This window comes from Streptomyces sp. NPDC059009, from assembly GCF_042740175.1.
Classification (GTDB): domain Bacteria; phylum Actinomycetota; class Actinomycetes; order Streptomycetales; family Streptomycetaceae; genus Streptomyces.
On the sequence record NZ_JBHYJB010000028.1, the window covers coordinates 13,203 to 68,829 of the forward strand.

The following is a 55,627-nucleotide window of genomic DNA, read 5'->3' on the forward strand; positions in this document are numbered from 1 at the left end:
CTTTGCTCTACGCGGGCCGCCCGGGGGTTGTAGCGGGGGGGGGGTTTTTGTGGGGGCGCCCGGGGGGGGGGGGGGGGGGGCCCCCCCCCCGGGCCCCCCCCCCCCGCTCCCCGTATATTCGCCCGTATCCGGTCAATCACTGGCAAGACGCTCGCGATACGGGAGAAGCCGTGGAGATCCTCGCCTTCGGCGTGCAGTCCGACGAGAAGCCGCTGATCGAGAAGGCGTTCGCGGGCGAGTGCGACGTCCGCTGCCTCGATGTCTTCCTCAACGAGGACACCGCCCCCATCGCGGCGGGCTACGAGATCATCTCCACCAGCGTCAATGCGACCCTCAACAACCGGGTCCTGCAGACCCTCGCGGCCGGCGGCACGCAGATGATCGCCCAGCGCTCCACCGGCTTCAACAACATCGACCTCCAGGTCGCCGAGCGCCTCGGCCTCACCGTCGCCCGCGTCTCGTACTACTCGCCCTACTCGGTCGCCGAGTTCGCCTGGACCCTCGCGATGGCCGTGAACCGCCGCATCGTGCGCGCCTCCAACCGCACCCGCGACTTCGACTTCCGCCTCGACGGCCTGATGGGCCGGGACATGCGCGGCCGCACCGTCGGCGTGCTCGGCACCGGCAAGATCGGTGAGGCGTTCACCCGGATCGCGCACGGCTTCGGCATGAACCTGCTGGGCTGGGACGTCGCGCAGAACCCCGCGTGCGTGGAGCTCGGCATGAAGTACGTCGAGAAGGACCAGCTGTTCGCCGAGGCCGACCTGATCAGCCTGCACGTCCCGCTGCTCCCGGCGACCCAGCACATCATCGACGCCGCCGCCCTGCGCACCATGAAGGACGACGCGATCCTGGTGAACTCCAGCCGCGGCGGCCTCGTCGACACCGAGGCCCTCGTCGCGGAGCTGCGCGCGGGCCGCTTCACGGGCGTGGGCCTCGACGTGTACGAGGCGGAGGCCGGGCTCTTCTTCCTCGACAAGTCCCTCGAGGTGGTCGAGGACGACACCCTGGCCCGCCTGGTCACCTTCCCGAACGTGGTGGTCACCTCGCACCAGGCGTACTACACCGTGGACGCGGTGGGGCAGATCATCGAGACCACGGTGCAGAACGTCCAGGACTACCGGGCGGGCCGCCGCAGCGGGAACGTGCTGGTCCCGGCGCCGCCCGCGGAGAGCTGACCGAGCAGCTCCCGCACCACCGCCGCGCCGCGCAGCGACAGCACCGACTCCGGATGGAACTGCACCCCCGCGAAGCCGCCGCCGCGCAGCGCGTGCACCTCTCCCGTCGCCCCGTCCCGGCTGACCTCGATGTCGTGCGCGGCCAGCTCGGCCGCCGCCTCGTCGTCGCAGTGGGCGACGAAGCTGTTGTAGAAGCCGACGGTCTCCGGGCGCCCGAAGAAGTCGATGCGGGTCTGCGCGCCCTGGTACGGGACGTCCTTGCGCACGATCTCCAACCCCAGCTCCGCGGCGAGCAGTTCATGCCCGAGGCAGACCCCGAGCACGCCCTGGCGGTGGCCGGCGATGACCTCGGCGGTGAGCTCGCGCAGCAGCCGCATCTTCGGGTCGGTCAGGTCCGCGGGGTTGCCGGGGCCCGGGCCGAGGACCAGCGGCCCCTCGTGGGCGCGCACCGCCTCGTGGAGCCCCCGGTCGTCGTAGCGCCGCACGGAGACCGTCAGGCCCGCCGAGCGCAGCACGTGCCCGAGCATCGCGGTGAACGTGTCCTCGCCGTCGACCACCAGGGCGTGCCCGGTCAGCTCCGTGCCCGGCTCCTGCATCCGCAGCCAGAACGGCGCGAGCCCGGCCCGCCGCCCGTCGAGGGCCGCCCGCACCCGGGGGTCGTCCGCGAGCGCGGGCCGAGCGGCCTCCTCGCGCGCCCGGCCGGGGCGCACACCGAGCGCGGCGAGCACCCCGGCCGCCTTCGCGTGCGTCTCGGCCACCTCGCCCGCCGGGTCCGAGCCGCGCACCAGGGTCGCCCCGACCGGCACCCGCAGCCGCCCCTCGCGGGAGATGTCGGCGGTACGGATCAGGATGGGCGAGTCCAGGGTCTGGGCGCCGCCCGCGTCCCGCCCCACGAGCGCGAGCGCCCCCGCGTAGTAGCCGCGGCCGCCGGACTCGTGCCGCTCGATCACCCGGCAGGCGTTCTGCACCGGCGAGCCCGTGACGGTCGCCGCGAACATCGTCTCGCGCAGCACGTCCCGCACGTCGAGCGAGGACTTGCCGCGCAACTCGTACTCGGTGTGGGCGAGATGGGCCATCTCCTTGAGCCGCGGGCCGATCACGACCCCGCCCCGGTCGCCCACCGTGCACATCATCTTGAGCTCCTCGTCGACGACCATGGAGAGCTCCTCGATCTCCTTGCCGTCCGCGAGGAAGTCCAGCAGGCCCTCGGCGGTGGGGCCCTCGGCCGGGTAGCGGTAGGTCCCGCTGATGGGGTTCATGACGACGGTCCCGCCGGACATGCGCACGTGCACCTCGGGGCTGGCCCCGACGAGGGTGCGGTCCCCGGTGTGCACGACATACGTCCAGTACGCGCCCCGCTCACCCTCCAGGAGCCGCCGGAACAGCGCGAGCGCGTCCGCCCTGCCGAAGCCGAGGATCTCCCCCTCGTACGTCCGCCGGATCACGAAGTTGGCGCCCTCGCCCCGCCCGATCTCCTCGCGCAGCACCCGCCCGACGGTCTGCGCGTACTCCTCGTCGCTCACGTCGAAGGCCCCGCCGGTGACCTGCACGTCATGGGAGGGAAGCGCCAACAGGGTCTCGGCGAGCGGGAGTTCGTGGGTCTCCTCGGGTGTCAGGGCGAGCAGCGGGGTGCCGTCGTCGCGCACGCCGAAGCCGCGCTCCCTGATCTGCCGGAAGGGGACGAGGGCGAGGCCCTCGGGGAGGTCGGCGAGGCGCTCGTACGCGTGCACGGGGCCGATCAGCACCTCCACCGTGTCGTGGTCGCGGCCCGGGGTGCGGCGGCGCAGCAGAGCAAAAGGCGTCTGCTCGCAGAGCAGTCGGTTGAGGGTGGTGGCGGGAGACGGGTGGGCAATGGGGCGGTCGTCGGTGAGGAGGTCTGACAGGTGCATCGGGTTCGGTTCCTTCCCGTGGAGTCCCGTTGGAGGGAGGGGAGAGGAACGGCCGCGGTGCGGAAAACACGGAAGGCCGCCCCTCGGGCGGCCTTCGCGAAGTCTGGGTACGCGCAGTCAGTGGGCCGCCGGGAGAGCGGGCCACCACCAGTTCTGGTGCGACGTCGAGATCGTCGTGAGTGCGGACATGGGGGAGACCCTACCCGACGTCGCGCCGCACCAGGGGGTCGAGCACGGAATCCAGGTAGGCGGCGAGCGGCTCCCCCGAGGGCAGTGCCGAGGGCACCGCGTGGGCGAGCTGGGTGTGCCCGAGGTAGACGCTGTACGCGTGCAGCGCCCGGCGCCGCGCCTCGTCCTCGGTGAAGCCCAACTCCCCGAAGAGAACGGCGACATATGCGATCCGCCGCTCCGTCACGCGGCGCAGGGCGGCGGCGACGCGGGGGTCGTCGGCGGTGGCGAGCAGGGAGACCACCAGGGGCTCGGCGGCGGCCGACTCCAGGGCGATGGCGAACAGCAGGCGAAGGCGTCGCTCGGGGTCGGGCTCGGCCGCCAGATCCGCGATCACGGCCTCCGTCTCGGTCTCGGCCCAGCGGGCGAGCGCCGCCTCGATCAGGGCGTCACGGCCCGAGAAGTGCCAGTAGAAGCTGCCCTTCGTCGTCCCAAGCCGGGTCGCGAGCGGCTCCACCGCGACCGCCGCGAGCCCGCCCTCGCGCATCGCGTCGAGCGCCGCGTCCGCCCAGTCGCGAGCGCTCAACCGGGGCTTCTTCGCGGCCTGTTGGGCCTTCGCCGCCTTCGTCGCCTTCTCGCCGGGCTCCTTCGACTGCCGTTGCACCATGACCGTACGGTACCGTATGGTCGACCATACGGCAGCGTATGGAGGTGTCCGATGGGGACGGTGCGCAACATCCATGAGCGCGAGATAGCGGCCCCGGCCGCCGAGGTGGGGGCCCTGCTCGACCGGCTCTCGGGCCCGGACGACCCGCTCTGGCCGAGCCCGGGCTGGGCCGCGATGCGGTTCGACCGCCCGCTCGGCGTGGGCGCGCGGGGCGGTCACGGCCCGATCCGGTACGAGGTGACGGAGTACGAACCGGGCCACCGCGTCCGCTTCGACCTCGACTCGCCGGGCGAAGGCTTCCACGAGCTGACGGTCGAGCCGCTGGACGGCGCCCGCTGCCGCGTACGGCATGTGCTGGAGGTCCGGTGGCGCGGCACGGACCGGCTGCTGTGGCCCACGGGCATCCGGCCGATCCACGACACGATGATCGAGGAGGTCTTCGACAACGTGGAGCGCGCGGCGGCGCACGGCCCGGCGCGCGCGGTCCGCTGGTCCCCCTGGGTGCGCCTGCTGAACCGGCTGCTCTGGCCGCGCGCCGAGACGGTCGAGCCGCCGCGGGCCGCCCGCCTGCTCGCCGCCGCCGTCGACCGGCCCGGCTACCGGGACGCGTACCGCATGGCGCTGTGGCCGGGCCAGCCGCGTGACCCCGCGGCCTGGTCGGGCATCCTGCGGGACGCCTTCCCTGTGCTCGCCCACGAGGGCGGGGAGCTGCTCCTGGACGTGAACACGGCGGGCCTGACGGCACGCGCCTCGATCCTGATCGAAGCCGGCGAGGCGGGAGGGGAGGGGCACGAGGGAGGCGAGGGGCGCGAGGGATACGTCACCCTCAGCACCGCGGTCGCCGCCGAGAGCCTGCGGGCGCGGCTCTACTGGGGAGTGGTCCGTCGGGCCCATCCCGTCATGGCCCGGGCCATGCTCCGCCGTACGCACCGGGCCCTCGCCCTGGCCGCCCCGGACGCCGCGACCCGGGCCGCGGGGCACGCGACGATCTGTTGAGCCCGTCTCATTTGGTGAGCAGTGGTCTGGACGGCGGATACGGCCCCGTAATGTTGTGGAGGTGACCGCTACCGCTAAGACCACTGAAGCCAGTGGCAACACCTGGCGAAACCTGCCCGCGGCGCAGCAGCCCGAGTACCCCGATGCCGAGGCTCTGCGCGAAGTCATCGCGGAGCTCGAGTCGTATCCGCCGCTCGTCTTCGCGGGCGAGTGCGATCAGCTGCGCGCCCGGCTGGCCTCCGTCGCCAAGGGCGAGGCGTTCCTGCTCCAGGGCGGCGACTGCGCCGAGGCGTTCGACGCCGTGTCGGCCGACCACATCCGCAACAAGCTGAAGACCCTGCTCCAGATGGGCGCCGTCCTCACGTACGCGGCCTCGGTGCCCGTCGTGAAGGTCGGCCGCATCGCGGGCCAGTACTCGAAGCCGCGCTCCAAGGGCACCGAGACCCGCGACGGCGTGACGCTGCCGACGTACCGCGGCGACTCGGTCAACGGCTTCGACTTCAACGAGAAGGCCCGCGTCCCCGACCCCGAGCGCCTGAAGCGGATGTACCACGCCTCCGCCTCGACGCTGAACCTGGTGCGCGCCTTCAGCACCGGCGGTTACGCGGACCTGCGCCAGGTGCACGCCTGGAACCAGGACTTCGTGAAGTCGTCCCCCTCGGGCCAGCGCTACGAGCAGCTCGCGCGCGAGATCGACAACGCCCTGAACTTCATGCGGGCCTGCGGCACCGAGCCCGAGGAGTTCAAGACCGTCGAGTTCTACGCCTCGCACGAGGCGCTGCTCCTCGACTACGAGTCGGCGCTGACCCGGGTCGACTCCCGCACCGGCAACCTCTACGACGTCTCCGGGCACATGGTCTGGATCGGCGAGCGGACCCGTCAACTGGACGGCGCGCACATCGAGTTCGCCTCGAAGATCCGCAACCCGATCGGCATCAAGCTCGGCCCGACGACGACGGCCGAGGACGCCCTGCAGTACATCGAGCGCCTCGACCCGGACCGCGAGCCGGGCCGTCTCACCTTCATCGTGCGCATGGGCGCGGACAAGGTCCGCGACAAGCTGCCCGAGCTGGTCGAGAAGGTCACCGCCTCCGGTGCCACCGTCGCCTGGGTCACCGACCCGATGCACGGCAACACCTTCGAGGCGGCCTCGGGCCACAAGACCCGCCGCTTCGACGACGTGCTCGACGAGGTCAAGGGCTTCTTCGAGGTCCACAAGGGCCTCGGCACGCACCCCGGCGGCATCCACGTCGAGCTCACCGGTGACGACGTCACCGAGTGCGTGGGCGGCGGCGACGAGATCTTCGTCGACGACCTGCACCAGCGCTACGAGACGGCCTGCGACCCGCGCCTGAACCGCAGCCAGTCCCTCGACCTGGCGTTCCTGGTGTCGGAGATGTACCGGGACCAGTAGGGGCCATATGCGGGGGCCATACGCACAGGTGGGGCGCGGATCCATGTGATCCGCGCCCCACCGGCGTATCCGGGGCTTTTGCGTCCCGGGGGTGCCGGGTAAGGTTAGGTTAGCCTCACCGATTAGTCGGGACGGCCTGACCTATCAATCCCGACGGGGAGGTGAACCGCGTGTTCGTCTGCAACTGCTTTGGTGTCACCGAGGCGCAGGTGAAGAAGCACGCGGAGGACGGTGCCTGCACCCCCCGCCAGATAGCGTCGGCCTGCAAGGCGGGCACGGACTGCGGTTCGTGCGTACGACGCATCCAGGCGCTGCTCGGCCGGGGCGCCTGCCCCCGCAGGGAGCTGCTCGACCAGGGCGAGCCGGTCGTCGCGCTGGCCCCGGAGGCCGAGCTCGCCGAGGCCGCCCGGCTGCCGGACGCCGCCTAGCTCACCGACTGCTGGCTCTCCGGCTGCTAGCTCTCCGGCTGCTCGATGAGCTGCGCGATGTAGAGCGCCTCGCCGAGCTTCTCGACCAGTTCGAGCTGGGTGTCGAGATAGTCGATGTGGTGCTCCTCGTCCTCGAGGATCGACTCGAAGATGTTCGCCGACGTGATGTCGCCCTTGCCGCGCATCACCTCGATCCCGCGCTTGAGGCGGTCGATCGCCTCCACCTCGATCTGCCGGTCCGCCTGGAACATCTCGGTGACGGTCTGGCCGACCCGCACATGGAAGAGCCGCTGATAGTTGGGCAGGCCGTCGAGGAAGAGGATCCGGTCGGTCAGCACCTCCGCGTGCTTCATCTCGTCGATCGACTCGGACCGGGTGAATTTGGCGAGCTTCGTCCAGCCGAAGTTTTCCTGCATCTTCGCGTGGAGAAAGTACTGATTGATCGCCGTCAGTTCGGCGGTCAGCTGCTCGTTGAGAAACTCGATGACCTCGGGGTCGCCCTGCATCGCAGAGGCTCCTTCCAAGCGGTTGACTGGCAGGTTCCGCGCATCCTCGCACCGCCCTTCGGAAGCCGTCCAGTAAGTGCACGCTTAGTAGGAGTTGCCCGAATCTTATTGATCTCTTTGGTGCGCGGGCCTCGTGGTCACGACCACTGCCCGGGGTCTGTCACGATGGAGACATGGGTCAGCCGGTGGATCGTGAATCTCGGAGAGCAGTGGAGCAGGACCTTCCGCCGGGACAGCGACTGCAGCGCGGCTGGCCGGTCACGCACTACGGCCCGGTGCCGAAGTTCCGCCCCGAGCGCTGGGAGTTCAGGGTCTTCGGTGCGACGGCCGACGGCGAGAAGCACTGCTGGACGCACGAGGAGTTCGCGGCCCTCCCGCACGCCACGGTCGTCGCCGATCTGCACTGTGTCACCAAGTTCAGCATGCTCGGCGCCGAGTGGGGCGGCGTCCCCGCCCGCGCCCTCCTGGAGCTCGCCCCGCCCGCGGCGAACGTGACGCACGTGATGGTCTGGGCCGAGTACGGCTTCAGCTCGAACCTGCGGATGTCCGACTTCGACTCCGAGCGCACCATCTTCGCCACCCACAAGGGCGGTGAACTCCTCACCGCCGAGCATGGCTTCCCGCTCCGTCTCGTCGTCCCGCACCTGTACGCCTGGAAGGGCCCCAAGTGGGTCCGCGGCATCGAGTACATGACGGCCGACCGCCGCGGCTTCTGGGAGGAGCGCGGCTACCACAACATCGGCGACCCCTGGCGGGAGCAGCGCTACTCGTACCAGGAAGAGCCCGGGGACGGCCCCGAGCTCTGAGTTCCTGATGTCCCCGTACGGGGATGTGTTCGCTCTCCCCGTAGGGGGCTGTGCTCAGTGGTGGTACTGGTGGACCACCGCGTGGCCCTTGCCGCGGCCGATCATCCACTTGTTGACCGGTGTGGTGAGGAAGAAGGCGATCACCAGTGAGGCGGCCAGGGCGCCCCAGAACAGCAGGTCGTCGAGGTGCGCGTCCATGGCGTTCGGCCACAGCGCGATCACTCCGTTGTCGATGATCTCCATGACCGCGATCGACAGGGTGTCCGCGGCGAGCGCCACCCGGAACGCGGTCCTGAAGTCGACGCCCGCCTTGAGGACGCCGCGCAGGGTGAGCGAGTAGCCGAAGAAGAAGGCCAGCACGATGGCCAGGACCATCGTCGGCATGTTCCCCCAGCCCAGGGCGGTGCCGATGATCATGCCGAGGACCTCACCGATGGCGCACCCCGTGAGGCAGTGGAGGGTGGCCTGCGCGGCCATGCGCCAGCTGACCTTGCCGGCTCCGTGTCCGCTGTGTGCGTGGCCTTCGTGCCCCTTGTGCCCCTCGTGGGTGTGTCCCTCGTGGTGAGTGTGGCCCGTGTGGCCGTCATGCCCCTCGTGGTGAGCGTGGTGCGCGTGCTCGGAGTGAGTGTCGTGCTGCATGAGAGCCCCCAACGTCGGATAGCGGTTCCTGCCGATGACAAGAACCGTATACCCCCTAGGGGTATTCCTCAAGGGCTTTCGAGAGCCCGGCGCCGACTCAGGCGGGTCCCCTCAGGTCCTTCAGACGTGCCACGTCCGCCGCGTGCCCGTCCTTGCCGCCGGGCGTCTCGATGACCAGCGGCACGCCCTCGGTGGCGGGGTGGGCCATCAGCTCGCGGAAGGGGCCGGCCCCGATGTGGCCGGTGCCGATGTTCTCGTGGCGGTCCTTGTGGGCGCCGACCACGTCCTTGGAGTCATTGGCGTGCACCAGCTTCAGCCGGCCCGGGCCGACCGTCTCCACCAGCAGGTCGAGGGTCTGGCGCATGCCGTCGGGGCCGGTCAGATCGTGGCCCGCCGCGAAGATGTGGCAGGTGTCGAGGCAGACCCCGAGCTTCGGATGCGCGTCCAGGGCCTCGAAGTACGGCCCGAAGTCCCAGGTCCGCGAGCAGAGCGAGGAGCCCTGGCCCGCGGTCGACTCCAGCAGGAGGTACGGGTCGTCGTCGTGGGTCAGCTCGTCCAGGAGCGGCAGCATGCGCTCGCGCACCTGGGCCAGGGCGGTGGCCCGCTCCCGGCCGCCGGTCGCCGAGCCGGTGTGCACGACGACGCCGAGCGCCCCGATCTCCCGGCCCCGGCGCAGCGAGTGGCGCAGGGACTCCACGGACTTCTCGACCGTCGCCTCGGTGTGCGAGCCGAAGTTGATGAGGTACGGCGCGTGCACATACGCGGGGATCCGCTCGGCGGCACAGGCGGCGCGGAACTCCTCGTCCTGCTTCGGGTTCCCGGGCGGGGTCGCCCAGCCGCGCGGGTTGGCGACGAAGACCTGGACGGTCTCGGCACCGAGCTCACGGGCGTACGAGAGGCCGACGGAGGCGAGCCCGCCGGCCACGGGGACATGGCCGCCGACGGGGTTGCGGGGCATGGAGTTGGGGGACTTGTCGCTGCTCACGGGCTCAAGGGTGGCATGGGTGAGGGGCACCCTTTCGAGTGCCCCTCACCGCCCGGTCCGCCGGGCCCGAACTGCTTGGTCCGCCGGGCCCGAACTGCTCGGTCTGGCCAAGCCCGTACCGTCCGACCTGGTCGGCCCGTACTACCTGATCTTGATCGTGATCGTCGAGCCCTTGGGCGCCGTCTCGCCGGCGTCCACCGACTGGTCCTTCACGGTGTCGCCGAAGAGGCCGAGCAGCCCCCGGTCCTCGTCCACGTCGAAGCCCGCGCCCTCCAGCTTGTCCTTGGCCTCGTCGACCTTCATGCCCTCGACGTCCGGGACCTCGATCATCTCCGGGCCCTTGGAGAGCGTCAGCGTGACCTTGTCGCCCTTGGCGAGCTCCTTGCCCTCCTCCGGGGACTGCCTGGCGACGGCGCCCTTGTCCTCCTCGGAGTTGATCCTCGTCGGGGCGATCACGACGTCGAGCCCGGCCTCCTCCAGGTCGGCCCGCGCGTCCGCCTCGGACTCGCCCGTCACGTCCGGGACCTCGATGGGGCTGCCCTTGCTGACGACGAGACGCACCGCCGTGCCCGCCCTGCGGGTCTGTCCGGCGTCCGGGTCCGAGCTGATCACGGAGCCCTGCGGGATCTCCTCGCTGAACGCCTTGGTGACCATGCCCGCGCCGAGCCCCACGTCCGCCAGCTTCGCCTTCGCGTCGGCCAGCGGCTTGTTCTTGAGCTCGGGGACCTTCACCGTCTCGGGACCGAGCGAGACGGTCAGATTCACCTTGCCGTTGTCACGGATGCGCGCGCCCGCCTTGGGGTCGCTGGCCATCACCGTGCCCCGCTTGTCGGTGTCGCTGTAGGCCCGCTTGACGCTCCCCACGTCGAGCCCGGCCTCCGAGAGCCGCTTCTTCGCCTCGGACTCGGTCTTCGCCAGGACCGGCGGGACCTTGGTGAACTGGCCGGAGTTGATGTACCAGACGCCCACGCCGATGCCGAGTGCGAGCAGCACGGCGGCTATCACGACGAGGACGCGCGGGCGCGGGGCGGGACGCCGGCCGCGACGGGGGCCGGGGGCCTCGGGCGGGCCGGGCGGTGGGGTGCGCAGCACGCTGGTGCGGTTGAGCTCCTCCTCGCCGGAGCCGGGCGCCCCGGGCGGCTCCGTGGGCAGCGGCAGCTGGACGGAGCGGGCCGCGCGCGGGATCACGGTCGTGCGGTCCTCGGCGCCGTCGTGCTCCGTCTCGATCGCCTGCGGCGGCACGGCGTCCAGCTGCGCGTCGGTCAGCGCCGCCCGGGCCGCGCGGACCTGGGCGAGCAGCGCCACCGCGTCGTACGGGCGGACGTCGGGCGTGCGCGCGGTGGCGGACGCGACGAGTTCGTCGAGCTCGAAGGCGAGCCCGGGGACGGCGGCGGACGGGGGCGGCACGTCCTCGTTCAGGTGCTGGTAGAGGACCTGGGCGGGGGAGTCGCCGGAGTGCGGCTTGGCGCCGGTCAGCATCTCGTAGAGGACGACCCCGCACGCGTAGACGTCGACCCGGGTGTCCGCGGTGCCGTACTCGATCTGCTCGGGGGCGAGGTAGGAGACGGTGCCGAGGACGGTGCCCGTGGTGTTCGTGACGGTGTCCACCGCCCGTACGAGACCGAAGTCGGCGACCTTGACGCGGCCGTCGTCCCCTATGAGGACGTTCTCCGGCTTCATGTCGCGGTGCACGAAACCGGCGCGGTGCGCGGCGCCGAGCGCGGCGAGCACCGGCTCCAGGATGTCGAGGGCGGCGCGCGGCTGCAGCGCCTGGCGCTCGCGCAGCACGTCGCGCAGGGTGCACCCGGCGATGTACTCCATGGCCAGATACACGTACGCGCCGTCCGTGCCCTGGTCGAAGACCCCGACCACATTGGGGTGCGAGAGCCGGGCCACCGACTTGGCCTCGCGGATGAAGCGCTCGACGAACGAGGCGTCCGAGGCGAGCGAGGGGTGCATCACCTTGAGCGCGAGCTCGCGGTCGAGGCGGGTGTCCACGGCCCGGTAGACCGTGGCCATCCCGCCGACCGCGATCCGTCCGTCGATGCGGTACCGGCCGTCGAGCACCTGCCCGACGAGGGGGTCCTGAAGGGTCGTGTCCACGCAGGGGAGTCTACGAGCCACCTCGGACACCGTTCCCCGCCCGGGCCCCCTCGGGGCCGGACTGCAGCCGAGCTGTAACGGTTGCGAGGGGGCGCGGGCGGGCCGCCGCGCGCCTCAGAACGCCGGTCGCTCCGGGGCGGGAGAACGCCGGTCGCTCCGGGTCGAGTCAGAACGCCGGTCGCTCCGGGTCGAGCCGGGCCATGCCCTCGCTCGGCGACGACGCCTCGGCGAAGTGCCGCCGCGGGATCCGCCCGGCCCGGTACGCGAGCCGCCCCGCCTCCACCCCGTGCCGCATCGCCTCCGCCATGAGTACGGGTTCCTGGGCCCGGGTCACCGCGGACGCCAGCATCACGCCCGCGCACCCCAGCTCCATGGCGAGCGTCGCGTCCGACGCCGTGCCCGCACCCGCGTCCAGGATCACCGGCACGCGCGCGTGCTCCACGATCAGCTGGAAGTTGTGCGGGTTGCGGATGCCGAGTCCGGAGCCGATGGGGGAGCCGAGCGGCATGATCGCCGCGCACCCCACGTCCTGGAGCTTGCGCGCGAGCACGGGGTCGTCATTGGTGTACGGGAGGACCGTGAAGCCGTCGTCGACCAGGGTCTCCGCCGCGTCCAGGAGCTCGACCGGGTCGGGCAGCAGGGTGCGTTCGTCAGCGATGACCTCCAGCTTGATCAGGTCAGTGCCGAGGGCCTCGCGCGCGAGGCGGGCGGTCAGGACGGCCTCGCCCGCGGTGAAACAGCCCGCGGTGTTGGGCAGCACGCGGATGCCGAGCCGGTCCAGGACGGAGAGCACCGAGCCCTGCACGCCCGGGTCCAGGCGCCGCATGGCGACGGTCGTCAGCTCCGTGCCGGACGCCACGAGGGAGCGCTCCAGGACGTCGAGGCTGGGCGCACCGCCCGTACCCATGATCAGGCGCGAGCCGAGGGAGAGTCCGCCAATGACGAAGGGGTCGTCTGCCATGGTGCGTCAGCCTCCCTGCACGGCGGTGAGGATCTCGATGCGGTCGCCGTCCGCCAGGGCCGTGGCGGGCCACTCCGCGCGCGGGACGACGGTTTCGTTGAGGGCGGCGGCGACGCCGGACGGTGCGGGGGAGAGGGCGGCGACCACGGTGTCGAGCGTGGTGCCCGCGGCGATGTCGCGCGCCTCTCCGTTGACGGAGACGGTCAGGGTCACTGAGGAGACGGTCATGCGAGTTGCTCCGAGAGGCGAGGGGTGGCCGGGGCGGTGGCGGTGGCCGGGGAGAGGGTGCCGAAGCGGCGCGGGGTGAACGGGCGTGCCTCGGCGGGCAGTTCACCGGTCTCCAGGGCATGCGCCATGACGTCGCCCGTGATCGGCGTGAGCAGCACGCCGTTGCGGTAGTGGCCGGTGGCCAGGTGCAGACCGTCCAGGGCCGTCGGGCCGAGCAGCGGGGCATTGTCCGGGGAGCCGGGCCGCAGCCCCGCGCGCGTCTCGGTGAGCGGCAGCTCCGTGATGCCGGGCACCAGCTCATGGGCGTCCCGCAGCAGTTCGTAGACGCCGCCCGCGGTGACGGTCGTGTCCCAGCCCAGCTCCTCGCTGGTGGCGCCGACGACCAGCTCGCCGTTCTCGCGCGGCACCAGGTAGACGTGGCTGCCGCGGACGACGGCGCGCACGGTGCGGCTCAGGAACGGCGCGTGGCTGCGCGGCACCGTGAGCCTCAGCACCTGCCCCTTCACCGGCCGCACCGGCGGCAGGACCCCCTCGGGGACGCCCGCGAGCCGCCCGCTGAGGCTGCCCGCGGCGAGCACGGTGACGCCCCCGCTCAGCTCGGTGCCGTCCGCGAGCACCACACCGGTCGCCCGGCTCCCCACGACCGACAGGCGCTCGGCCCAGTCGCGGTGGAAGACGACCCCCGCCCGCTCACAGGCCACCAGCAGCGCGGCGGCCAGTCGGCGCGGGTCCACCTGGTGGTCGCCGTCGACCCGGAGTCCGCCGCGCACACCCGGCGCGAGCATCGGTTCCAGGCGGCGGCACTCGCGGCCGGTCAGCCACTCCGAGGTGAGCCCCGACTGGCGCTGCAGGGCGTGGAGTTCGCGCAGATGGGCGCGGTCGTCGGCGTCGAGCGCGACGGCGAGGGTGCCGCAGGCGCGGTAGCCGAGGTCCTGCCCGGTCGCCTCCGTGAGCTCCGCGGCGAAGGCCGGATAGCGCTCGGCGGAGGCGACGTTGAGGCCGAGCAGCGTCTGCTCGCCGTAGTGGAGTTCGGTGACCGCGGCCAGCATGCCCGCCGCGACCTGCGCCGCGCCGCCGCCCGGCGCCGGGTCCACGACGGCGGTGGCGAGCCCGCGCTGCGCCGCCCGCCAGGCCGTGACCAGACCGATGATGCCGCCCCCGACGACGAGGACGTCCGCTGTCGTACGCGGCGGTCCGCTGACCTCCGCCGTACGCGGTGTCGTACGTGAATGCATGGGCGTCCAGCCCCTCCCTTCGCCGGCATGACCCGGATCAGGTTCGTACGGTCGGAGGCCGCTTCAGCCTCCCTCTCAGCCCGTTGCGCCCGGGCTCCCGCGAGTGCTCTGCACGGGCCACCCTAGCCCGTCGGCCCCGACGGCAGTAAGGGGAGCCGGTCGACGGCGGACAGTGACGGTGTGTCAGAGATCTCGTTCCCCGGCTCTGAATGCGGCGTCGGCGGCCGTCCTACAGTGATCGGGTGAGCGAGCAGCAGAGGGTCGTCGTCGTAGGCGCGGGCATGGCCGGTGTGCAGACCGCCGTGGCCCTGCGCGAACAAGGATTCGCCGGTGCGGTCACGCTGATCGGGGCGGAGCCCCACCAGCCGTACGACCGGCCGCCGCTGTCCAAGGCGGTGCTGCTCGGCAAGGCCGAGGGCTCGGCCTTCGACGTCGACTTCGAGGCCCTCGGGATCGAGGTGAGCCTCGGCCGCACGGTCACCGGGGTGCGTCCCGCGGACCATGAGCTGGACACGGCGGCGGGCCCGGTCCCGTACGACGTCCTCGTCATCGCCACCGGCGCCGAACCCATCCAGCTGCCGCACGCCGCCGCGGTCCCCGGCGTCCATCTGCTGCGCACCCTCGACGACGCGGAGCGGTTGCGTCCGGTCCTCGCCGAGCAGCACGACATCGTGGTCGTCGGGGCGGGCTGGATCGGCGCCGAGTTCGCCACCGCCGCGCGCGAGGCGGGCTGTGCGGTCACCGTCGTCGAGGCCGCGGACCGGCCGCTCGCCGGGGCGCTGCCCGCCGAGGTCGCGGCGCCCATGGCCGACTGGTACGCGGCCTCCGGAGCGGTGCTGCGCACCCACGCGCGCGTGGAGCGCGTCGAGGAGGGCGCCGTGATCCTCGACGACGGGACCCGGCTGCCCGCGGGCGCCGTCGTCGTCGGCATCGGCGCCCGCCCCGCCACGGACTGGCTCGCCGACTCCGGCATCGCGCTCGGCACCCACCGCGAGATCGTCACCGACGACCACCTGCGCACCTCGGAGCCCGACGTCTACGCGGTCGGCGACTGCGCGTCCTTCCCGTCGGGCCGCTACGGAGAGCGCCTCCTCGTCCACCACTGGGACAACGCCCTCCAGGGCCCGCGCACGGTGGCGGCCAACATCATCGGAGAGACCCCGGCGGCGTACGACCCGGTGCCGTACTTCTGGTCCGAGCAGTTCGGCCGCTTCGTCCAGTACGCGGGCCACCACGCCACCGCCGACGAACTGATCTGGCGCGGCGACCCGACGGGCCTGGCCTGGACGGTCTGCTGGCTCCGCGAGGGCACGCTGGCGGCCGTGCTCACGGTGGGCCGCCCCCGGGACCTGGCCCAGGGCAGAAAGCTGATCGAACAGGCGGCCCGCCTGGACCGATCCCTGACGGCGGACCCGTCGGTGCCGCTGAAGAAGGCCGTGCTCTAGCCGTGATCTGAAGGGCGCCCTACAGGGGCGCGGGGGACTGCGCGAGCAACCCCCACCGCCCAGGCGGCAGGAAACGAACCCTGGGCGGCACCCCCTAGGGACGGGCCGAAGGCCCGAACGAGTCCCCTCACCCCGAGGATGGGGCACCCGAAATGTCCGGCTGCCCCATCCCCGGTTCCGCCCTCCGCCAGGAGATGGCACGCTTGATCCGTGACCGAGATTGACGCAAAGACCGATGCTCTCGTCCCCGCCTGGCTCCACCTCCCCGACATCGCGGAGATGCTCGACGTCGAGGTGACGCGCGTGCGGCAGCTGGTCAAGGAGGGCCAGCTGATCGCCGTACGCCGTGGAGAGAACCGCACGCTCCAGGTGCCGGCCGCCTTCATCGACGGCGACAAGGTCGTCAAGGGCCTCGTCGGCACTCTGACGCTCCTGCGGGACGACGGTTTCACCGACGAAGAGGCCCTGGAGTGGCTCTTCACCCCCGACCCGACCCTGCCCGGCACCCCCGCGCAGGCCCTGAGCGAGAATCGCGGCACGGAGGTGAAGCGCCGCGCTCAGGCGCTCGCCGTTTGATCCGAACCTGAACACACCGCCCGGCGTACGGGCCGCGCTTCCGCGTGGAAGACGGCCCGTGCGCCACTGACACGGACACCGACAACGGGGGGACCTCTTCATGGCCACCAAGCCCGCGGCCGCACGGCTCGCCGACGCCCGGCTCTACCTGTGCGTGGACGCGCGCAAGCGCCAGGGCGACCTCCCCGAGTTCCTGGATGCCGTCCTGGCGGGCGGCGTCGACATCGTGCAGCTGCGCGACAAGGGCATGGAGGCCGCCGAGGAGCTGGAGCACCTCCAGGTCTTCGCGGACGCCGCCCGCCGCCACGGCAAGCTCCTCGCGGTGAACGACCGCGCGGACGTCGCCCACGCGATCGGCGCCGACGTGCTGCACCTGGGCCAGGGCGACCTGCCCGTCCCCGCGGCCCGCGCCATCCTCGGCGCCACCAGCGACGACGTCCTCGTCGGCCGCTCCACGCACGCCGAGTCCGAGGCCGCCGCGGCCGCCGTCCAGGAGGGCGTGGACTACTTCTGCACCGGCCCCTGCTGGCCGACGCCCACCAAGCCGGGGCGGCACGCCCCGGGGCTCGACCTGGTCCGCTACACGGCGTCCCTGGGCACGGACCGCCCCTGGTTCGCGATCGGCGGCATCGACGCGGGCAACCTGGACGAGGTCGTCGAAGCGGGCGCCCGCCGCGTCGTCGTGGTGCGCGCCATCACGGAGGCGGACGACCCGGGTGCCGCGGCCGCGGAGTTCGCGAAGCGCCTGCGCGAGCTCTGAGCGCGACCGGACCCACGCGCGGTTGCCGCCGCCTGTCCCCCCCCGCCCGAACTGAACGGACCCTGAACGTGCTGGCCGGGAAGGCTCGTACTCCTGTCCGCAAGGTGGACGGGGATTAGGGGCGGCCGGAATCTGTCAGTAACCTGCCGGTATGGCCTTTGGCACCGCTTCCACCTGGACTGATCGCGCCCGCACCGTGCGGGACATGCTCGCGACCGGCAACGCGACGTACTCGTTCGAGTTCTCCGCGCCGAAAACCCCCAAGGGCGAGCGCAACCTGTGGAACGCGCTGCGCCGGGTCGAGGCCGTCACGCCCGACTTCGTCTCCGTCACCTACGGGGCCGGTGGCTCCACGCGCGCGGGCACCGTCAAGGAGACCCAGCAGATCGTCGCCGACACGACGCTCACGCCGGTCGCCCACATCACCGCCGTCGAACACTCGGTCGCCGAGCTGCGCAACATCATCGGCCAGTACGCCGATGCGGGGATCCGGAACATGCTCGCCGTGCGCGGAGACCCGCCGGGCGACCCGATGGGCGAGTGGGTCGCGCACCCCCAGGGACTCACGTACGCGGCCGAACTCGTCGAACTGATCAAGGAATCCGGCGACTTCTGCGTCGGCGTCGCGGCCTTCCCGGCCATGCACCCGCGGTCGGCCGACTGGGACACCGACGTGCGGCACTTCGTCGACAAGTGCCGGGCCGGCGCGGACTACGCGATCACGCAGATGTTCTTCCACCCCGAGGAATATCTGCGCCTGCGCGACCGGGTGGCGGCCGCGGGCTGTGACACCCCGATCATCCCGGAACTGATGCCGGTGACCAACGTGCGCCAGCTCGAACGACTGCCGCAGCTCAGCAACGCGTCGTTCCCGCCCGAGCTGAAAGAGCGCATCCTCACAGCCAAAGACGATCCGGCCGCTGTACGCTCCATTGGCATCGAGTTCGCGACGGAGTTCTGCGCGCGGCTGCTGGCCGAGGGTGTGCCGGGGCTGCACTTCATCACGCTCAACAACTCCACGGCGACGCTGGAAATCTACGAGAACCTGGGCCTGCACCACCAGCGGGCCTGACCGGCCGTATCCACGCACGGGGCGGCGGCCGTAGGGGAGAGGGGCGTACATGGGCTGGACGGTCCTCTACATCGCGTTCGGATTCGTCGCGCTGTGGCTGCTGGGTGAGGTGCTGCTGCAGTACAAGGCGCGCCTTCGGTGGCGGCTGCTCGCCTTCGTCGGCTTCCTCGGCGTGGTCATCGGTGTGCTGATGCCGTCGGTGGTGGTCATCGCGATCGGCGCGATCGCGTTCGCGACCGGACAGACGTACGTGACGCTGTCGTTCCGCCGTGGCTTCTCCACGGGCTGGGCCCTCGGCGGCGCCCCCGGCCTCAGCAAGCGGCGCCGGCAGGGTGGCCGCGGCGCACCGACGGCGGACCCGACGCTCGAGGTCTCCGATCTCGAGTACGAGACGCCGCCCCTCCCGGAGGGCCCCCCGGCCCACGACCCGAACACCGTCTTCGAACCGCAGCCGATGCCCGACGACACCGGCCAGTACGGCGTCTACGCCGACGCCTCGTACTCGGCCCCGGCCGCCCCGGTCGGCGCCTACGGCAACGGCTACGAGGACCCGTACGCGGGTTATGACCAGCAGCAGTTCGGCTATGACGCGCCGGGTCAGCAGCAGTACGCCGCCTACTCCGACCCCTACATCGGGACGCAGGGCTACAGCGCCCAGCCGTCCTTCGACACCTACGGCGACCAGCAGCAGTACGCCCCCTACGGCGACGGCTACGGGGGAGCGGGCTACAGCGAGACCCCGCCCGGCGGCGTCTGGGTCCCCCAGCAGCGCACCGGCGAGGACACCTACGGCGGCGAACTCCCGCCGGAGCAGCCCTACCCGTACCAGAACGGCACGGGGACGGACGGGCACGGGACGCCGTACGGCAGCAACGCTCACGACGTGGGCTACAACGAGCAGTACCGGTACTGACCCGGTAAGCGAGCAGTACGGGTACTGCCCGGTACCGGTACTGGCCCGGCCGCCTCGGGCTCCGCCCGCCAGCCCTCACTGCGAGCCGCGGAACTCCGGCCCCTCCACGATCAGCCCGGCGACCAGCGTGCCCGACATGCCCGCGTGCGGAAGCCCGCCGCCCGGGTGCGCCCAGCCACCGACCGCGTAGAGCCCTCGCACGCGCGTGCCGTTGGCCGGGTGGAGCAGTCGGCCGCCCGCCGCGGCGAGCGCCGGGGCAGGGATCGCGCCACCCTCGGCGCCGGTGGCCGCCTCGACGTCGGCGGGCGTGCGCACCTCGCGCCACAGCAGCCGCTCGCGCAGACCGGGAAGCACGGCCTCCGCGCGCGCGACGAGCCGGTCCGCGTCGGCCTCCGTGACCGGGGCGCCCGCGGGCACCGTGGCCGTGAGCGTCACCGCTTCGTGGTTCGCGTCCGGTGTGCGCGTCGGGTCCTCCGGGCGCAGCACCTCGACCGTGGGTTCCACGGGGACCGCCGGCCGCTGGCCGAACAGCTGGTCCAACTCGCCCTCGCGGTCGGTGGTGTGGAGCACCGCCCGCTGCGGGGTGTCCTCGGGGCGGGGGCCGCGCAGGGCGAGCAGGACGGAGAGGCGGCTGGTGCGCGGGCGCTGGGCGGGCACCTCACCCTCCGGCCGTACATCGGTCCCGGGCAGCAGCCCGGCGAGCACGCCGGGGGCGACTCCGGCGACGACGAAGTCCGCCTCCACGAACCGGGAGTCCGCGAGCTCGACGCCCGCCGCGCGGCCGTCCTTCTCCACGATCCGGGTGACCGGGGAGCCGAACGCGAACTCCACCCGCCGGGCCAGACAGCGCTCGTACACGGCCTCGGCGAGAGCACGGGTGCCACCGCGCACGGCCCAGGCGCCGAAGGTCTGCTCCATGTACGGCAGGACGGCGGCGCTCGCCGGAGTCGCGTGCGGATCGAGGCCGTACGCGAGCGCGTACTGCTCGAGGAGGGCGCGCAGGCGGCTGTCCCCGCCCAGCTCCCACTCGGCGATCTCGCCCAGCGTGGCGGCCCGTCGCTCGCGGCGCAGCAGCCGCTTCTGGGGGACCGAGGGGTAGGGCTCGCGGTCGGCCAGCACCTGCCAGTTCGGCCAGAGGGGCTCCTCCAGGAGGGGGCGGCGGGTGCGGTCCCATGCCTCACGCGCGCGGTTCATGAACGCCGACCAGAGGGCGCCCGCGCCCGCTCCGAGGGCCGCGTCGAGTGCGTCGCTCACGCCCGCCCGGGAGGCATTCGGCAGGTCGACGGCCGTGCCGTCCCCGAAGACGTGGCGCACGGCGGGCTCCACCTGGGTCAGCTCGACGCACTTCTCCAGGGGCTCCTTGCCCGTCTTCACGAACAAGTCGCGGTAGACCGCGGGGAGTTGGAGCAGGGCGGGGCCCGTGTCGAAGCGGAACCCGGCGCGCTCGACGCGGCCGACCGCCCCGCCGAACGTCTCCGCGCGCTCGTGCACCACCACCCGGTGGCCCGCGACGGCCAGCCGGGCCGCGGCCGCCATCGCGCCCATCCCGGAGCCGATCACCACAATCCGTGCCATGTCAGGGACTGTATCGGCCCCCACTGACAGCCCCGCCGGGCGGTCCGGGCTCCGGGCGGCCCAGGCTCCCGGGCAGTCCACGCTCCGAGCCGGTCGCGGCTCTCAGCCGGTCGCCGCGCCCGGTCCGCCGGGCCGGTCAGTCCGGTGGCCGTCCCACGCCCGCCGCGAGCCGCTTCTCCTCGCGCCGCTGCGCCCGGCGCCGCAGGAACCGCCGGATCCGTGACACCAGGAAGACCAGCAGCAGGAGCCCGAGGAGCAGCAGAACGCCCGCGATGATCGCCGCGGCCTCCGGGTGGAACATCGCGAAGCTGACGATGCCGCCGACCCCGAGGTCCTCGGCGGTGCTCAGCACGAAGTTGCTGAACGGCTCCGGCGAGGTGTTGACCGCCATCCGCGTCCCGGCCTTGACCGCATGGCTGGCCAGCGCCGTCGAGCCGCCCACGGCGCCCGCGGCGAGGTCCGAGAGCGAGCCGCTCTGCCCCGCGAGCAGCGCGCCCACCACGGCGCCCGACACCGGCCGGATCACCGTGTGGGCCGCGTCCCACACCGAGTCCACGTAAGGGATCTTGTCGGCGACGGCCTCGCACGCGAAGAGCATCCCGGCGGCGATCAGCACATCGGGCCGCTGCAGGGCCTCGGGCACCTCGTCGGAGACCCCGGTCGCGCCGAAGACGCCGAGCAGCAGGATCACCGCGTACGCGTTGATCCCGCTCGCCCAGCCGCTGGTGAAGACCAGGGGGAGAACACTCACAGGGTCACCGACCTGCGGAAACGTGGGTCAGAAGGGTGCGGGAGTCAGCACAAGTCAGCACCATGCTTCTGATCATGCCGCAGTCAGCACACCATCGAGCACCGATACCGCCGTATCGAGTGCATCCGGCGTCAGATGGCCGTACGTGTCGGCCGTCTCCGTGATGCTGCCATGACCGAGCCACCGGGACACGGACAGGATCGGAAGACCGTTCAAAAGACAGGTCGACGCGAAGTAGTGCCGCAGGTCGTGAGGCGTCCACTTGGCAGTGCTCGCCAGAGTCGGCCCGGTGCCGACCCGAGGAACGGCCTTGTACCAGTCCTCTCGGTACCAGTCCGGGGTGACCAGGTCTCCGGCCTTGGTGCGGAACAGTGTCCCGTCATCGCGGGTGCCGAACCGCTTCGCGTGCCACTGGACGTGATCCCACACCATCGACGGCACGGGCACGTCTCGCCACTCGCCCTCTTCCCGGTGCTTGAGCGGGCACAGGGCAGTCTTGAGCTTCCCGTCCGTTCCCTTGACCTTCTGGACCTGCCGACGGACCCGCAGCACGCGCGTACCGGCGACGACACGGAAGTCAGACTCCCGTACGGCCATGGCCTCACCGATGCGGAGACCGCACCCGGCCATGAGCCAGATGCCGACGGAGAACTCTGGCTTCATGCCCCGCGCGATCCGGGCGACGTCCTCGAAGGTGGGTAGCTCCGTCTCGTCCACTGCCTTGTTCGGCAGCTTCGGGAGCACGGCCCCGGTGAACGGGGACGAGATGATGCGCTTGTCCGTGACTGCCTGCCGGAACATGGCACGCAGGGGCTTGCCGACAGACCAGAACGTTGCCACGGACAGGCCACCGGCCTTCATGGTGGCGGAGATGCGTTCAAGGTCAGCGGCCGTGACACCGACCAACGACCTACGGCCGATCGCGGGCACGATGTGCCGCTCAAAACTCTTGTCGTTGCGATAGGCCGTTGTGTCCTTGACGTGCCTGCGGCCGGTCCATTCCTCCCAGTAGGCCCGAACGGTGATCTTGCCCTTGTCGGGGTCGACGTAGGTGTGCGCCCGTACGTCGTGCTCTACCTGTGCTTTGAAGTTGTTCGCTGCGGTCTGCGTCGGGAACGACTTCTCCCGCTGACGTCCGGAGCGTCCGCCTGGCTCGCGGTACCGGACGGTCCACGGGTGCTTGCAGCGGTTGTTGGTGCAGGGGTCCTCCTGTCGGGACTTGCACTTGCGTATGAGTGTTGCCATGGGTGGTGCGTGTCCTTCTGTGCTCGGTTCCCCCCGAGCGTTCGCGTCCGGCAGGGACGCGCTGACTCCTACTTGTCGTGGCTGTCGAGGTACCCGAGCTTTCTTGCGCGGGTGAGGTGGCTTTGCAGGGTGGTGCGGTTCCGGCCGAGCTTGTCGGCCAGGAGCTTGACCGGCTCGCGAACGAACGCTTCGCCGCATGCTCGGTAGGCGCCTGCGAGTGCCCGCAGGTACTCGTCTGTGACGCTGCCGCGCCCCTGGGGGAACTCCCGGAGTTTGGCCACGTGCTCCCACAGTTCCTTTTGCGCGAGGTTGCCGTCCGGCTTCTGCAACATCGGGTGGAGTAGATCGATCTCGCGGAGCACGGTCGACGTGATGCCGCCCTGCCCTGCCTTGCCGGTCGCATCCGTGATGTGGATCGCCACGGGATAGAAGCCCTGCCCCCATACGAGGCGGACGGTCCAACCGTCGATTACCTGCGTCGTCTCTTCCATGCCCACAAGGCTACCATGTCCAGCACCCTTACCGAGGTAGCTTGACGAGCTACCTCGACAGTGGTCTACTGATAACGAGAGGCCACACCGAAGTAGGCCGGAACGGACCGGCCCACCCTCGACAGCAGAAGGAGAGCGAGACAGATGATGAACAAGATCCAGGACACCGCCGCGAAGTTCGCCGACGTAGCCACTTCCGGGCAGATCTACGACCTCATGGACCATCTGAACAACGGTCGCAAGATTCAGGCGATCAAGGTCGTTCGTGAAGCCACCGGGGTTGGCCTCTAGGACGCGAAGGACTTCGTCGACAACCACGAGATGGGTCGTGAAATCGCAGACCTGACCAACGAGCTTGTAGCCGTCAAGGCTGATCAGCCTGTCGAGATCATCGATGGCATGGAGACCATCGACATTGGCGACTTCGCCAAGAACGCGACGGTGGAGGAGTTCATCGCGGCGGGCGAGTCTCTGGGGTCGGAAATCGCATCCCGTCTGGTCGAGGGAGTGAATGCAAGCGAGTTGTCTGACGTGCTGGCTGAGCTTGTGACGCTCTTTTACGCGCGCGGCCTTGCCGGTAAGGCGACTGTCTGATGCCACCGCTCATGACGGTGGACGACGTGGCCGACTTCCTGTCGGTCCCGAAGTCCTGGATCTACGACAACTGGAAGACGGAAGCGATCCCGTTCAAGAAGGTGGGGCAAGCGCTCCGCTGTCGACCGAACGACCTTGACAAGTGGCTGGAGGCCAAGTGATGAGCGACGTACACCCCAAGTTCAGCGCCGGATTTGAGTCCGGTTTGGAAGATGCACAGGAGCAGATCATCCACTTCCTGAATCTCTCCGGGATGCCTGATGCGGCCAAGAAGGTTCGGACCCTGGTTCTCGACGCTGGCGACATGCCCGGCGGTGCGTACGCGTGGGAGATAGCTGCCTGAGCATCGGGACCTTCGGCCTTGCCGGCCGAGGGATCTAAGCCCCAGGAACACCTTTGGTTGGGCACCGGCAGGCGGGGGTTGCCGGTGCTTTTCCATGGGTGCTCACTCGACGCCCGAAGGGGGATTGGTTGACTGATCCGAAGGTGATTGACCTTGACTGAGATGTTCCTCCCTGTTCCGAAGCAGGGGACTGACACCAGCCTGGAAGGCCAGGCTGACAAGTTGCTCGCTGACTACCCGGAACCCGGCTCCGATCCGTACCCGGATCGCTGGCAACAGCGGCGGGAGGAGACGGAGTTCGACCGCATAGCCGCTGCCCATACGGGCCTGCTCCCATTGCCTCTGGTGCCAATCGTGGCGATGCTCCCTGACTGGGACCCGTGCGAGTCCTCGCGGGAGCTCTCACGCCTGATGAGTGAGCGTCCGGGTGCGGCTGAGCCGGACCACCTTGGAGAGCTACTGAATTTCGCTGCGGCGGCGGAACGGGCCGGGGAGCAGTACGGCTCTGGCTTCCATTTCGAGCGGCAGAGCGACCCTTCCGAAGAGTGCGGGTGGGGTGGCTGCTCGAACCCTCTGTATGCCCCCGAGGAGTCTCGGGGGAAGGGTAGGCCCCGGAAGTATTGCCGGGGCCACCAGAAGTCGGCAGAAGCCTACAGAAGGAGGCTGCAACGGCAAGGGCGCCCTATTGGCAAGAACAGGAATCTGACCTACGGGTTTCGTGGCCACTCGAAGCAGGATTTGTAGGGGTACCGCTCTGTTTGGGGGCCGGTCAACACAATCCGCTCGTGATGTGTCGTGTTTATTCCTAACTAGTGGAGACATGTTCTCCGGGCCATGCTCACTCGGCGGTGAGCCTCTGGCACAGCCTGGAAAGGCTGGGCAGTTCCTAAGTCGTTATGAGGCTCTGCGGATACCTCCCTGTGAGATGGCACGTAGAGAGACACGCTTCCCTTGCTTCCCGTGGTTCCGGTTCTTTCCCATGGGGGGTAAGGGGGGCAGTGTCTTCTCTTACGTTGTCCTCTTGTGAGTGTGCAGAGCAACCGCTGAACGGTTGCGTCATGAGATATGGAGCCAGCCAATCAGGGCTGGCGCCTGATAACTGAATGCTCACTGTTGGCAGGTCTCTCGGGGGACCTGCCTTTTCTGTATCTAGCTACTTGCCTTGATGGCAAGCCTTCCGAAAGGAGGTAGTCACCATGACTGCCATGGATCGAATCCGAGGGCGGCTGAAGAGCCGCCGTCACATTGCTGGACTTACCTGTTCCGAGGTTGCTCGACGTGTCGGCGTACATGAGGCCACTGTCTACAAGTGGGAGGCAGGCGACCGTACGCCGGACGCTCTGAACCTTGCCCGTTGGGCTCACGCTGTGCGTGCCGGTCATCGGGGCCTGCTCGTGCTGGCCGAGGACGACACGGCTGTCTGGGCCTCCCTAGTTGCTGGCGAGTACCTGCGCCAGGAGCGCGACCGTACCGGGACCATCCGGAATTCAAAGCAGGCTCACGCCACGCTCATTTCCGACCGCTGTCGCAAGGTCGCGGCCATTTCCTTTTAACCTCTCTCCAAGGAGTATCCCTATGTCTGTTCAGTTCTCCAATTTTGGAAGCATCGTTGACGGCATTGGCGTCGTCAACCAGATTGCTGAAACTTCCCTTGAGAACCTCAAGGCTGAAAGTGTTCTCGGCCGGCTCGTTTACCGCGACCTGGAATCTGATTTCACCCCCGGCGTTGGCGCGACGATGAACGTGCGTAAGCCGACGAAGTTCGCAGTTAAGAACCTCGCCAAGGATGGCGAGGTCAAGAATGAGGCGCTCGACGAGAAGTTGCTGCCGGTTGTGATCGACACTCACGCTTATGCTTCGACGCTTACCAACACCTGGAATGAAACGCTCGATATCGCGGACGTGGTCGTTCAGATTACGGGCCCCCTGTCTGCCGCTGTCGCGGTTGACGACACGGTTGACGAAGATGACCCTTCCGCAAGGTCGATCGAGGCTCGCATCGCCGACGAATTCAAGAAGGTCATTGACTCGGATGGGGCGACTGCCAAGGATGCCGAAGGAAAGGTCATCCCGAAGGCCATCGAGCACAAGTCCAAGTCTTCCTTCCGTGACACCCTGGTCAAGGTAGACGCTCAGATGAACGCCAACAAGGTCCCGCTTGAGGGCCGCCGACTGGTCGTGTCTCCGGACTTCCGAGCCGAGATTCTGTCCGACGACCTCTTTGTCAAGGCTGACTCCTACGGGTCGCCGCAGGTGATCCAACGGGGCGGTGCAATCGACGCCGTGACAGCCAACCACATGGGCAACTTTCTGGGCTTCGATGTGTACCTGTCGACCATGCTTGATGGTGCTGTTGCATTCACCCGTGAGGCTTTCGCCCTCGCTGTGGCCGTGCCTGTTCCCATGGAAGGTGCCGTTTCCACCGCTGTTTCCGATAAGGAATCGGGCTACGGTATGCGGCTGACCAAGGCTGCCGTTCCTTCCAGGCTGTCCACTCAGGTGTCTACTGATGTCCTGTGTGGTGCTGCGATTCTGGACGCAGACCGTTGTGTCGGAATCAAGATTGCTACCGCCTGACATCAGACATTGATTGCCCCCACCTGAGAGTGGGGGCTTTCTTTGTCCCCGGAGGGATCGAAATGAAGATGACACCACAGGCTTACTGCTGGCGCGCGCTACTTTTCAGCCTCAAGCTCAAACGTACATATTCGACCTGGGAGAGCGACTGAAATGCGAATCACAACTAGAGAAGAAGCTGAGTATGCACTGGAGGAGGTCGCCCATCGCAGGTATCTCATAGAGATGGATGAAGTTGGCGAGCTTCCGTACTGGATGAAACCTGAAAAGGAAACACCGAAGCAGATGGCGAGACGGTACAGGAACCTATCCACCCGCATCTATGGCTAGCACTCAGCATTAAGCTGCGAATTTTTCAGCGAATTTTTTCGAAATGTTTTTGAACGAGCAGAATGCGATGAATAACTCTGCGGCGGCGCCGTAGAGGCCCTGGGGGGTGACCCCTTGTCACCCAAAATCCACGTCGGGACGTCACAGCAGCTCTCATTCTGTACGGGTTTTGAGGCCCGTCAGTAATCGCCAATACTAGGCTTGACCAGCCAAATCGCATATCTATACATCGTGACTCAGGTCACAGAAATGAGTGACTATGTCCAGTCGTGGCCCTGCACCGAAGAGTGTTGAAAGTCGACGGCGTCGAAATAAGGTCGCCGAGTGCTCGGCCGTATTCCAGATTTCCCGTAGTGGCAATCCGAGAGTTTGGCCGCCAGCCAAGGCGTTTGCGGAGCGATTTTGCGCATTCCATCCGCATTCAACGCCGACGATTCGGAAGTTTTGTTCCGAGTGTGTTTATGAGGGAAAAGTGGTGATTGACGATGGCGTGGAGTGAAAAGACGGAGCATGCCTACCCGCCGAGCTGGCCGACTGTCCGTACCGCCGTGCGGCGTCGAGACTGCGGCCTCTGTCAGTGGGTCCGTGAGGACACGGGAACGCCCTGTCTGGAGCCTGCTACCGACGTTGATCACATCGTGCCCCTGTCGCAGAGTGGCCCGTCCACGGTGGCCAATGCTCGGATGCTGTGCGACTGGCACCACAAGCGGAAAACCGCCCGCGAGGCTGCGGCAGGGAAGCGAGCTAAGCGGAACCAGGCCGCCGGTCCACGTCGCCGGAAGCACCCCGGGGAGCTCTAACCCCGCTTTAGGGGCCGAGCTACTCGCCCGCAGTTGTCGCAGTTGAGGTAGGGGCCGTCAGTGAGTTGCAGAACCCAGGTGTGCGGTTTGCCTGCGCCGCACTCGACGCAGACATGGCGCCGGAAGACTTCCATGGGGACGACGGCGGGGCCGCTCATGGAGATTTGAGGCAAGGGGCCAGGGCCCGGGGGCCTTGGCCGTTGAGTTCTGCGGCTGTACGGCGTGGTCACAGTGGGCCGGTCTCGTGCATGCCTCCGGCGTGGTCTCTCACCTCGGTTGCGTGCCGGGTAGCTTTGACGATGTCGCCTGCGGCGATGGCTTCCTGGCATTGGCGGTAGTTCGCAGCACAGACACCGCAGCCGGGGTACGGCTGGCAGTCCGTTAGCCAATGGTTGAAGCCGGTCGGAAGGGTCACGGGCTGCTCTTGGGTGGTCTGGCGCTTGGTCATGAATGCTCCCCGCGTAGTTCGTGGGGTCCATGCTTGACCTGTTTCCCAACTCTCCCTAGCCGCTTTCCCGTTGCTGCAAAAGGCTGTCCCTGGTGGTCGCCAGTAGGGCTCGCATTTCGTCGCCCTGGAGCGCGTGCTCCGCGAACCCATCGAACTTCGCGACATAGAGCGCAACGTCCCGAGGGTCGGTCACCACCACCTCGGCGTGAACGGTCTCGACAGTGGCGGCTCTGTCGTCCCGCACCACGAAGGCGTGGTTGGGGATGTCGTGCTTGGGCCCTGCCTGTGGCACGACCCGTAGGTCAACGTTCGAGAGCTGCGACATGGTGACCAGGTGGTCCATCTGCCCGGCGAGGATGAGGGGAGGAACGATCTCCCACGTGAGGACCCCCTCCGTGATCACGAACCGGAGTGTCTTGGTCTGGTCGTACAAAACCTCTTGCCGCTCCAGTCGGGCCGCGATGATCTCCCGGACCACAGGCTCTGTCAGGTCGTCGTGACGCGACAGGACCGCCCGCATGTAGTGGTGCGTTTGAAGAAGCCCCGGGATCAGTGCCGGTTGGAAGACCCGCAGGAGGCTCATACGAGCTTCTACGGCCTTGAGCTGCCGCTGTGCCTTGTGGAGTCCCGCCCGCTGGATCAGGCGCCAGGCTGTGGCTTCTGTGGCTGCCGCACGGGCGGCGTCCATGTACTCCGACTTCACATCGTCTGAGACACCGATGGCGGTCAGGATGCGGTCGACATCGTCAGCGGTCGGTGCGAGCTTGCCCGTCTCTACCTTGCTGAGCTTGCTGGCAGACATGACTGCGCTGCGGGCAACCGCCTTGGCCTCCTTCCCAGAGGCTTCCCGCAGTACCCGCAGCGCTGAGCCAAGCTCTGAACGGTTCACTCCCCGTACTTTGCCCACCAGTCCGCGAACGGCACAGCGTGAGCGAGGGCCATGTCCCGGTAGGTGACGTACTCCGGGCCCCGGTCGTCGGGGAGCACGTCGGCCCCGACGAACTTGCCGTCATGGCTGTAGTGGAACTGTGCCGGTGTCGTCGAGTCGAAGAGCCAGAAGTCCCCAACGTCGGGGAGGGGGTTAGGCCGGTCCGTCACGTCGAGGATGAAGAACTCTTCCCCTGCTGTGGCGTTGGTCTGGTACCCCCAGCCCAGTTCGAACCGAAGGTACGGGGTCAGTGGCCGGGTGAGGATGTGGACGCGGTACATGCGCCGTCCGGCATGGGTGTGTGCCCGGACCTCTGCTAGCCAGTCGTCGTTGTAGTCGGCTGGCTGCTCCTGGCCGTCGAGGAACAGCCTGTACGCGTCGACGTTGCCGGACTGGCTGTAGTCGTCGAGGGTCTCCAGCCGGAACGCTTCCTGCCGGAAGCCGTCGAACAGGTCCCCCAGGGAACGGTCAGGCACTGGCCGCGTCTCCGAACGCCTCGCGGATCAGGTCCATGGGGATCTCAACCAGGGTTTCATGTGCCGGAATGCTCAGCCCGTGGTCGGTGGGCGTCTCGCCCTGCACGAGGATCGTGCCCCGGTCCGTCTTGTAGATGGTGGGGCAGTCCTTCTTGTCGCACGTCGTCGCGAGCATGGTCACCTTCACGAGCGTTCCCCTAACCGTTGAGTGGTCTCGTCTGATCGTTCCGGGGTGCCATAGAGAGGGGCAAGGGGTTTGAGTTTCCAGGACGGGAAAGCTGTGGGCTGTCGTAGCGTTGCAGCGAAGACGTGCCACTAGGAGTGAGGAAGTGCTGTGGGCCGCGCCGTAGACCGTGAGGACGTGACGCAGCGAGTGCGGACGCTGCTCGAAGAGTGCGTGGGTGGCGAGCTGGGAGGCTTTGATGCGCTCCAGGCGACCCTGGATCAGGAGATTGCCCGAAGGCAACTCGCGATGCTCGACGAGGACGAACGAGAAGGCGTCTACCAGAACCCCGTGGGGTCGGACCGAGCAGACGCGTCGAGGCAGCAGTTCCAGGCGAACCTGGCGGATGCCGAGAAGCGCTTGGACGTCGCGATGGAGCGTGTGGAGCGCTACAAGGCCGTAATGCGTCAGCACGGCGAGTGACTCAGCACCGTTCCAGCGCGATACCCCGAAACGGGCTGGACCAGGTCAGCACCGAGTCAGCACGGTGCCCCAAGAGACACAGAAACGGCCCGAACTGCTCCGAAGAGTAGTCGGGCCGTCTGCTGTCTCACCTGCACGTTTGGCCATGTGCCGCACCGGGTGTATAAGCCAGCGCTCTCCCCACTGGTCATAACCAGAGGGAGTACGGACACGGACGTGATCGTAACCAGTCCGGGACGGTCCGGCCTGGGGATGAGCACCCACGCCTGAGTACCCGTACCTAGTGAGTGAGATGAGTACGCGCGCGGATGGGTCCCACCTGCGCAGACGGAAGAGTGAGAGCACGGAAAAGGGCGCGGCACCGGCACCGCCGACACGGGGCGGCGGAACGGTGCAGCGCCCTTGGCCGCTCCTCCCGCCGTACGTCCTATGGCGGGAGCGAGCCACGGGGGTGACTCGGGGGACGACCACCACCGGGGCCGAACGGGGGACTTCGGGGAAACCCGAGGGGGACCATGGGGAAGGCGCCGGTCCGGGCGGGCCCGAGAGATCGGGTTCGCCGGATCGGCGCCTTCTTTCATGGAGGTGATCGCGGCTACGCGCGCGTGCCGCTCACTCGCCCCTGCAGCAGCCGCGACAGCGCTGAGTGCACGTCGTCGAGCGAACGCTCGGGCTGGAACGCCTGCCAGTCGAGGGCGGCGACCAGGACCATCCCGACGAGCGCGGCCGCCGTCAGGGGGATGTCGATCTCCTCGCTCAGCTCGCCGTTCTCGACGCCGCCGCGCAGCACGTCCTCCACCACGGCGACGGCTTCCTGCCGTACCACCATGAGGGTGGACTGCCAGGCGCGGTTGGTGCGCCACAGCTCCGCGACGTACAGCTGCGTGAAGGCCGGATAGCGGTCGATGAAGACGAGCCCCGCCCGGATCATCGCGTCCAGGGCGTCGACCTTGCTGCCGCCGCTCTCGGCCGTCCTTGCCGCCGCTTCCTTCAAGGAGGTGGTGAGCAGCCCGACTCCGTGTCGCAGCAGCTCTTCGAAGAGGACCGATTTGCTCGCGAAGTTGTAGTAGACGGTTCCCTTCGCGACCCCGGCCCGCTCCGCGATCTCGTCGACCGTGGTGGCGGAGAACCCCTGCTCCGCGATGAGGGTGACGGCGGCTTCGTAGAGCTTCTGCCGGGTGGCCTCGCGCCGGGTGCTGCCGGCGGTTGCGCTGCTGTCCATGGCCCTGATTGTCACAGGCGCTTCGGGGGCTCCGTTCACAGGCTCAGCTCCGGGTGCAGTCGGTCCAGGGTCCACACCTGCTTGCGCCGGGCGGAGAGCGCGGTGAGCGCGAGGGCGCCCGCGGTGAAGGCGGCGAGGACGGCGCACGCCTGCCAGACGGGCCCGAGGCCGCCTCCGGTGATGAGCCTGCGCAGCGCCTCGACGATGTAACTCATCGGCAGGAAGGGGTGGATCGCGCTGAAGAACTTCGGGCTGGTCTGCACCGGGTAGGTGCCGCCCGCCGACGTCAGCTGCAGCATCAGCACGGCCAGGACGAGGATCCGCCCCGCCGCCCCGAAGCGGGCGTTGAGCCACTGCACGATCGCCGCAAAGCAGCACGTCACCAGGCACAGGAAGCCGATGGTCCCGGCCGCCCGCGTCATCTCGAGCCCCAGTCCCCAGTGCAGCACCGACATCAGCGCGGCCACCTGGAGAACCCCCACGGCGGCCACCGGCAGCCAGCCGGCGAGCGCGATGCGCCACGCGGAGGCGCCCGCGGCGAGAGCGCGCCGGTTGAGCGGCTGGATCAGCATGTAGGCCACCATCGCGCCCACCCACAGAGAGAGCGGGATGAAGTACGGGGCGAAGCCGGTGCCGTAGTTGGGCGCCTTGTGCAGCGACTGGGAGGCGAGCTGCACCGGGTCGGCCATGACGCCCGTGCGCTGATCGCGGTCCTCCTTGTCGTAATCGGGGATCTGCTTGACGCCGTCGTGCAGCCCGCCGGACAGCTTCTCGGAGCCGTCGACCAGCTTGAACATCCCTCCGTTGAGGTCGTTCGCGCCCGTCTCGAGCCTGCCGACGCCCGAGTCCAGGTCGTTGGAGCCGGTCTGGGCGGTGGCCAGCCCTGTGTGCAGCTTCTTGGCGCCCTTGGCGACCTTGCCCGCGCCCTTGTTCAGCTCGTTGACCTTGGAGACGGTCGTCTCCAGGTCCTCGTCCAGGCGCGGGGAGCGGTCGGCCAGTGCCTTGGCCTTCTTCTCCAGGGAGGCGAGGTTCTTGTCGAGCTCTCCGATGTCGCCGTTCTGGTCCTGGATCAGGGTGTTCAGGTCCCCGGCGATCGTCGCGACGTCGTCGGCGGTCTCCTTGGCCTTCTTCAGGAGCGGGCAGTGCGGGTCGGGCACCGTGGGTGTCTCGCAGAGGTCCTTGTAGATGCCGCTCATCTTCTCGGCGTTGGACTTGGAGTCGGCTGCCGCGCCGGGAGCGATCTTGACCCACAGCTTCAGGTTGTGGCGGACGGCCTTGGAGGAGTCGGCGACGAGCTGCGCCGAGTCGCCGATCGTCTTGCCGTTGTCCTTGAGGTAGGGCCGCACGTCGGCGGCGACCCCGTTGACCTTGTCGGCCAGGGACTGGGTGCCGTCCGCGACCTGCTTCGAGCCGTCCTCCAGGTCGCCCGCGCCCGTGTGGAGCTTCTTGATGCCCCCGGCCAGCTTGCCGCTGCCGTCCTTGGCGTCCTTCAAGCCGTCGGCGAGCTTCTTGGACCCCTTCTCCGCCTTGCCGATGCCGCCTTCGAGCTTGTCGGCGCCGTCGGCCGCCTTCTTGGTGGCGCCGTGGAGGTCGGAGAAGTTGATGAAGATCTTGTCGAGGAAGGAACGCGATGCCTTCGTGGAGGCCGCCGAGCGCACCTCGGAGAAGACTGTCCTGGAGATCTGCCCGACGATGTAGTTGTTGGCGTCGTTCGTCCGCACCTGCAGAGCGCCCGTCTCCGGAGAGTCCCCCGAACTCGACGCGACGCGCTTGCTGAAGTCGGACGGCATGGTCAGCGACAAGTAGTACGTGCCGTCCTCGATGCCCTTACGGGCCTCGGCGGAGCTCACCTCGTGCCAGTCGAAGGTCTTGCTGTCGCGCAGCCCTTCGACGATGCCGTCGCCGACGGCGACCTTCTTGCCCGCGGCGGTGGCTCCCTTGTCGTCGTTGACGAGCGCGACGGGGATCCGGTCGAGACGGCCGTACGGGTCCCAGAACGACCACAGGTAGAGCGCGCCGTACAGCAGCGGCAGCAGCAGGAGAGCGACCAGCGCCGCGCGCGGCAGCTTCCCCCTGCCGAACCGCCTGAGCTCAAGCGCGGCCAGCTTCGGCGAGCGCATCCGCCGTCTCCTTGTCGTTGTCGTCGGTCGCGTCGGCTTCGCGGGCCCCGCCGGGATCGGTGCCGGTGTCGCTGTCGGTGGTCCGGGGCGCGGTGGACACGACGACCGCCCCCTCGGGCGCCTCGCTGCACACCGCCACGACGGTCGTCCCGCTCTGTGCGAGGGACCTCAACAGGCCCCAGGCTTCGGCCCGTTCGGTGTCCGAGAGCTTGAGGTCGGTGTCGTCCACGCCCAGGAGGCGAGGTCGGCCGATGAGGGCGAGGGCCACGGAGAGCCGCAGCGCCTCGAGCCGCTCCAGGTCGCGCACGGCGGTGCGCCGCCCCTTGGGCAGGGTCTCCATGTCGAGCCCGGCGGCGGTCAGGGCGGTGTCGACGCGCAGCCGGGCCTCGGCCGTCCGCTCGGCGCGCGGCCGCAGCAGGTCCCGCAGGGAACCACCGAACCGCCGCTCCAGGAGCGCCCGTTCACGCAGGTGCTCGCCGACGGTCAGCGCAGGGTCGAGGTCGGTGACGCCCGGCACCGGGCCGAGCCCGCTGACGCGGCGGACGGCGGCCAGCTGCTTCGGCAGCCGCAGCCGGCCGACGGAGGCGCGCCCCTCGGTGGCGCGCATGCGGCCGGTGAGCGCGAGCAGCAGGCAGGTGCGGCCCGAGCCCGAGGGCCCTTCGAGTGCGATCAGCGATCCGGGCTCGGCGGTGAACCCGACGCCGCGGAACGCCCACCCCCGCGGCCCCTTGAGCCCGAAGTCCTCGGCGCTGACGGCAGCTCCCTGCGGACCGTCCACAAGTCCCCCCTCGGAACCGGTTTTTGAACTGACTGGTCAGTGCAAAAGCTATCGGGAACCGCAGTTCGAAGCAAAGCCGCAGGTCAGAGCCGATTGTCAGTGGCGTACTTCACGATGGGCACATACGGCCACTGCGCCGTCACCAGACGACAGGAGGTTCGTCATGGCCAGTAGTTCCGCAGCAGCCGCACGCCGGCACCGCGCCGTCGGCCCTGCCCCCTCACTGACCGGCCCGGCGAGCGACGTCCACCCCGTGCTGCGCCGCGCCACCGCACCCCCCGCCGCCCTCGAACTGCTCGCCCAGGCCCGCGCCGGAATCGACGAGGCCGCCCGCCTGGACACTCCGAACGAGCGCTATGCCACGGCCCACCTCGCCGCCCTGCGCACCGCAGCCGCCGTGCTCGCCGCCCGCGGCCGCCCCGAGACCACGCCCCGCCGCAGGCAGCGCATCCGCAGCGCCTGGGAAGTCCTCCCCGAGATAGCTCCCGAACTGACCGAGTGGAGCGTCCTGTTCGCCTCCGGCGCCCCGCGCAGGGCGCGCGCCGAAGCGGGCATCCAGGGCGCCGCGACCGTCCGCGACGCCGACGACCTGCTGCGCGACGTCGCGATGTTCCTGCGCATCGTCGAGCGCATGCTGGTCCTGCAGCCGGTGCTGCCCCAGCCCCGCAGCGGGGAAGCGGCGGACCAGGAGGCGCCGGACGCGGGCTGAACACCGGGCGCACCGCCGCACGCGGGCCGTGGCGGGGTACTCCGTGCGAGGCAATAGGGTGGGAGCGTCGAAACCCCAGCGCCGAGGAGTCAACTGCCGTGTCGGACCCAACGTCGTCGCTGCGCTCCGGTCCCGCCCGCCCCCGCGCTGCGCTCCGTACCGCCGTGGTCTGGGAGGTTCTGAAGGACGCCCTCGACCGCCGGGTCAAGGCCACCGGCAGGGAGCCGCTCGACGTGCTCGACACCGGCGGTGGCAGCGGCAACTTCGCGGTGCCCGTGGCCGGCCTCGGCCACCGCGTCACCGTCGTCGACCCCAGCCCGAACGCGCTGTTCGCGCTGGAGCGCCGCGCCGCCGAGGCCGGGGTCGCCGACCGCGTGCGCGGCGTCCAGGGCGACGCACACGGCCTCTTCGACGTCGTCGAGCGCGGCGGCTACGACGCGGTCCTGTGCCACGGCGTCCTGGAGTACGTGGACGACCCGGCCGAGGCCCTGGGCAACGCCGTCGGCGCGCTCCGCCCCGACGGCGTCCTCAGCCTGCTCGCCGCGGGCCTCGGCGGCGCCGTGCTGGCCAGGGCGCTCGCCGGCCACTTCAAGGAGGCCAAGGAGGCGCTCACCGACCCGGCCGGGCGCTGGGGCGAGAACGACCCGATGCCGCGCCGCTTCACCGCCGAGCAGTTGACCGACCTGGTCGGGGCGGCGGGCCTGCGCGTGGGCTCGGTGCACGGTGTGCGGGTTTTCGCCGATCTCGTACCGGGCGTCCTGGTGGACACCGAACCGGGCGCGATGGAAGCACTGCTCAACCTGGAAGCCGCCGCCGCCGAGCTGCCGTCCTTCCATTCCGTCGCCACCCAGCTGCATGTCCTCGGAGAAGGGCGAAAGTCGGCCACGGACTGATTCCGGTTCGCTGATCAGCGGCGCAGCGGCAGATGGAGTACGCCACAGGCCCCCCGAACGGGCTACTCGCGCCGTATGATCGAGGCACACGGTTCGGCATGACGGATCGGGCGCTGGGGAATGCACGCTTCAGCTGACCGGTGCGGAGTGATGGTCCGGTTTGGCGAAGTTGGCGCAGAGGGGCGGGTTTCACGGGGGCGATTCCCTGCCTATCCTGAAAGGGACCCCCGGTCGCCCCGGCGACTGCACGATGAGGAGGACTCCGTGCCGCTCTCGGAGCACGAGCAGCGCATGCTCGAGCAAATGGAGCGAGCGCTGTACGCCGAAGATCCCAAGTTCGCGACAGCGCTTGAGGGAAGCGGGCTGCGCACGTACACCCGGAAGCGGGTCTACCAAGCGGTCGCGGGCTTCCTGGTGGGTATCGCGCTCCTCATGGCCGGAATGGTCGCGCAGCAGATCTGGATCAGCGTGGTGGGTTTCCTCGTCATGCTGGGCTGTGCGGTGCTTGCCGTCACCGGATGGCGCAAGGCGCCGAAGCCGGGTGAGCAGCCGACGGGCCAGGCCCAGGCGGTGCCGGGCACCCAGAGCACCCGCCGCCAGAGCAGGCAGCGCCGCTCCATGATGGATCGGATCGAACAGCGCTGGCAGCGCCGCCGCGACGAGCAGGGGCAGTAAAGGACCCGCTGCGGGTCCCGCGCAGAGCGGCCGCGCAACGACACAGACATGTGTGAGGGGTGACCACTTTCGAGTGGTCACCCCTCACACATGTCTCCAGGGATCTCGAGGGCCCGGCGTCCAGGGAGCCAGGGAACCCGAGGGCCGGGCTCCAGGGGGTGGGGCCGAGCCGGCCCCACCCCCTGCGCCGTCTCAGCCCTCCTGCCGCGAGGGCCGCCGCACCACCGCGGCCCACCGCTTGCTCAGCCGCTCCGACCAGCGCGTCCTGGTCCGTGACCAGCGGTCCGACAGCGCCCAGACCACCCGGGCGGCCGAACGCGGCCAGAGCGTTGCCCGCAGCCGGGTGCGCCGGTTCGCGGAGGCGCGCAGGCCGTCGCGTACCCGGAGCGCGTCGTCGGCGAGGCCCGGTGCCGGGTGCGGCCGGGGCGCGTACAGGACCTGCTCCACCGCCGCGGCCACCCGGTGCACGGACTCCGCGGCCGGGTTCCCGAGGCGGCCGACCCGCACGATGCGGGCCGCGGCCTTGCGCGGCGTCTGCGACTCGTCGGGTGCGATGCCGTAGTCCCACGCCGTGTCGGTGACTTCGAGCCAGGCGGCGAGCGTCCGCGCCGCCGCGTCCGCCTCGCTGCGGCCCGGTGCGCCCAGGCGCCTCGCCCGTACGCGTGTCCGCCACAGCAGCGGCAGCAACGGCAGCCCGAGCACCGCCAGGGCCCCCAGGGCGATGCCCAGGATCAGTCCGGTCGGCGGGCCGTCGTCGCCCGAGCCGACCACGGCCTGCGGGGCCTCGCTGGCGCAGCCGCCCTGCCGCTTCATCTCCGGCGGACAGCTGTCCGAGGCCGAGGGGCCGTCGGACGGTGCCGCCGACGCCGAGGGCTCCGGGGCGGCCGGGGCGCTCGGGCCGTCGGACGGGGTGTCCGGGCTGGTGTAGTCCGGCGGCGTGCCCCGGCTCGGGGTCGGCTCGAAGCGGGTCCAGCCCACGCCCTCGAAGTACAGCTCGGGCCACGCGTGCGCGTCCCGCAGGCCGACCGACATGGTGCCGTCCGCCCTCGGGGTGCCCGGGGTGAAGCCCACCGCGACCCGGGCGGGGATGCCCAGGGTGCGCGCCATCGACGCCATCGCGAAGGAGAAGTGGACGCAGAAGCCCTCGCGCTGCTCGAGGAAGCGGGCGATCGCGGCCGGACCGCTGCCCGCCCGCACCTGCGTGTCGTAGGTGAAGCCGCCGTCCGACTGGAACCACTCCTGGAGCTTGACCGCCTCTTCGTAGTGGTTCGCCGCCCCCTTGGTGACCTTGCGGGCCGTGGTCTCCACCACCGCGGGCAGCTCGTCGGGGACCTTGGTGAACTCGCGCTTCAGGTCCGTCGGCGGCTCACCGGCCGCCGCCAGCTGCTGCGCCGTCGGCTCCACCACCAGGCTGCCGACCTTGTACTGGGCGCCCCGCGTGGTCTGGCCCCGGTCGCCGACGACGGCGCGGCCCACCGGCTCGTACCGCCAGCGGCCGCTGATGTCGACGCGGCTGGCCGGGTACGGCATGGGCAGCCAGTTCTGTGCGTAGTCGTCGGCCGCCGAGATGCTCGTCTGCACCTCGGTCCTGCGGACGTCGGGGGAGAGCCCCTTCGGGTCCGGGATGGGGGAGGGGACGTCGGTGATCTTGCGGACGGTCGTCTTCCAGGTCGTCCCGTCGAACTGGTCGAGGGAGACGATCCGCAGATACAGGCCGTCGGTCTGCTTGGCGTTCGTGCGGTACGAGATGACCTGGCGGTCCTCCGGCTGGTTCAGGCTGTCCTGGAGGGCGACCAGCGGGTTCACCGCCGAGATCGTGCCGCCCCCGCCGCGGCCCCCGGCTCCGGGACCGCCGCTGCCGTCCAGGAGCCCGCCGTCCAGGGCGGGGAGGGCGACCGGCACCACCAGGGCGATGCCGAGCGCGAGCGCGCCGATGCGCCGCCCGGTGCGCACGGGCGCGATCGCCCCGCCGCCCTGCGACTCGAGCCCGCCCGCGATCCGCCCCGGAGCGCGCGCGGCGCCCCCGAAGACCCGCCCCCACTGCGAGAGCCGGTCGCGCCCCTCGGCCAGGAGCAGCAGCAGATACCCGGCGGCCGCGAGCAGGAACCACAGCCACCCGGCCCCGTCCCCGGAGAGCCCCGCCGCGACCGAGTACAGCGCGAGCAGCGGAAGCCCGGCCGGAGCCGCCGTACGGAACGTCACCGCGAGGGCGTCCACCGCGAGCCCGATCACCAGCACGCCGCCGACCAGCATCAGCCGGATGCCGTCGCTCAGCGGCGCCGGGATCGCGAACTGCGCCACGTCGTTCCCGCCCGCGTCCAGCAGCTCGCCGAACCGGCGGAACGTCTCGGGCCCCGGAATGATCCCGGCAAGTGCCTGCTCGCGGGCGAACACCAGCGTCAGGAGCAGCAGCGTGACCAGGGCCTGCACCACCACGGTGACCGGCCGGGCCAGCGGCATCCGCCGGGCCAGGGCGCCCACGCCGCTCTGCAGCGCGAGCAGGATCGCCGCCTGGATGAACCACGTCGCCGGATCGACGAGCGGCAGCAGCGCGCTCGACGCCATCAGCGTGGCCGCGGTGGCGCACACCGCCAGTCGCGCGCGACCACTCATGACCGTCCCCCCACTGTCGTACGTCCCCTCATGCCCAGCCCCCGGTCGTCGTCCCCGCGGCGGGCGCGGGACCCGCGCTGGTGCGCAGGTGGTCCGCCTGCCGCCAGACGTCCACGAGGCCCACTCCCGGCGGCACCGCGAGCGCCGTCCAGCCCGCGTCGCGCAGCAGCTGCAGCCGCGCCTCCGCCGTACCGGGCGGCAGCAGGCTCTGCGTCCACGCCGAGCTGTCCAGGACGAAGGCGACCGCAGCCCCGCTGCGCTGCCGCATCTTGGCGGCCACCTGCGCCTGCTCCTCGTCCAGGTCGCCGAAGAAGGCGACAAGGAGACCTTCGTTCCCGCCCCGCAGCAGGTCGTACGCGTGGCTGAGGCCCGCGCCGTCCGAGTGGTCGATCACCGCGAGGGTGTCCATCATCAGCCCGGCCGCGTCCGCCGACTCCTGGCTGGCGCCCGCGAAGCCGTCCGAGCCCTCGCCCGGCACCGAGTTGCCCGTGTCCGTCAACAGCCTTACGGAGAAGCCCCGTTCGAGCATGTGCACCAGGACGGAGGCCGTGGCCGCCACCGCCCACTCGAAGGCCGAGTCCGGTCCCGCGCCCTTGAAGGCGCGGTCGCGGGTGTCCAGGAGCACCGTGCACCGGGCCCGCTGCGGCTGCTCCTCGCGGCGCACCATCAGCTCGCCGTAGCGCGCGGTGGAGCGCCAGTGCACCCGGCGCAGATCGTCGCCGTGGCGGTACCCGCGCGGGATCACGTCGTCCTCGCCGGCGAGGGCGAGCGAGCGGTGCCGCCCGTCGCCGTACCCCTTGGCCTCCCCGGTGAGCCGCACCGAGGGCAGGGCCTCCACGCGCGGGATGACGGTCAGGGTGTCGAACGTCGAGAAGGAGCGGGACAGTTCACACATCCCGAAGGGGTCGGTCAGACGCAGCTGCAGCGGCCCGAGCGGATAGCGCCCGCGCAGGTCCGAGCGCACCCGGTAGGACACCTCGCGGCGGCCCCCTGCCTCCACCCGGTCGAGCACGAAGCGCGGTCGGGGGCCGAGGACGTAGGGCACCCGGTCCTGGAGCATCAGCAGGCCCGTGGGCAGCCGCGAGACGTTCTCCATGCGCAGATGGACGCGGGCCTCCGAACCGGCGGGCACGCGCGCGGGAGAGAGCCTGCGGCTGCCCGCGACGCGGTAGCGGGTGCGGTAGAGGACGACCGCGCACACCAGCGGCAGGACCGCGAGCAGCAGCCCGACCCGGAGCAGGTCGCTCTGGCCGAGCACATACGCGCAGATGGCCGCGGCGACACCGGCCGCAAGGAAGGAGCGCCCACGGGTGGTGAGCCCCGCGAGCGCCGTGCGCAGGCCGCCTTTGTCCTCTTCCTCGCCGTGCGCCGCGGGCGGCGCTCCGGCAGCCATCACAGCCTCCGCGCGCCGGGCGGCTGCTGGCCGTAGTAGCCGCCGCCCGGCTGGGCGGAGGCGGGCACCGGCGTGCGCTGCAGGATCTCGAGGATGACCGACTCGGCCGTACGACGGTTCAACTGGGCCTGCGCGGTGGGCAGCAGGCGGTGGGCGAGGACCGCGACGGCGAGCGCCTGCACGTCGTCCGGCAGGGCGAACTCCCGGCCGCTGAGGGCGGCGGACGCCTTGGCGGCGCGCAGCAGGTGCAGCGTCGCACGGGGAGACGCCCCGAGTCTGAGGTCCGGGTGGTTGCGGGTCGAGGCGACCAGGTCGACCGCGTACCTCCGTACGGAATCGGCGACGTGCACCGTGCGTACGGCGTCCACGAGCTTCACGATCTCGTGGGCGTGGGCCACCGGCTGGAGGTCGTCCAGGGGCGAGACGCCGCCGTGCACGTCCAGCATCTGCAGCTCGGCCTCCGGGCTGGGATAGCCGATGGAGACGCGCGCCATGAAGCGGTCGCGCTGCGCCTCGGGCAGCGGGTAGGTGCCCTCCATCTCCACCGGGTTCTGCGTGGCCACCACCATGAAGGGACTGGGCAGTTCGTACGTCTGCCCGTCGATGGTGACCTGGCGCTCCTCCATGGACTCCAGGAGCGCGGACTGCGTCTTCGGAGACGCGCGGTTGATCTCGTCGCCGATCACGATCTGCGAGAAGATCGCGCCCGGCTTGAACTCGAAGTCCTGCCGCTGCTGGTCGTAGATCGACACCCCGGTGATGTCGGACGGCAGCAGATCCGGCGTGAACTGAATGCGGCGCACCGAGCAGTCGATGGACCGCGCCAGCGCCTTGGCCAGCATGGTCTTGCCGACGCCGGGGACATCCTCGATCAGAAGATGTCCCTCGGCGAGCAGCACAGTCAGCGAAAGCCGTACGACCTCAGGCTTGCCCTCGATCACACCCTCCACCGACCTGCGGACTCGCTCCACAGTGGTGGTCAGATCAGTGAGGCTCGCTCGATCGTCATAGGTCGTCACCCGGCCCTCCTCGGCCCCGTTCTCCGGGCCGACGCTTTCCTGCGGCCCGGCCCACCCCGATTCACGGACACCGCGCGTGAATGGTTCCGCGCGACGCCACCCCCGCATTCTTGTTGGGCGTACGGGGTCGTGTCACTCGCCTGTGGATAACTGGCGCCGTTATGTCGGGTGTTGGGCCGTTTTGGCCTCGCACAATGTCCGAACTAGCGCACCTGCGGTCACGCAGGGTCGATCTCCCGGAGCAGACCGGTCGTCACGTCGAAGACGAATCCCCGTACGTCGTCCTTGTGCAGCAGGAACGGCGAGGTGCGTACCCGCTGCATCGACTGCCGCACGTCCTGGTCGACGTCGCGGAACGCCTCCACCGCCCAGGCCGGCCGCTGCCCGACCTCGTCCTCCAGCTCGTGCCGGAAGTCCTCGGTGAGGGTGAGCAGGCCGCAGCCCGTGTGGTGGATGAGCACGACACTGCGGGTGCCGAGGGCGCGCTGGCTGATCGTCAGGGAGCGGATGACGTCGTCGGTGACCACGCCGCCCGCGTTGCGGATGGTGTGGCAGTCGCCCAGCTCCAGGCCGAGGGCGGCGTGCAGGTCGAGGCGGGCGTCCATACAGGCGACGACGGCCACCTGCAGGACGGGACGGGCGTCCATGCCGGGGTCGGTGAAGTCGGAGGCGTACTTCTGGTTCGCGTCGATGAGGCGGTCCGTGACGGTGCCGTCCACGGTTATGCCGGCGCTCGGCTCGGCGGGGGTGCGGCCCTGAGGGGATGCGGAAGTCGACATGGTTATGACGGTAGTGCGCGCCGATCTGGCGGGCCTGCTGTGAGAACGGACAAAGAACGTCAATGAGTCTTGTTGTGAGGTAGTCCACAGGGGCCGTGATGGTGCGGCCGAACGGGTGACTTCACCGGGAATGCGGCGTCGCCGGGGGTGGCTCGCGACGCGCAGGCCGGTTGATTGACCGAAAGACACCGTGGACTAAAGTGACGCGAAGCGGGAGACGTGACCTGCTCCCTGCTGGACGGTAATTCCCCGGAGATTCCCTGAATCCCCCACGTGCGCGGCGCGTACGTACGGCTCGGCCTCCTCCCGCTCCCGGTCGGCTGACGCCCCTTCCCCGGCGCCAGCAGGCCATTCCCCTTCTCGAGCGGGCGGGGACCCGGCGGTGCGTACCGCCCGCCGGAGCTGAGAGGGCCCCTTGAGCAGCAACAGTCGACATGTCCCCGTGATGCTCCAGCGGTGCCTGGACATGTTGGCCCCCGCGCTCGCGGAGCCCGGAGCGGTCGTCGTCGACTGCACCCTCGGGCTCGGCGGCCACAGCGAGGCGCTCCTGGCCACCTTCCCCTCCGCCCGCCTCATCGCGCTCGACCGCGACAAGGAGGCGCTGCGCCTGTCCGGCGAGCGCCTCGCCCCCTACGGCGACCGGGCCACCCTCGTGCACGCCGTCTACGACGAACTCCCCGACGTGCTCGACCGCCTGGACGTCCCGCGCGTCCAGGGCGTCCTCTTCGACCTCGGCGTCTCCTCGATGCAACTCGACGAGGCGGACCGGGGGTTCGCGTACGCCCAGGACGCCCCCCTCGACATGCGCATGGACCAGACGACGGGGATGAGCGCCGCCGAGGTGCTCAACACCTACCCGCCCGGTGAGCTGGTGCGGATCCTGCGGGCGTACGGGGAGGAGAAGCAGGCCAAGCGGATCGTCTCCGCCATCGTGCGCGAGCGCGAGAAGGAGCCGTTCAGCAACAGCGCCCGGCTCGTCGAGCTCATCCGTGACTCCCTGCCGCAGGCCGCCAAGCGCACCGGCGGCAACCCGGCCAAGCGCACCTTCCAGGCCCTGCGCATCGAGGTCAACGGTGAGTTGAGCGTCCTGGAGCGGGCCATCCCGGCCGCGGTGCAGGCGCTCGCGGTCGGCGGCCGCATCGCCGTGCTCTCGTACCACTCGCTCGAAGACCGCCTGGTCAAGCAGGTGTTCGCGGCCGGAGCCGCCACCACGGCGCCGCCCGGCCTGCCCGTCGTGCCCGAGCGCTACCAGCCGCGCCTCAAGCTGCTCACGCGCGGCGCCGAACTCCCCACCGAGGAAGAGGTCGCCGAGAACCGCCGGGCGGCCCCGGCACGGCTGCGGGGTGCGCAGCGCATCCGCGAGGAGGCCCCATGAGCAAGAAGCCCGAGCTGCGGGGGAGGGCGGCGAAGCTCGCCCGGCTGCTGCCGTCGGGCCCGAGCCAGGCCGCCCGCACGCCCTTCGTGTTACTGGTGGTGCTGCTGCTCGGCGGGGGCCTGATCACGCTCCTGATGCTGAACTCCTCCCTGAACGAGGGGTCGTTCCAGCTGAGCAAGCTCAAGAAGGAGACCACCGAGCTCACCGAGGAGCAGCAGGAGCTCCAGCGCGAGGTGGACGACTTCTCGGCGCCGGACGCGCTGCAGCGCCGCGCCGGCGAGCTCGGCATGGTGCCCGGCGGCGACCCCGCCTTCCTCGACCCCGACGGCACCGTCCGCGGCGTGCCCGGCGCGGCGGCCAGGCCCTCGGCGCTGCGGGTGCCCGCGCCCCGCCCGCTCGAGGTGGCCTCGCCCCCGCCCTCGGTCTCCGAGGCCCCGTCCCCCGCCCCGTCGGCTCCCGGCCCCGAGCCCACGCCGAAGCCCTCCGCCCAGCACCCCCGCACCGCCCCTTCCGCGCAGCCCGGCCCCACGACCTCCGGCAGGTGACGTAAGTGACGGACCGTCAACCGCCCCCGCGCCGCAGAGTGCCGGGACCCGCCCGCCCGGCCCGCCCCGCCCGCCCCGGCCAGCAGCGGCGCCCCGGACCGGGCGGCCGCCCCGCCGCCCGCCGCCCGCGCCAGGCCGGCGGCTCCGGCAAGGCGGCGCCCCGCATCATCCGCCTGGGCAGCCCCCGGCCCCGCCTGCGCATGGTCAGCCTCGGGCTGACCCTGATCATGCTGATCTTCGTGGTGCGGCTGCTCCAGGTGCAGGCGGTCGACGCCAGCGCGTACACCGCCAAGGCGGAGAAGAATCGCTACCTCGGCCACACCCTGGCCGCCGAGCGCGGCGGCATCACCGACCGCCGCGGCATCGAGATGGCGATCAGCGACGACGCGTACGACATCTCGGCCGACCCCACGCTCCTCACGCCCAAGTCGACGAAGGTCAAGGACGCCCCCGAGCAGGCGGCCGCCCTGCTCGCCCCGATCCTCGGCAAGGACCCGGTCGAGCTCACCAAGAAGCTGAAGACCCCGGACACCCGCTACGTCCTGCTCGCCCGGCGCCAGACCCCCAAGATCTGGAAGCAGATCAAGGACCTGCGCTCCGCCCTCGCCGACAAGGCGGCCGCCGACCCGAAGTCCGCCAACGTCCTCGCGGGCGTCCTCGCCGACCCGAGCAGCAAGCGGGTCTACCCCAACGCCGATCTGGGCGCCGGGATACTGGGCTGGGTCAACGCCGACGGCAAGGGCGCGGGCGGCCTGGAGCAGCAGCTCGACAAGGAGCTCGCGGGCAAGGACGGCAAGATCAGGTACGCCCAGTCCGGCGGCCGTCAGGTCCCCACCGCCGGCGGCACCGAGACGCCCGCCGTGCCCGGCTCCGACATCGAGCTCACCATCGACCGCGACATCCAGTGGGCCGCGCAGAACGCCATCACCGAGCAGGTCAAGAAGTCCAGGGCGGACCGCGGCTACGTGATAGTGCAGGACACCCAGACCGGCGAGGTCCTCGCCATGGCCAACGCCCCCGGCTTCGACCCGAACGACCTCTCGCAGGCCAACGGCGCCGCCATGGGCAACGCCGCGCTCCAGGACGCGTACGAGCCCGGCTCCACCGCCAAGGTCATGTCGATGGCGGCCGTACTGGAGGAGAATGCGGCCACACCCGGCACGCACGTGACGGTGCCCAACCGGCTGCACCGCGGCGACCGCCTCTTCCAGGACGACATCGACCACCCCACCTGGCACCTCACGCTCAACGGCGTGCTCGCCAAGTCCAGCAACATCGGCACGATCCTCGCCACCGGCCAGCTCGGCAAGACGCAGTCGGAGGCGAACCAGACGCTCTACTCGTATCTGCGCAAGTTCGGCATCGGCAAGGAGACCGGGCTCGGCTTCCCGGGGGAGACCTCCGGCATCCTCGCGCCGCCCGGGAAGTGGTCCACCTCGCAGCAGTTCACGGTCCCCTTCGGCCAGGGCTTCTCGATCAACGCGATGCAGGCGACCTCCGTCTACTCCACGATCGCCAACGGCGGCGTCCGCGTCGAGCCCACCCTCGTACGCGGCACGAAGGGCCCCGACGGCCGCTTCACGCCCGCCCCGAAGCCCCAGCAGACCCGCGTCGTGAGCGAGCAGACCGCCAAGACGCTGGCGACGATGCTGGAGTCCGTCGTGGACGACGAGGAAGGCACCGGCGTCGCTGCCCGCATGCCCGGCTACCGGGTCGCGGGCAAGACCGGTACGGCCAACCGGGTCGATCCCGCCACCGGCAGGTACAAGGGCTACACCTCGTCGTTCGCCGGGTTCGCGCCCGCCGACAAGCCCCGCGTCGCCGTCTACTGCGCGATCCAGAACGCCACCAAGGGCAGCTACTTCGGCGGCCAGATCTGCGGCCCCATCTACAAGCAGGTCATGGAGTTCGCCCTGAAGACGCTGCAAGTCCCGCCCACCGGCAAGCCCCCCGCCCGCCTTCCGGTCACCTACAAGCCCGGAGACTGACCAGGAACCCCCGTGACAACGATCACCTCCGACCCCGGGAACCGTCGCCCGCCACACGGTCCGGCAAGCACCTCGCTTCGCCCTGAAGCGGGTGAGCCCGGTACGCTCACCGCCGTGCCACACGCTGATCAGTCCCAAACCACCCAGAAAGGCGCTCCCGTGACCTATCCGGGACCGCCCCGGCCGGCCCAGGTCTCCGCCACGCCCCTCGCGGAGCTCGCCGATCAGCTCGGCGTCGCCTCGCCAGGTGCGACCGACACCCCTGGCATCACCGGCATCACGCACGACTCGCGCGCGGTGCGCCCCGGCGACATCTACGCCGCCCTGCCCGGGGCCCGGCTGCACGGCGCCGACTTCGTCGCCCAGGCCGCCGACCTCGGCGCCGCGGCGATCCTCACGGACCCGACGGGCGCCGAGCGCGCCGCCGCCACCGGCCTGCCCGCCCTGGTCGTCGACGACCCGCGCGGCGTCATGGGCGAGCTCGCGGCCACGGTCTACGGCCGCCCCGGCCGTGACCTGCTGCAGATCGGCATCACCGGTACGTCGGGCAAGACCACCACCGCGTATCTGATCGAGGGCGGTCTGCGGGAGGTCCGCAGCACCGGACTCATCGGCACCGTCGAGATGCGCATCGGCGACGAGCGCATCAAGTCGGAGCGCACCACCCCCGAAGCCACCGATCTCCAGGCCCTCTTCGCGGTGATGCGGGAGCGCGGCGTCGAGGCGGTCGCCATGGAGGTCTCCAGCCACGCGCTGGTGCTCGGCCGTGTCGACGGCTGCGTCTTCGACGTCGCCGTCTTCAACAACCTCAGCCCGGAACACATGGAGTTCCACTCCGACATGGAGGACTACTTCCGGGCGAAGGCGCAGCTCTTCACCAAGGAGCGGTCCCGGCTCGGCGTCGTCAACTTCGATGACGAGTACGGGCGTCGGCTCATCACCGAGTCCGAGGTGCCCGTCACCACCTTCTCCGCCGAGGGCCACCCCGATGCCGACTGGCGGGCCGAGGACGTCGAGGTGGGTCCGCTGGACTCGACCTTCGTCGCGGTCGGCCCGAAGGGGGAGCGGATCACCGCGAAGTCCCCGCTGGCCGGTCCGTTCAACGTCGCCAACACGCTCGCCGCGATCGTCTCCCTCGCCGTCGCGGGCATCGACCCGCAGACCGCCGCCGACGGCGTCGCCGCCGTGCCGGGCGTCCCCGGGCGCCTGGAGCGCGTGGACGCGGGCCAGCCGTACCTCGCCGTCGTCGACTACGCGCACAAGACGGATGCCGTCGAATCGGTCCTGCGCGCGCTGCGCAAGGTGACCGAGGGCAAGCTGCACATCGTGCTCGGCTGCGGCGGCGACCGCGACAAGACCAAGCGGATGCCGATGGGCGCCGCCGCGGCCCGCCTCGCCGACTCCGCCGTACTGACCTCCGACAACCCGCGCGGCGAGGACCCCCTCGCGATCCTCGCCACCATGCTCGCGGGCGCCGCCGACGTGCCGGCCCACGAGCGCGGCGAGGTCGCCGTCTTCGAGGACCGCGCCGCTGCCATCCGCGCGGCCGTCGCCCGCGCCGAGCCCGGCGACACCGTCCTCGTCGCGGGCAAGGGCCACGAGCAGGGCCAGGACATCGCCGGGGTGGTGCGTCCCTTCGACGACCGCCAGGTGCTTCGCGAAGCCATCGAGCAAACCCAGGGATGAAGTTGTGATCGCCCTCTCCCTCGCCGAGATCGCCAGCGTCGTCGGCGGGCAGACGTACGACATACCGGATCCGACGCGTCAGGTGACCGGTCCGGTGGTCCTGGACTCCCGTGAGGTGGAGCCCGGCAGCCTCTTCGCCGCCTTCGTCGGCGAGCGCGTCGACGGCCACGACTACGCGGCCGCCGTCGTCGAGGCGGGCGCCGCCGCGGTGCTCGCCTCGCGGCCCGTGGGCGTGCCCGCGATCGTGGTCGAGGACGTGCAGTCGGCGCTCGGCGCCCTTGCGCGCCACGTGGTCCGGCGCCTCGGCGCCACCCTCGTCGCCCTCACCGGCTCCGCGGGCAAGACCAGCACCAAGGACCTCATCGCGCAGGTGCTGCGCACCAAGGCCCCCACGGTCTGGACGCCGGGCTCGTTCAACAACGAGATCGGCCTGCCGCTCACCGCCCTGTCCGCCACCGACGAGACCAGGTTCCTCGTCCTGGAGATGGGCGCCCGCGGCAAGGGCCACATCCGCTACCTCGCCGAGCTCACGCCGCCGAAGATCGGCCTCGTGCTCAACGTCGGCACCGCCCACATCGGCGAGTTCGGCGGCCGCGAGCAGATCGCGGAAGCGAAGGGTGAACTCGTCGAGGCGCTGCCCGCGGACGGTGCCGCGATCCTCAACGCCGACGACCCCCTCGTACGCGCGATGGCCTCCCGGACGCAGGCCCGGGTCCTCCTCTTCGGAGAGGCCGAGGACGCCGACGTACGCGCCGAGAATGTCCGGCTCACGGAGAACGGCCGGCCCGCCTTCACGCTGCACACACCCTCCGGGTGCAGCGACGTGACCTTGCGGCTGTACGGTGAGCACCACGTGTCGAACGCGCTCGCCGCGGCCGCCGTCGCCCATGAGCTGGGCCTGTCCGTGGACGAGATCGCCCTCGCGCTCTCCGAGGCGGGCACCCTGTCCCGCTGGCGGATGGAGGTCACCGAGCGCCCGGACGGCGTGACGGTCGTCAACGACGCCTACAACGCGAACCCCGAGTCCATGCGGGCGGCCCTGCGCGCGCTCGTGGCCATGGGCAAGGGGCGTCGTACGTGGGCGGTGCTCGGGCACATGGCCGAGCTCGGGGACGAAGGTCTCGCCGAGCACGACGCGGTCGGACGCCTTGCCGTCCGGCTCAACGTGAGCAAGCTCGTGGCAGTCGGGGGCAGGGAAGCGTCCTGGCTCCAACTGGGCGCATACAACGAGGGTTCGTGGGGTGAGGAGTCGGTGCACGTGTCCGACGCACAGGCGGCGATCGACCTGTTGCGCAGCGAGTTGCGCCCGGGGGACGTCGTCCTGGTGAAGGCGTCCAGATCGGTCGGTCTCGAGCGGGTCGCGCTCGCGCTGCTCGAGAACACCAGTGAGGGCGAGGTCGCCGGCCGATGAGGCAGATCCTCTTCGCGGGTGTGATCGGGCTCTTTCTGACCCTGGTCGGAACGCCGCTGCTGATCAAGCTCCTCGCCCGCAAGGGCTACGGGCAGTTCATCCGGGACGACGGCCCGCGCGAGCACCACAGCAAGCGCGGTACGCCGACCATGGGTGGTATCGCCTTCATCCTGGCCACGCTCATCGCGTACTTCCTGACGAAGATCATCACGGGCACGGAGACCACGCTCTCCGGCATGCTGGTGCTCTTCCTGATGGCGGGCATGGGCCTCGTCGGCTTCCTCGACGACTACATCAAGATCGTCAAGCAGCGCTCGCTCGGTCTGCGCGCCAAGGCGAAGATGGCGGGCCAGCTGATCGTCGGCATCGCCTTCGCGGTCATGGCCCTGAACTGGCCGGACAACCGCAACCAGACCCCGGCCTCGACGAAGCTCTCCTTCGTCACGGACTTCGGCTGGTCCATCGGCCCGGTGCTCTTCGTGATCTGGGCGCTGTTCATGATCCTCGCGATGTCGAACGGCGTGAACCTCACGGACGGCCTCGACGGTCTCGCGACCGGCGCCTCCGTGATGGTCTTCGGCGCCTACACCTTCATCGGCGTCTGGCAGTACCAGGAGTCCTGTGCCAACGCGAACACGCTGACCAACCCGTCGGCCTGCTTCGAGGTCAGAGACCCGCTCGACCTGGCCGTCGTGGCCTCCGCCCTGATGGGCGCCTGCTTCGGCTTCCTGTGGTGGAACACCTCGCCCGCCAAGATCTTCATGGGCGACACCGGCTCGCTGGCCCTCGGCGGCGCGCTCGCGGGTCTCGCGATCTGCTCGCGCACGGAGATGCTGCTCGCGCTCCTCGGCGGCCTCTTCGTCCTCATCACCATGTCGGTGGTCATCCAGGTCGGCTCGTTCCGCCTCACCGGGAAGCGCGTCTTCCGGATGGCGCCGCTCCAGCACCACTTCGAACTCAAGGGCTGGTCCGAAGTCCTGGTCGTGGTCCGCTTCTGGATCATCCAGGGCATGTGCGTGATCGTCGGACTCGGCCTCTTCTACGCGGGATGGGCAGCCGACAAGTGACCACTGCGTCCGACTGGCAGGGCAGGAACGTCACCGTCGCCGGGCTCGGCGTGAGCGGCATCAGCGCCGCCCGCGCCCTGGCCGGGCTCGGCGCCGCGGTGACGGTGGTCGACGGGGGCTCCTCGGACACCCACCGAGAGCGGGCCACCGCCCTTGAGGGCGAGGGCATCTCCGTACGCCTGGGCGACGCGGACACCCTCCCCGAGGGCACTGACCTCATCGTCACCTCGCCCGGCTGGAAGCCCGAGTCGCCGCTCTTCGCGGCGGCGGCAAAGGCGGGCGTGGACGTCGTCGGGGACGTGGAGATCGCCTGGCGCCTGCGCGGCCCGGACGCCGCGCCGTGGCTGGCCATCACCGGCACCAACGGCAAGACCACGACCACGCAGATGCTCGCGTCGATCCTGACGGCGGCGGGCCTGCGCACGGCCGCCGTCGGCAACATCGGTACGCCGATCGTCGACGTGATCCTGGAAGGCGACGACGCCTACGACGTGCTCGCCGTCGAGCTCTCCTCCTACCAGCTGCACTGGGCGCCCTCGCTGCGCGCCCACTCCGCGACGGTCCTGAACCTCGCCCCCGACCACCTCGACTGGCACGGCTCCATGGAGGCGTACGCCGCCGACAAGGGCCGCATCTACGAGGGCAACCGGGTCGCCTGCGTCTACAACGTCGCCGACAAGGCCACCGAGGACCTGGTCCGCGAGGCCGACGTCGAAGAGGGCTGCCGCGCCATCGGTTTCACGCTGAATGCGCCCGCCCCCTCCCAACTCGGCGTCGTGGACGGCATCCTGGTCGACCGTGCCTTCGTGCCGGACCGCCAGAAGCAGGCCCAGGAGCTCGCCGAGATCTCCGACGTGCAGCCGCCCGCGCCGCACAACATCGCCAACGCCCTTGCCGCGGCGGCCCTCGCGCGCGCCTACGGCGTCGAGGCGTCGGCGGTCCGCGAGGGGCTGCGCGCCTTCCGCCCGGACGCCCACCGCATCGCGCACGTGGCGGACGTGGCCGGGGTCGCCTACGTGGACGACTCCAAGGCCACCAACACCCACGCCACAGAAGCCTCGTTGGCCTCGTACGAGTCGATCGTCTGGATCGCCGGGGGGCTCGCCAAGGGAGCCACCTTCGACGAGCTCGTGGACCACTCGAAGGGCCGGCTGCGGGCCGCCGTCCTCATCGGCGCCGACCGCGCCCTGATCCGCGAAGCCCTGGCGCGACACGCCCCCGAGGTCCCGGTGGTGGACCTCGACCGGACCGACACTGGGGCGATGTCCGAGGCGGTGCGGCGGGCGGCCGAGCTGGCTCAGCCGGGGGACACCGTGCTGATGGCTCCGGCCTGCGCGTCGATGGACATGTTCACCAACTACAACGAGCGTGGCGACGCGTTCGCGGCCGCCGTCCGCGAACTCGCCGCCGACAGCGCCTGACCGGACCCTGCGGGGTCCGGGGCGCCCGGACCCTCGGGAGGGCAACGTGACAGCCGTGTCGTGGCTGGGGTCTCGTGGACGGACGGCCGGCGGAGGGGCCCGCTGATGCCGGGCAGCAGCGCGCGCGCCCCGCGCCGGCCGCGCGGGCCGGTCGCACCCCGGCCCGCCCGGATGCCCTCGCCGCCGCGCGAGAGCGGACTGCGGCGCCTCTACACCAAGGCCCGCCGAGCCTGGGACCGGCCGCTCACCGCGTACTACCTGATCCTCGGCTCCAGCCTGCTGATCACCGCGCTCGGCCTGGTGATGGTCTACTCGGCCTCGATGATCCAGGCGCTGCAGCTGCACCTGCCCGCCTCGTACTTCTTCCGCAAGCAGTTCGTCGCCGCCGTCCTCGGCACCGGCCTGCTGCTCGTCGCCATGCGGGTCCCGGTCAAGCTGCACCGGGCCCTCGCGTATCCGATGCTCGCGGCGACCGTCTTCCTGATGGTCCTGGTCCAGGTCCCCGGGATAGGGCGCAGCGTCAACGGAAACCAGAACTGGATCTATCTGGGCGGCCCCTTCCAGCTCCAGCCCAGCGAGTTCGGCAAGCTCGCACTCGTGCTGTGGGGCGCCGACCTGCTCGCGCGCAAGCAGGACAAGCGGCTGCTCACGCAGTGGAAGCACATGCTGGTGCCGCTCGTTCCGGTGGCCTTCATGCTGCTCGGTCTGATCATGCTCGGCGGCGACATGGGGACGGCGATCATCCTCACCGCGATCCTCTTCGGCCTGCTCTGGCTGGCCGGGGCGCCGACCCGCCTCTTCGCGGGCGTGCTCTCCATCGCGGGCGTCCTGGGCGTGATCCTCATCAAGACCAGCCCCAACCGCATGGCCCGGCTCGCCTGCATGGGCAAGACGGACCCCGGCCCGGCCGACCAGTGCTGGCAGGCCGTGCACGGGATCTATGCGCTCGCCTCCGGCGGATTCTTCGGTTCCGGTCTCGGCGCGAGTGTGGAAAAATGGGGTCAACTGCCCGAACCGCACACCGACTTCATCTTCGCCATCACCGGGGAGGAACTCGGCCTGGCGGGGACACTGTCGGTGCTCGCTCTGTTCGCGGCTCTAGGCTATGCGGGTATCCGCGTGGCCGGACGCACGGAGGACCCCTTCGTGAGGTACGCCGCGGGAGGCGTGACCACCTGGATCACGGCCCAGGCCGTGGTCAACATCGGTGCGGTGCTCGGTCTGCTGCCGATCGCCGGTGTCCCGCTCCCGCTGTTCTCCTACGGGGGCTCGGCCCTGCTGCCGACCATGTTCGCCATCGGTCTGCTCATCGCCTTCGCGCGAGAGGAACCGGCGGCGAAGGCGGCCCTGGCCATGCGGCAACCTCGGGTGAGATGGAACACGATGCGACGGCGCGTCAAGGCGCGTTCGTCCGGAGAGCGGTGAATTTCGGTGCATGTCGTACTCGCCGGTGGGGGGACCGCCGGCCACATCGAGCCCGCGCTCGCCCTCGCGGACGCCCTGCGCAGGCAGGACCCCACTGTGGGCATCACGGCCCTGGGCACGGAGCGTGGACTCGAGACCCGGCTCGTACCGGAGCGAGGCTATGAACTCGCCCTGATCCCCGCCGTACCGCTGCCGCGCAAGCCCACGCCCGAGCTGCTCACCGTCCCCGGACGGCTGCGCGGCACCATCAAGGCCGCCGAGCAGGTCCTGGAGCGCACCAAGGCGGACGCGGTGGCCGGCTTCGGCGGCTATGTCGCGCTGCCCGCGTACTTCGCGGCCAAGCGCCTCGGCGTCCCGATCGTGGTGCACGAGGCCAACGCGCGCCCCGGCCTGGCCAACAAGATCGGCTCCCGGTACGCCTCGGCGGTCGCCGTCTCGTCGCCCGACAGCAAGCTGCGCGGCTCCCGCTACATCGGCATCCCGCTGCGCCGCACCATCGCCACGCTCGACCGGGCCCGGGTCCGCCCGGAGGCGCGCGCCGCGTTCGGTCTCGACCCGAACCTGCCCACGCTCCTGGTCTCCGGCGGCTCCCAGGGCGCCCGGCGGCTCAACGAGGTCGTCCAGCAGGTCGCCCCGGTGCTGCAGCGCGCGGGCATCCAGATCCTGCACGCGGTCGGCCCGAAGAACGAAATGCCGCGCGTCGACAACATGCCGGGGATGCCGCCCTACATCCCGGTACCGTACGTGGACCGGATGGACCTCGCGTACGCCGCGGCCGACATGATGCTCTGCCGCGCGGGCGCGATGACCGTCGCCGAACTCTCCGCCGTCGGGCTCCCCGCCGCCTATGTCCCGCTGCCCATCGGCAACGGCGAACAGCGGCTCAACGCCCAGCCGGTGGTCAAGGCGGGCGGCGGACTGCTGGTCGACGACGCGGAACTGACGCCCGAGTGGGTCCAGGGCAACGTCCTGCCCGTGCTCGCCGACCCGCACCGCCTTTACGAGATGTCCCGCGCCGCCTCGGAGTTCGGCCGCAGGGATGCCGACGAGCTCCTCGTCGGCATGGTGTACGAGGCGATTGCGTCACGCCGCAACGCGTGAAGAAGGCAGGGGACCGTGGCCGGACCGACCACCGCCGAACGACAGCAGTCCGCACCTGGTCGGTCCCGCCCGCCCCGCCGCCTCAAGCTGCCCCGGCCGCGCACCCTGATCGCGCTCGCCGTCGCGCTCGTGCTGCTCGGCAGCGGCGGGGTGTGGGTGCTGTACGGCTCGCAGTGGCTGCGCCTGGAACACGTATCGACGTCCGGTACGCGGGTGCTGACGCCCGAACAGGTGCGGGAGGCCGCCGACGCCCCGGTCGGGGCACCGCTGATTTCGGTCGATTCCGACGCCATCGAGGCGCGGCTGCGCCGGAAATTGCCCCGAATCGACTCGATTGACGTCGTCCGTTCCTGGCCGCACGGAATCGGCCTCAAAGTGACGGAACGCAAGCCGGTCCTCCTTATCGAAAAGGGCGGAAAGTTCGTCGAAGTGGACGCGAAGGGCGTGCGATTCGCCACGGTCGGCCGCGCCCCGAAGGGCGTCCCGCTCCTCGAATTGACGACGGATCAGGCGGCCGGATCGCCGAGTCTGCGGCGGTTTGGAACCGACCGGCTGCTGCGCGCATCTGTGCAGGTGGCCGGTGATCTGCCGGAGGCGGTCGCGCAGCGGACGCGCGCCGTCAAGGTCCGTTCGTACGACTCCATCTCGCTGGAGTTGAGCGGCGAGCGGACCGTCGTATGGGGCAGCGGTGAGAAGGGTCGTGCGAAGGCCGCGACGCTCACCGCGCTGATGAAAGCCGCCCCCAAGGCACGGCACTTCGATGTGAGCGTCCCCACCGCCCCTGCGTCATCGACGAGTTGACGTACATCACCGCAGGCCAGCACCCTGGTTCGGCAGCGCTACGGCTGATCACATAGGGTGAAAAGAAAAACGGGAGGTTCGGCGTGTTCGTTGAACGTGCGCCACTTGTCGACTTAGTGTCCTGTTCGGAAGAGTCCAGGGAACAGACACACTGGTAACCCTAAACTTCAGCGTTAGGGTTCGGGTCGGCGTATCGGACCGTCCCATTCGGCATCAGTCGTCGCAGCGTTTCAAAGCGAGGCGGCGACACGTAACTCGAGGCGAGAGGCCTTCGACGTGGCAGCACCGCAGAACTACCTCGCAGTCATCAAAGTCATCGGTGTCGGCGGCGGTGGTGTCAATGCCATCAACCGGATGATCGAGGTCGGTCTCAAGGGCGTCGAGTTCATCGCCATCAACACCGACGCGCAAGCCCTGTTGATGAGCGACGCCG

The 55,627-nt window shown here is 70.2% G+C and carries 56 protein-coding genes and 1 riboswitch (1 of these 57 running past the window's edge); of the genes, 32 read left to right on the forward strand and 24 right to left on the reverse strand.

Annotated features, from left to right (window positions below; all coding sequences use genetic code 11):
• Positions 1–170 precede the first annotated feature (170 nt).
• Positions 171–1,178: a 2-hydroxyacid dehydrogenase gene (locus ACFWYM_RS26110; protein WP_384841947.1), complete on the forward strand. Its 1,008-nt coding sequence runs from the start codon at positions 171–173 to the stop codon at positions 1,176–1,178.
• Here the strand turns inward: ACFWYM_RS26110 and ACFWYM_RS26115 are convergent.
• The gene (locus ACFWYM_RS26115; protein ID WP_384841950.1) at positions 1,118–3,067 is read right to left on the reverse strand and encodes an anthranilate synthase family protein; all 1,950 of its coding nucleotides are present in this window, start codon (positions 3,065–3,067) and stop codon (positions 1,118–1,120) included. The two genes, ACFWYM_RS26110 and ACFWYM_RS26115, sit on opposite strands and share 61 nt — an antisense overlap.
• Before the next feature lie 199 nt (positions 3,068–3,266).
• Positions 3,267–3,902 (reverse strand): TetR/AcrR family transcriptional regulator, encoded by a 636-nt coding sequence (locus ACFWYM_RS26120; protein WP_384841953.1) that lies wholly within the window; start codon positions 3,900–3,902, stop codon positions 3,267–3,269.
• A gap of 51 nt (positions 3,903–3,953) precedes the next feature.
• On the opposite strand from ACFWYM_RS26120, the gene ACFWYM_RS26125 reads away from it, so the two are divergent.
• From ACFWYM_RS26125 to ACFWYM_RS26135, 3 genes are all read left to right on the forward strand, one after another.
• Positions 3,954–4,898, forward strand: coding sequence for an SRPBCC family protein (locus tag ACFWYM_RS26125; RefSeq protein ID WP_384841956.1), 945 nt, complete (start codon positions 3,954–3,956; stop codon positions 4,896–4,898).
• Between the two features lie 61 nt (positions 4,899–4,959).
• The gene (locus ACFWYM_RS26130; protein WP_384841959.1) at positions 4,960–6,312 is read left to right on the forward strand and encodes a class II 3-deoxy-7-phosphoheptulonate synthase; all 1,353 of its coding nucleotides are present in this window, start codon (positions 4,960–4,962) and stop codon (positions 6,310–6,312) included.
• Positions 6,313–6,473: 161 nt separating this feature from the next.
• Positions 6,474–6,740, forward strand: coding sequence for a bacterioferritin-associated ferredoxin (locus ACFWYM_RS26135; protein WP_384841962.1), 267 nt, complete (start codon positions 6,474–6,476; stop codon positions 6,738–6,740).
• 26 nt (positions 6,741–6,766) lie between these two features.
• Here ACFWYM_RS26135 and bfr read toward each other — a convergent pair whose 3' ends face one another.
• Positions 6,767–7,246, reverse strand: coding sequence for a bacterioferritin (bfr, locus tag ACFWYM_RS26140; protein WP_384841964.1), 480 nt, complete (start codon positions 7,244–7,246; stop codon positions 6,767–6,769).
• Between the two features lie 173 nt (positions 7,247–7,419).
• Between bfr and ACFWYM_RS26145 the strand changes: the two genes are divergently transcribed.
• Positions 7,420–8,052 carry a sulfite oxidase-like oxidoreductase gene (locus tag ACFWYM_RS26145; RefSeq protein WP_384841967.1) on the forward strand — a complete coding sequence of 211 codons (633 nt, stop codon included), beginning with the start codon at positions 7,420–7,422 and terminating at the stop codon, positions 8,050–8,052.
• Between the two features lie 54 nt (positions 8,053–8,106).
• On the opposite strand, the gene ACFWYM_RS26150 is transcribed toward ACFWYM_RS26145, so the two are convergent.
• The 6 genes from ACFWYM_RS26150 to thiO all read right to left on the reverse strand — a co-directional run bounded on the left by ACFWYM_RS26150 (position 8,107) and on the right by thiO (position 14,203).
• Positions 8,107–8,691, reverse strand: coding sequence for a DUF4396 domain-containing protein (locus tag ACFWYM_RS26150; protein ID WP_384841970.1), 585 nt, complete (start codon positions 8,689–8,691; stop codon positions 8,107–8,109).
• A 97-nt stretch (positions 8,692–8,788) separates the two neighbouring features.
• Positions 8,789–9,649: a deoxyribonuclease IV gene (locus tag ACFWYM_RS26155; protein ID WP_384842274.1), complete on the reverse strand. Its 861-nt coding sequence runs from the start codon at positions 9,647–9,649 to the stop codon at positions 8,789–8,791.
• Positions 9,650–9,817: 168 nt separating this feature from the next.
• On the reverse strand, positions 9,818–11,779 hold the full coding sequence (gene pknB, locus ACFWYM_RS26160; protein WP_384841972.1) for a Stk1 family PASTA domain-containing Ser/Thr kinase: 1,962 nt from the start codon (positions 11,777–11,779) through the stop codon (positions 9,818–9,820).
• A gap of 166 nt (positions 11,780–11,945) precedes the next feature.
• A complete protein-coding gene (locus tag ACFWYM_RS26165) occupies positions 11,946–12,740 on the reverse strand; it encodes a thiazole synthase (protein WP_384841975.1) in 795 nt (264 codons plus the stop codon).
• Positions 12,741–12,746: 6 nt separating this feature from the next.
• Positions 12,747–12,947: a sulfur carrier protein ThiS gene (gene thiS, locus ACFWYM_RS26170; protein ID WP_384842277.1), complete on the reverse strand. Its 201-nt coding sequence runs from the start codon at positions 12,945–12,947 to the stop codon at positions 12,747–12,749.
• A 17-nt stretch (positions 12,948–12,964) separates the two neighbouring features.
• Complete coding sequence (thiO, locus tag ACFWYM_RS26175; RefSeq protein ID WP_384841977.1) at positions 12,965–14,203, reverse strand: glycine oxidase ThiO; 1,239 nt, start codon at positions 14,201–14,203, stop codon at positions 12,965–12,967.
• Positions 14,201–14,314, reverse strand: a riboswitch (TPP riboswitch). (Overlaps the previous gene by 3 nt.)
• A 98-nt stretch (positions 14,315–14,412) precedes the next feature.
• On the opposite strand from thiO, the gene ACFWYM_RS26180 reads away from it, so the two are divergent.
• The 5 genes from ACFWYM_RS26180 (at position 14,413) to ACFWYM_RS26200 (ending at position 18,969) form a co-directional block, all read left to right on the forward strand.
• Entirely contained in the window at positions 14,413–15,648 is a 1,236-nt protein-coding gene (locus tag ACFWYM_RS26180) for an NAD(P)/FAD-dependent oxidoreductase (protein WP_384841980.1), read from the forward strand.
• A 210-nt stretch (positions 15,649–15,858) separates the two neighbouring features.
• Positions 15,859–16,224, forward strand: a complete 366-nt coding sequence (locus ACFWYM_RS26185) for an Rv2175c family DNA-binding protein (protein WP_289951915.1) — start codon at positions 15,859–15,861, stop codon at positions 16,222–16,224.
• 100 nt (positions 16,225–16,324) lie between these two features.
• Positions 16,325–16,984, forward strand: coding sequence for a thiamine phosphate synthase (thiE, locus tag ACFWYM_RS26190; protein ID WP_384841984.1), 660 nt, complete (start codon positions 16,325–16,327; stop codon positions 16,982–16,984).
• 151 nt (positions 16,985–17,135) lie between these two features.
• Positions 17,136–18,056, forward strand: coding sequence for a methylenetetrahydrofolate reductase [NAD(P)H] (gene metF, locus ACFWYM_RS26195; RefSeq protein ID WP_384841987.1), 921 nt, complete (start codon positions 17,136–17,138; stop codon positions 18,054–18,056).
• Positions 18,057–18,105: 49 nt separating this feature from the next.
• On the forward strand, positions 18,106–18,969 hold the full coding sequence (locus tag ACFWYM_RS26200) for a hypothetical protein (RefSeq protein WP_384841990.1): 864 nt from the start codon (positions 18,106–18,108) through the stop codon (positions 18,967–18,969).
• A 75-nt stretch (positions 18,970–19,044) separates the two neighbouring features.
• On the opposite strand, the gene ACFWYM_RS26205 is transcribed toward ACFWYM_RS26200, so the two are convergent.
• From ACFWYM_RS26205 to ACFWYM_RS26220, 4 genes are all read right to left on the reverse strand, one after another.
• A complete protein-coding gene (locus ACFWYM_RS26205) occupies positions 19,045–20,544 on the reverse strand; it encodes a phytoene desaturase family protein (protein ID WP_384841992.1) in 1,500 nt (499 codons plus the stop codon).
• Positions 20,545–20,680: 136 nt separating this feature from the next.
• Complete coding sequence (locus tag ACFWYM_RS26210) at positions 20,681–21,295, reverse strand: DUF4126 domain-containing protein (protein WP_384841995.1); 615 nt, start codon at positions 21,293–21,295, stop codon at positions 20,681–20,683.
• Between the two features lie 72 nt (positions 21,296–21,367).
• Positions 21,368–22,540: a tyrosine-type recombinase/integrase gene (locus tag ACFWYM_RS26215; protein ID WP_384841998.1), complete on the reverse strand. Its 1,173-nt coding sequence runs from the start codon at positions 22,538–22,540 to the stop codon at positions 21,368–21,370.
• 68 nt (positions 22,541–22,608) lie between these two features.
• On the reverse strand, positions 22,609–23,031 hold the full coding sequence (locus tag ACFWYM_RS26220; protein ID WP_384842001.1) for a hypothetical protein: 423 nt from the start codon (positions 23,029–23,031) through the stop codon (positions 22,609–22,611).
• Between the two features lie 144 nt (positions 23,032–23,175).
• Between ACFWYM_RS26220 and ACFWYM_RS26225 the strand changes: the two genes are divergently transcribed.
• The 7 genes from ACFWYM_RS26225 to ACFWYM_RS26255 all read left to right on the forward strand — a co-directional run bounded on the left by ACFWYM_RS26225 (position 23,176) and on the right by ACFWYM_RS26255 (position 27,675).
• Complete coding sequence (locus ACFWYM_RS26225) at positions 23,176–23,322, forward strand: hypothetical protein (protein ID WP_384842004.1); 147 nt, start codon at positions 23,176–23,178, stop codon at positions 23,320–23,322.
• Positions 23,323–23,352: 30 nt separating this feature from the next.
• Positions 23,353–23,625: a hypothetical protein gene (locus ACFWYM_RS26230; RefSeq protein WP_384842007.1), complete on the forward strand. Its 273-nt coding sequence runs from the start codon at positions 23,353–23,355 to the stop codon at positions 23,623–23,625.
• Positions 23,625–23,786, forward strand: coding sequence for a helix-turn-helix domain-containing protein (locus ACFWYM_RS26235; protein WP_384842010.1), 162 nt, complete (start codon positions 23,625–23,627; stop codon positions 23,784–23,786). Before ACFWYM_RS26230 ends, ACFWYM_RS26235 begins: the two co-directional genes overlap by 1 nt.
• Positions 23,786–23,968 (forward strand): hypothetical protein, encoded by a 183-nt coding sequence (locus ACFWYM_RS26240; RefSeq protein WP_384842013.1) that lies wholly within the window; start codon positions 23,786–23,788, stop codon positions 23,966–23,968. Before ACFWYM_RS26235 ends, ACFWYM_RS26240 begins: the two co-directional genes overlap by 1 nt.
• 1,205 nt (positions 23,969–25,173) lie before the next feature.
• The gene (locus tag ACFWYM_RS26245) at positions 25,174–25,521 is read left to right on the forward strand and encodes a helix-turn-helix domain-containing protein (RefSeq protein ID WP_384842280.1); all 348 of its coding nucleotides are present in this window, start codon (positions 25,174–25,176) and stop codon (positions 25,519–25,521) included.
• Between the two features lie 22 nt (positions 25,522–25,543).
• Positions 25,544–26,545: a hypothetical protein gene (locus tag ACFWYM_RS26250; protein ID WP_384842017.1), complete on the forward strand. Its 1,002-nt coding sequence runs from the start codon at positions 25,544–25,546 to the stop codon at positions 26,543–26,545.
• Positions 26,546–27,360: 815 nt separating this feature from the next.
• Positions 27,361–27,675 (forward strand): HNH endonuclease, encoded by a 315-nt coding sequence (locus ACFWYM_RS26255; RefSeq protein WP_384842283.1) that lies wholly within the window; start codon positions 27,361–27,363, stop codon positions 27,673–27,675.
• A gap of 226 nt (positions 27,676–27,901) precedes the next feature.
• On the opposite strand, the gene ACFWYM_RS26260 is transcribed toward ACFWYM_RS26255, so the two are convergent.
• The 4 genes from ACFWYM_RS26260 to ACFWYM_RS26275 are packed head-to-tail and all read right to left on the reverse strand — an operon-like array spanning position 27,902 to position 29,714.
• The gene (locus ACFWYM_RS26260; protein WP_384842020.1) at positions 27,902–28,123 is read right to left on the reverse strand and encodes a hypothetical protein; all 222 of its coding nucleotides are present in this window, start codon (positions 28,121–28,123) and stop codon (positions 27,902–27,904) included.
• Positions 28,124–28,178: 55 nt separating this feature from the next.
• Positions 28,179–29,012, reverse strand: coding sequence for a helix-turn-helix domain-containing protein (locus ACFWYM_RS26265; RefSeq protein ID WP_384842023.1), 834 nt, complete (start codon positions 29,010–29,012; stop codon positions 28,179–28,181).
• Positions 29,009–29,527, reverse strand: a complete 519-nt coding sequence (locus ACFWYM_RS26270; protein WP_384842026.1) for a DUF6879 family protein — start codon at positions 29,525–29,527, stop codon at positions 29,009–29,011. Before ACFWYM_RS26270 ends, ACFWYM_RS26265 begins: the two co-directional genes overlap by 4 nt.
• A complete protein-coding gene (locus ACFWYM_RS26275) occupies positions 29,520–29,714 on the reverse strand; it encodes a hypothetical protein (protein ID WP_384842029.1) in 195 nt (64 codons plus the stop codon). The genes ACFWYM_RS26270 and ACFWYM_RS26275 overlap by 8 nt, the downstream gene beginning before the upstream one ends.
• Positions 29,715–29,888: 174 nt before the next feature.
• Between ACFWYM_RS26275 and ACFWYM_RS26280 the strand changes: the two genes are divergently transcribed.
• Positions 29,889–30,173, forward strand: a complete 285-nt coding sequence (locus tag ACFWYM_RS26280) for a hypothetical protein (RefSeq protein ID WP_384842032.1) — start codon at positions 29,889–29,891, stop codon at positions 30,171–30,173.
• Positions 30,174–30,768: 595 nt separating this feature from the next.
• Here ACFWYM_RS26280 and ACFWYM_RS26285 read toward each other — a convergent pair.
• Genes ACFWYM_RS26285 through ACFWYM_RS26295 form a run of 3 tightly spaced genes read right to left on the reverse strand, consistent with a single transcriptional unit; the run spans position 30,769 to position 34,293 of the window.
• The gene (locus ACFWYM_RS26285) at positions 30,769–31,395 is read right to left on the reverse strand and encodes a TetR/AcrR family transcriptional regulator (RefSeq protein ID WP_384842035.1); all 627 of its coding nucleotides are present in this window, start codon (positions 31,393–31,395) and stop codon (positions 30,769–30,771) included.
• 35 nt (positions 31,396–31,430) lie between these two features.
• On the reverse strand, positions 31,431–33,515 hold the full coding sequence (locus tag ACFWYM_RS26290) for a YhgE/Pip family protein (RefSeq protein WP_384842037.1): 2,085 nt from the start codon (positions 33,513–33,515) through the stop codon (positions 31,431–31,433).
• Positions 33,487–34,293: an ATP-binding cassette domain-containing protein gene (locus ACFWYM_RS26295; protein ID WP_384842040.1), complete on the reverse strand. Its 807-nt coding sequence runs from the start codon at positions 34,291–34,293 to the stop codon at positions 33,487–33,489. The genes ACFWYM_RS26290 and ACFWYM_RS26295 overlap by 29 nt, the downstream gene beginning before the upstream one ends.
• Positions 34,294–34,456: 163 nt before the next feature.
• On the opposite strand from ACFWYM_RS26295, the gene ACFWYM_RS26300 reads away from it, so the two are divergent.
• The 3 genes from ACFWYM_RS26300 to ACFWYM_RS26310 all read left to right on the forward strand — a co-directional run bounded on the left by ACFWYM_RS26300 (position 34,457) and on the right by ACFWYM_RS26310 (position 36,570).
• A complete protein-coding gene (locus ACFWYM_RS26300) occupies positions 34,457–35,002 on the forward strand; it encodes an SAV_6107 family HEPN domain-containing protein (protein WP_384842043.1) in 546 nt (181 codons plus the stop codon).
• A gap of 98 nt (positions 35,003–35,100) precedes the next feature.
• Entirely contained in the window at positions 35,101–35,895 is a 795-nt protein-coding gene (locus ACFWYM_RS26305) for a methyltransferase (protein ID WP_384842046.1), read from the forward strand.
• A gap of 264 nt (positions 35,896–36,159) precedes the next feature.
• Positions 36,160–36,570, forward strand: coding sequence for a DUF3040 domain-containing protein (locus ACFWYM_RS26310; RefSeq protein ID WP_384842049.1), 411 nt, complete (start codon positions 36,160–36,162; stop codon positions 36,568–36,570).
• Positions 36,571–36,762: 192 nt separating this feature from the next.
• On the opposite strand, the gene ACFWYM_RS26315 is transcribed toward ACFWYM_RS26310, so the two are convergent.
• From ACFWYM_RS26315 to ACFWYM_RS26330, 4 genes are all read right to left on the reverse strand, one after another.
• On the reverse strand, positions 36,763–39,183 hold the full coding sequence (locus ACFWYM_RS26315; RefSeq protein ID WP_384842052.1) for a DUF3488 and DUF4129 domain-containing transglutaminase family protein: 2,421 nt from the start codon (positions 39,181–39,183) through the stop codon (positions 36,763–36,765).
• A gap of 28 nt (positions 39,184–39,211) precedes the next feature.
• Positions 39,212–40,576 (reverse strand): DUF58 domain-containing protein, encoded by a 1,365-nt coding sequence (locus ACFWYM_RS26320; RefSeq protein ID WP_384842055.1) that lies wholly within the window; start codon positions 40,574–40,576, stop codon positions 39,212–39,214.
• Positions 40,576–41,595: an AAA family ATPase gene (locus tag ACFWYM_RS26325; protein WP_384842058.1), complete on the reverse strand. Its 1,020-nt coding sequence runs from the start codon at positions 41,593–41,595 to the stop codon at positions 40,576–40,578. The genes ACFWYM_RS26320 and ACFWYM_RS26325 overlap by 1 nt, the downstream gene beginning before the upstream one ends.
• A gap of 218 nt (positions 41,596–41,813) precedes the next feature.
• Positions 41,814–42,437 (reverse strand): beta-class carbonic anhydrase, encoded by a 624-nt coding sequence (locus tag ACFWYM_RS26330; RefSeq protein WP_384842061.1) that lies wholly within the window; start codon positions 42,435–42,437, stop codon positions 41,814–41,816.
• A 352-nt stretch (positions 42,438–42,789) separates the two neighbouring features.
• On the opposite strand from ACFWYM_RS26330, the gene rsmH reads away from it, so the two are divergent.
• The 11 genes from rsmH to ftsZ form a co-directional block, all read left to right on the forward strand.
• Complete coding sequence (rsmH, locus tag ACFWYM_RS26335) at positions 42,790–43,749, forward strand: 16S rRNA (cytosine(1402)-N(4))-methyltransferase RsmH (RefSeq protein WP_384842064.1); 960 nt, start codon at positions 42,790–42,792, stop codon at positions 43,747–43,749.
• On the forward strand, positions 43,746–44,294 hold the full coding sequence (locus ACFWYM_RS26340) for a cell division protein FtsL (RefSeq protein WP_384842067.1): 549 nt from the start codon (positions 43,746–43,748) through the stop codon (positions 44,292–44,294). The genes rsmH and ACFWYM_RS26340 overlap by 4 nt, the downstream gene beginning before the upstream one ends.
• A gap of 5 nt (positions 44,295–44,299) precedes the next feature.
• The gene (locus tag ACFWYM_RS26345; RefSeq protein WP_384842070.1) at positions 44,300–46,282 is read left to right on the forward strand and encodes a peptidoglycan D,D-transpeptidase FtsI family protein; all 1,983 of its coding nucleotides are present in this window, start codon (positions 44,300–44,302) and stop codon (positions 46,280–46,282) included.
• A gap of 12 nt (positions 46,283–46,294) precedes the next feature.
• The gene (locus ACFWYM_RS26350; protein WP_384842073.1) at positions 46,295–47,968 is read left to right on the forward strand and encodes a UDP-N-acetylmuramoyl-L-alanyl-D-glutamate--2,6-diaminopimelate ligase; all 1,674 of its coding nucleotides are present in this window, start codon (positions 46,295–46,297) and stop codon (positions 47,966–47,968) included.
• Positions 47,969–47,972: 4 nt separating this feature from the next.
• Positions 47,973–49,379, forward strand: coding sequence for a UDP-N-acetylmuramoyl-tripeptide--D-alanyl-D-alanine ligase (gene murF / locus ACFWYM_RS26355; protein ID WP_384842076.1), 1,407 nt, complete (start codon positions 47,973–47,975; stop codon positions 49,377–49,379).
• Positions 49,376–50,446, forward strand: a complete 1,071-nt coding sequence (gene mraY / locus ACFWYM_RS26360; protein ID WP_384842079.1) for a phospho-N-acetylmuramoyl-pentapeptide-transferase — start codon at positions 49,376–49,378, stop codon at positions 50,444–50,446. Before murF ends, mraY begins: the two co-directional genes overlap by 4 nt.
• Positions 50,428–51,867 (forward strand): UDP-N-acetylmuramoyl-L-alanine--D-glutamate ligase, encoded by a 1,440-nt coding sequence (murD, locus tag ACFWYM_RS26365; protein WP_384842082.1) that lies wholly within the window; start codon positions 50,428–50,430, stop codon positions 51,865–51,867. Before mraY ends, murD begins: the two co-directional genes overlap by 19 nt.
• Before the next feature lie 105 nt (positions 51,868–51,972).
• Positions 51,973–53,292: a putative lipid II flippase FtsW gene (gene ftsW, locus ACFWYM_RS26370; RefSeq protein WP_384842085.1), complete on the forward strand. Its 1,320-nt coding sequence runs from the start codon at positions 51,973–51,975 to the stop codon at positions 53,290–53,292.
• A gap of 6 nt (positions 53,293–53,298) precedes the next feature.
• A complete protein-coding gene (murG, locus tag ACFWYM_RS26375; protein WP_384842088.1) occupies positions 53,299–54,393 on the forward strand; it encodes an undecaprenyldiphospho-muramoylpentapeptide beta-N-acetylglucosaminyltransferase in 1,095 nt (364 codons plus the stop codon).
• Between the two features lie 15 nt (positions 54,394–54,408).
• Positions 54,409–55,194: a cell division protein FtsQ/DivIB gene (locus ACFWYM_RS26380; protein ID WP_384842091.1), complete on the forward strand. Its 786-nt coding sequence runs from the start codon at positions 54,409–54,411 to the stop codon at positions 55,192–55,194.
• Positions 55,195–55,470: 276 nt separating this feature from the next.
• A protein-coding gene (gene ftsZ / locus ACFWYM_RS26385; RefSeq protein WP_384842094.1) for a cell division protein FtsZ crosses the window boundary here: on the forward strand, positions 55,471–55,627 show its 5' portion. The gene runs 1,076 nt beyond the window's last position; the window shows 157 of its 1,233 coding nt (coding positions 1–157); it begins with the start codon at positions 55,471–55,473; its stop codon lies off the right edge, out of view.

Bases quoted from the DNA above. Each gene is read 5' to 3' on its own strand.
- ACFWYM_RS26300 (WP_384842043.1), top strand. From the start codon at position 34,457: ATGGCCAGTAGTTCCGCAGCAGCCGCACGCCGGCACCGCGCCGTCGGC.
- ACFWYM_RS26230 (WP_384842007.1), top strand. From the start codon at position 23,353: ATGGGTCGTGAAATCGCAGACCTGACCAACGAGCTTGTAGCCGTCAAG.
- ACFWYM_RS26150 (WP_384841970.1), bottom strand. From the start codon at position 8,691: ATGCAGCACGACACTCACTCCGAGCACGCGCACCACGCTCACCACGAG.
- ACFWYM_RS26315 (WP_384842052.1), bottom strand. From the start codon at position 39,183: ATGAGTGGTCGCGCGCGACTGGCGGTGTGCGCCACCGCGGCCACGCTG.
- ACFWYM_RS26235 (WP_384842010.1), top strand. From the start codon at position 23,625: ATGCCACCGCTCATGACGGTGGACGACGTGGCCGACTTCCTGTCGGTC.
- ACFWYM_RS26205 (WP_384841992.1), bottom strand. From the start codon at position 20,544: ATGGCACGGATTGTGGTGATCGGCTCCGGGATGGGCGCGATGGCGGCC.
- ACFWYM_RS26260 (WP_384842020.1), bottom strand. From the start codon at position 28,123: ATGACCAAGCGCCAGACCACCCAAGAGCAGCCCGTGACCCTTCCGACC.
- ACFWYM_RS26340 (WP_384842067.1), top strand. From the start codon at position 43,746: ATGAGCAAGAAGCCCGAGCTGCGGGGGAGGGCGGCGAAGCTCGCCCGG.
- ACFWYM_RS26225 (WP_384842004.1), top strand. From the start codon at position 23,176: ATGATGAACAAGATCCAGGACACCGCCGCGAAGTTCGCCGACGTAGCC.
- ACFWYM_RS26115 (WP_384841950.1), bottom strand. From the start codon at position 3,067: ATGCACCTGTCAGACCTCCTCACCGACGACCGCCCCATTGCCCACCCG.
- bfr (WP_384841964.1), bottom strand. From the start codon at position 7,246: ATGCAGGGCGACCCCGAGGTCATCGAGTTTCTCAACGAGCAGCTGACC.
- ACFWYM_RS26180 (WP_384841980.1), top strand. From the start codon at position 14,413: ATGCGGCGTCGGCGGCCGTCCTACAGTGATCGGGTGAGCGAGCAGCAG.
- ACFWYM_RS26145 (WP_384841967.1), top strand. From the start codon at position 7,420: ATGGGTCAGCCGGTGGATCGTGAATCTCGGAGAGCAGTGGAGCAGGAC.
- thiO (WP_384841977.1), bottom strand. From the start codon at position 14,203: ATGCATTCACGTACGACACCGCGTACGGCGGAGGTCAGCGGACCGCCG.
- ACFWYM_RS26125 (WP_384841956.1), top strand. From the start codon at position 3,954: ATGGGGACGGTGCGCAACATCCATGAGCGCGAGATAGCGGCCCCGGCC.
- ACFWYM_RS26290 (WP_384842037.1), bottom strand. From the start codon at position 33,515: ATGCGCTCGCCGAAGCTGGCCGCGCTTGAGCTCAGGCGGTTCGGCAGG.
- ACFWYM_RS26285 (WP_384842035.1), bottom strand. From the start codon at position 31,395: ATGGACAGCAGCGCAACCGCCGGCAGCACCCGGCGCGAGGCCACCCGG.
- ACFWYM_RS26240 (WP_384842013.1), top strand. From the start codon at position 23,786: ATGAGCGACGTACACCCCAAGTTCAGCGCCGGATTTGAGTCCGGTTTG.
- ACFWYM_RS26220 (WP_384842001.1), bottom strand. From the start codon at position 23,031: ATGGAAGAGACGACGCAGGTAATCGACGGTTGGACCGTCCGCCTCGTA.
- murD (WP_384842082.1), top strand. From the start codon at position 50,428: ATGGGCAGCCGACAAGTGACCACTGCGTCCGACTGGCAGGGCAGGAAC.
- thiE (WP_384841984.1), top strand. From the start codon at position 16,325: ATGGCCACCAAGCCCGCGGCCGCACGGCTCGCCGACGCCCGGCTCTAC.
- ACFWYM_RS26255 (WP_384842283.1), top strand. From the start codon at position 27,361: ATGGCGTGGAGTGAAAAGACGGAGCATGCCTACCCGCCGAGCTGGCCG.
- mraY (WP_384842079.1), top strand. From the start codon at position 49,376: ATGAGGCAGATCCTCTTCGCGGGTGTGATCGGGCTCTTTCTGACCCTG.
- ACFWYM_RS26200 (WP_384841990.1), top strand. From the start codon at position 18,106: ATGGGCTGGACGGTCCTCTACATCGCGTTCGGATTCGTCGCGCTGTGG.
- ACFWYM_RS26320 (WP_384842055.1), bottom strand. From the start codon at position 40,576: ATGGCTGCCGGAGCGCCGCCCGCGGCGCACGGCGAGGAAGAGGACAAA.
- ACFWYM_RS26215 (WP_384841998.1), bottom strand. From the start codon at position 22,540: ATGGCAACACTCATACGCAAGTGCAAGTCCCGACAGGAGGACCCCTGC.
- ACFWYM_RS26245 (WP_384842280.1), top strand. From the start codon at position 25,174: ATGGATCGAATCCGAGGGCGGCTGAAGAGCCGCCGTCACATTGCTGGA.
- ACFWYM_RS26120 (WP_384841953.1), bottom strand. From the start codon at position 3,902: ATGGTGCAACGGCAGTCGAAGGAGCCCGGCGAGAAGGCGACGAAGGCG.
- ftsW (WP_384842085.1), top strand. From the start codon at position 51,973: ATGCCGGGCAGCAGCGCGCGCGCCCCGCGCCGGCCGCGCGGGCCGGTC.
- metF (WP_384841987.1), top strand. From the start codon at position 17,136: ATGGCCTTTGGCACCGCTTCCACCTGGACTGATCGCGCCCGCACCGTG.
- ACFWYM_RS26155 (WP_384842274.1), bottom strand. From the start codon at position 9,649: ATGCCCCGCAACCCCGTCGGCGGCCATGTCCCCGTGGCCGGCGGGCTC.
- ACFWYM_RS26165 (WP_384841975.1), bottom strand. From the start codon at position 12,740: ATGGCAGACGACCCCTTCGTCATTGGCGGACTCTCCCTCGGCTCGCGC.
- ACFWYM_RS26250 (WP_384842017.1), top strand. From the start codon at position 25,544: ATGTCTGTTCAGTTCTCCAATTTTGGAAGCATCGTTGACGGCATTGGC.